The sequence below is a fragment of the Franconibacter helveticus LMG 23732 genome (assembly GCF_000463115.2).
Taxonomy (GTDB): Bacteria; Pseudomonadota; Gammaproteobacteria; order Enterobacterales; family Enterobacteriaceae; genus Franconibacter; species Franconibacter helveticus.
Genome location: NZ_AWFX01000026.1, coordinates 1 through 57,178, shown reverse-complemented (window position 1 = coordinate 57,178; position 57,178 = coordinate 1). Strand labels below are relative to the sequence as shown.

General features: G+C 54.8%; 50 protein-coding genes (1 of these 50 cut by a window edge). 28 read left to right on the top strand and 22 right to left on the bottom strand.

Going from position 1 to position 57,178, the window contains the following annotated elements; genetic code table 11:
- The 5 genes in view from msbA to kdsB are tightly spaced (at most 51 nt apart) and all read left to right on the top strand, a layout consistent with a single transcriptional unit that may run on beyond the window.
- Positions 1-1,106, top strand: the 3' portion of a protein-coding gene (gene msbA / locus DW56_RS08085; RefSeq protein WP_024551250.1) for a lipid A ABC transporter ATP-binding protein/permease MsbA. The gene continues 643 nt to the left of window position 1, outside the view; only the last 1,106 of its 1,749 coding nucleotides appear in the window; its start codon lies off the left edge, out of view; its stop codon occupies positions 1,104-1,106.
- Positions 1,103-2,080 carry a tetraacyldisaccharide 4'-kinase gene (gene lpxK, locus DW56_RS08080; RefSeq protein WP_024551251.1) on the top strand — a complete coding sequence of 326 codons (978 nt, stop codon included), beginning with the start codon at positions 1,103-1,105 and terminating at the stop codon, positions 2,078-2,080. Before msbA ends, lpxK begins: the two co-directional genes overlap by 4 nt.
- A 42-nt stretch (positions 2,081-2,122) precedes the next feature.
- A complete protein-coding gene (locus DW56_RS08075; protein ID WP_024551252.1) occupies positions 2,123-3,355 on the top strand; it encodes a winged helix-turn-helix domain-containing protein in 1,233 nt (410 codons plus the stop codon).
- Between the two features lie 51 nt (positions 3,356-3,406).
- The gene (gene ycaR / locus DW56_RS08070; protein ID WP_024551253.1) at positions 3,407-3,589 is read left to right on the top strand and encodes a protein YcaR; all 183 of its coding nucleotides are present in this window, start codon (positions 3,407-3,409) and stop codon (positions 3,587-3,589) included.
- Complete coding sequence (gene kdsB, locus DW56_RS08065) at positions 3,586-4,332, top strand: 3-deoxy-manno-octulosonate cytidylyltransferase (protein WP_024551254.1); 747 nt, start codon at positions 3,586-3,588, stop codon at positions 4,330-4,332. The genes ycaR and kdsB overlap by 4 nt, the downstream gene beginning before the upstream one ends.
- 32 nt (positions 4,333-4,364) lie before the next feature.
- Here kdsB and DW56_RS08060 read toward each other — a convergent pair whose 3' ends face one another.
- Positions 4,365-4,844, bottom strand: coding sequence for an Lrp/AsnC family transcriptional regulator (locus DW56_RS08060; RefSeq protein WP_024551255.1), 480 nt, complete (start codon positions 4,842-4,844; stop codon positions 4,365-4,367).
- A gap of 140 nt (positions 4,845-4,984) precedes the next feature.
- On the opposite strand from DW56_RS08060, the gene DW56_RS08055 reads away from it, so the two are divergent.
- Positions 4,985-5,431: a DUF2000 domain-containing protein gene (locus tag DW56_RS08055; protein ID WP_024551256.1), complete on the top strand. Its 447-nt coding sequence runs from the start codon at positions 4,985-4,987 to the stop codon at positions 5,429-5,431.
- A gap of 71 nt (positions 5,432-5,502) precedes the next feature.
- Positions 5,503-6,396: a YcbJ family phosphotransferase gene (locus DW56_RS08050; protein WP_024551257.1), complete on the top strand. Its 894-nt coding sequence runs from the start codon at positions 5,503-5,505 to the stop codon at positions 6,394-6,396.
- On the opposite strand, the gene elyC is transcribed toward DW56_RS08050, so the two are convergent.
- On the bottom strand, positions 6,373-7,152 hold the full coding sequence (gene elyC, locus DW56_RS08045; RefSeq protein WP_024551258.1) for an envelope biogenesis factor ElyC: 780 nt from the start codon (positions 7,150-7,152) through the stop codon (positions 6,373-6,375). The two genes, DW56_RS08050 and elyC, sit on opposite strands and share 24 nt — an antisense overlap.
- Positions 7,153-7,281: 129 nt before the next feature.
- On the opposite strand from elyC, the gene cmoM reads away from it, so the two are divergent.
- The 7 genes from cmoM to DW56_RS08010 all read left to right on the top strand — a co-directional run bounded on the left by cmoM (position 7,282) and on the right by DW56_RS08010 (position 17,948).
- The gene (gene cmoM, locus DW56_RS08040; protein ID WP_024551259.1) at positions 7,282-8,061 is read left to right on the top strand and encodes a tRNA uridine 5-oxyacetic acid(34) methyltransferase CmoM; all 780 of its coding nucleotides are present in this window, start codon (positions 7,282-7,284) and stop codon (positions 8,059-8,061) included.
- A gap of 3 nt (positions 8,062-8,064) precedes the next feature.
- The gene (gene mukF, locus DW56_RS08035) at positions 8,065-9,387 is read left to right on the top strand and encodes a chromosome partition protein MukF (protein WP_024551260.1); all 1,323 of its coding nucleotides are present in this window, start codon (positions 8,065-8,067) and stop codon (positions 9,385-9,387) included.
- Positions 9,368-10,078 (top strand): chromosome partition protein MukE, encoded by a 711-nt coding sequence (gene mukE / locus DW56_RS08030; RefSeq protein WP_049294273.1) that lies wholly within the window; start codon positions 9,368-9,370, stop codon positions 10,076-10,078. The genes mukF and mukE overlap by 20 nt, the downstream gene beginning before the upstream one ends.
- A complete protein-coding gene (mukB, locus tag DW56_RS08025; RefSeq protein WP_024551262.1) occupies positions 10,071-14,528 on the top strand; it encodes a chromosome partition protein MukB in 4,458 nt (1,485 codons plus the stop codon). The genes mukE and mukB overlap by 8 nt, the downstream gene beginning before the upstream one ends.
- A gap of 166 nt (positions 14,529-14,694) precedes the next feature.
- Positions 14,695-16,530 (top strand): L,D-transpeptidase, encoded by a 1,836-nt coding sequence (gene ldtD, locus DW56_RS08020; protein ID WP_024551263.1) that lies wholly within the window; start codon positions 14,695-14,697, stop codon positions 16,528-16,530.
- Between the two features lie 181 nt (positions 16,531-16,711).
- Positions 16,712-17,263, top strand: a complete 552-nt coding sequence (locus DW56_RS08015) for a YcbK family protein (RefSeq protein WP_024551264.1) — start codon at positions 16,712-16,714, stop codon at positions 17,261-17,263.
- A 37-nt stretch (positions 17,264-17,300) separates the two neighbouring features.
- Entirely contained in the window at positions 17,301-17,948 is a 648-nt protein-coding gene (locus DW56_RS08010) for an MBL fold metallo-hydrolase (protein ID WP_024551265.1), read from the top strand.
- Between the two features lie 45 nt (positions 17,949-17,993).
- Here the strand turns inward: DW56_RS08010 and DW56_RS08005 are convergent, their stop codons facing one another.
- The 4 genes from DW56_RS08005 to pncB all read right to left on the bottom strand — a co-directional run bounded on the left by DW56_RS08005 (position 17,994) and on the right by pncB (position 23,753).
- Complete coding sequence (locus DW56_RS08005) at positions 17,994-19,184, bottom strand: amino acid aminotransferase (RefSeq protein WP_024551266.1); 1,191 nt, start codon at positions 19,182-19,184, stop codon at positions 17,994-17,996.
- Positions 19,185-19,368: 184 nt separating this feature from the next.
- On the bottom strand, positions 19,369-20,463 hold the full coding sequence (locus tag DW56_RS08000) for a porin (RefSeq protein ID WP_024551267.1): 1,095 nt from the start codon (positions 20,461-20,463) through the stop codon (positions 19,369-19,371).
- Between the two features lie 521 nt (positions 20,464-20,984).
- Entirely contained in the window at positions 20,985-22,385 is a 1,401-nt protein-coding gene (gene asnS, locus DW56_RS07995) for an asparagine--tRNA ligase (RefSeq protein WP_024561994.1), read from the bottom strand.
- A gap of 165 nt (positions 22,386-22,550) precedes the next feature.
- A complete protein-coding gene (gene pncB, locus DW56_RS07990; RefSeq protein ID WP_024553973.1) occupies positions 22,551-23,753 on the bottom strand; it encodes a nicotinate phosphoribosyltransferase in 1,203 nt (400 codons plus the stop codon).
- A gap of 264 nt (positions 23,754-24,017) precedes the next feature.
- Here pncB and pepN point away from each other — a divergent pair, with 264 nt between their 5' ends.
- Positions 24,018-26,630: an aminopeptidase N gene (gene pepN, locus DW56_RS07985; RefSeq protein ID WP_024553974.1), complete on the top strand. Its 2,613-nt coding sequence runs from the start codon at positions 24,018-24,020 to the stop codon at positions 26,628-26,630.
- Positions 26,631-26,660: 30 nt separating this feature from the next.
- On the opposite strand, the gene ssuB is transcribed toward pepN, so the two are convergent.
- From ssuB to ssuE, 5 genes are read right to left on the bottom strand one after another with little or no spacing between them, the layout of a single operon-like run.
- Entirely contained in the window at positions 26,661-27,434 is a 774-nt protein-coding gene (ssuB, locus tag DW56_RS07980; RefSeq protein ID WP_024553975.1) for an aliphatic sulfonates ABC transporter ATP-binding protein, read from the bottom strand.
- Positions 27,431-28,222 (bottom strand): aliphatic sulfonate ABC transporter permease SsuC, encoded by a 792-nt coding sequence (gene ssuC, locus DW56_RS07975; protein WP_024553976.1) that lies wholly within the window; start codon positions 28,220-28,222, stop codon positions 27,431-27,433. Before ssuC ends, ssuB begins: the two co-directional genes overlap by 4 nt.
- 10 nt (positions 28,223-28,232) lie before the next feature.
- Positions 28,233-29,378, bottom strand: a complete 1,146-nt coding sequence (gene ssuD, locus DW56_RS07970; protein ID WP_024553977.1) for an FMNH2-dependent alkanesulfonate monooxygenase — start codon at positions 29,376-29,378, stop codon at positions 28,233-28,235.
- On the bottom strand, positions 29,375-30,346 hold the full coding sequence (locus DW56_RS07965; protein ID WP_024553978.1) for a sulfonate ABC transporter substrate-binding protein: 972 nt from the start codon (positions 30,344-30,346) through the stop codon (positions 29,375-29,377). Before DW56_RS07965 ends, ssuD begins: the two co-directional genes overlap by 4 nt.
- Positions 30,339-30,914, bottom strand: coding sequence for an NADPH-dependent FMN reductase (gene ssuE / locus DW56_RS07960; RefSeq protein WP_024553979.1), 576 nt, complete (start codon positions 30,912-30,914; stop codon positions 30,339-30,341). Before ssuE ends, DW56_RS07965 begins: the two co-directional genes overlap by 8 nt.
- Positions 30,915-31,162: 248 nt before the next feature.
- Between ssuE and pyrD the strand changes: the two genes are divergently transcribed.
- A complete protein-coding gene (gene pyrD / locus DW56_RS07955; RefSeq protein WP_024553980.1) occupies positions 31,163-32,173 on the top strand; it encodes a quinone-dependent dihydroorotate dehydrogenase in 1,011 nt (336 codons plus the stop codon).
- Between the two features lie 166 nt (positions 32,174-32,339).
- On the top strand, positions 32,340-32,882 hold the full coding sequence (gene zapC / locus DW56_RS07950; protein WP_024553981.1) for a cell division protein ZapC: 543 nt from the start codon (positions 32,340-32,342) through the stop codon (positions 32,880-32,882).
- Here zapC and DW56_RS07945 read toward each other — a convergent pair.
- On the bottom strand, positions 32,879-33,988 hold the full coding sequence (locus DW56_RS07945; RefSeq protein ID WP_024553982.1) for a YcbX family protein: 1,110 nt from the start codon (positions 33,986-33,988) through the stop codon (positions 32,879-32,881). The genes zapC and DW56_RS07945 overlap by 4 nt on opposite strands.
- Positions 33,989-34,087: 99 nt before the next feature.
- Here DW56_RS07945 and rlmKL point away from each other — a divergent pair, with 99 nt between their 5' ends.
- From rlmKL to rmf, 6 genes are all read left to right on the top strand, one after another.
- Entirely contained in the window at positions 34,088-36,205 is a 2,118-nt protein-coding gene (rlmKL, locus tag DW56_RS07940) for a bifunctional 23S rRNA (guanine(2069)-N(7))-methyltransferase RlmK/23S rRNA (guanine(2445)-N(2))-methyltransferase RlmL (RefSeq protein ID WP_024553983.1), read from the top strand.
- Between the two features lie 6 nt (positions 36,206-36,211).
- Complete coding sequence (locus DW56_RS07935) at positions 36,212-38,119, top strand: ABC transporter ATP-binding protein (protein ID WP_024553984.1); 1,908 nt, start codon at positions 36,212-36,214, stop codon at positions 38,117-38,119.
- 14 nt (positions 38,120-38,133) lie between these two features.
- A complete protein-coding gene (gene pqiA / locus DW56_RS07930; protein WP_024553985.1) occupies positions 38,134-39,408 on the top strand; it encodes a membrane integrity-associated transporter subunit PqiA in 1,275 nt (424 codons plus the stop codon).
- Complete coding sequence (gene pqiB / locus DW56_RS07925; RefSeq protein ID WP_024553986.1) at positions 39,395-41,035, top strand: intermembrane transport protein PqiB; 1,641 nt, start codon at positions 39,395-39,397, stop codon at positions 41,033-41,035. The genes pqiA and pqiB overlap by 14 nt, the downstream gene beginning before the upstream one ends.
- The gene (gene pqiC, locus DW56_RS07920; RefSeq protein ID WP_024553987.1) at positions 41,032-41,595 is read left to right on the top strand and encodes a membrane integrity-associated transporter subunit PqiC; all 564 of its coding nucleotides are present in this window, start codon (positions 41,032-41,034) and stop codon (positions 41,593-41,595) included. Before pqiB ends, pqiC begins: the two co-directional genes overlap by 4 nt.
- Positions 41,596-41,849: 254 nt before the next feature.
- Entirely contained in the window at positions 41,850-42,017 is a 168-nt protein-coding gene (gene rmf / locus DW56_RS21490) for a ribosome modulation factor (protein ID WP_049294256.1), read from the top strand.
- Between the two features lie 59 nt (positions 42,018-42,076).
- Here the strand turns inward: rmf and fabA are convergent, their stop codons facing one another.
- Both fabA and DW56_RS07910 read right to left on the bottom strand, forming a co-directional pair.
- Positions 42,077-42,595, bottom strand: coding sequence for a bifunctional 3-hydroxydecanoyl-ACP dehydratase/trans-2-decenoyl-ACP isomerase (fabA, locus tag DW56_RS07915; protein ID WP_024553988.1), 519 nt, complete (start codon positions 42,593-42,595; stop codon positions 42,077-42,079).
- A gap of 68 nt (positions 42,596-42,663) precedes the next feature.
- Positions 42,664-44,424, bottom strand: a complete 1,761-nt coding sequence (locus tag DW56_RS07910; RefSeq protein ID WP_024553989.1) for an AAA family ATPase — start codon at positions 44,422-44,424, stop codon at positions 42,664-42,666.
- A 181-nt stretch (positions 44,425-44,605) separates the two neighbouring features.
- On the opposite strand from DW56_RS07910, the gene matP reads away from it, so the two are divergent.
- Entirely contained in the window at positions 44,606-45,064 is a 459-nt protein-coding gene (matP, locus tag DW56_RS07905; RefSeq protein WP_024553990.1) for a macrodomain Ter protein MatP, read from the top strand.
- Positions 45,065-45,129: 65 nt separating this feature from the next.
- Here matP and ompA read toward each other — a convergent pair whose 3' ends face one another.
- Both ompA and sulA read right to left on the bottom strand, forming a co-directional pair.
- Positions 45,130-46,185 (bottom strand): porin OmpA, encoded by a 1,056-nt coding sequence (gene ompA, locus DW56_RS07900; RefSeq protein ID WP_049294335.1) that lies wholly within the window; start codon positions 46,183-46,185, stop codon positions 45,130-45,132.
- Positions 46,186-46,536: 351 nt separating this feature from the next.
- Positions 46,537-47,046 carry an SOS-induced cell division inhibitor SulA gene (gene sulA / locus DW56_RS07895; protein ID WP_024553992.1) on the bottom strand — a complete coding sequence of 170 codons (510 nt, stop codon included), beginning with the start codon at positions 47,044-47,046 and terminating at the stop codon, positions 46,537-46,539.
- 219 nt (positions 47,047-47,265) lie between these two features.
- Here sulA and DW56_RS07890 point away from each other — a divergent pair, with 219 nt between their 5' ends.
- Positions 47,266-47,880 carry a TfoX/Sxy family DNA transformation protein gene (locus DW56_RS07890; RefSeq protein WP_024553993.1) on the top strand — a complete coding sequence of 205 codons (615 nt, stop codon included), beginning with the start codon at positions 47,266-47,268 and terminating at the stop codon, positions 47,878-47,880.
- Here DW56_RS07890 and yccS read toward each other — a convergent pair.
- Positions 47,871-50,000, bottom strand: a complete 2,130-nt coding sequence (gene yccS / locus DW56_RS07885) for a YccS family putative transporter (RefSeq protein WP_024553994.1) — start codon at positions 49,998-50,000, stop codon at positions 47,871-47,873. The genes DW56_RS07890 and yccS overlap by 10 nt on opposite strands.
- A 13-nt stretch (positions 50,001-50,013) precedes the next feature.
- On the bottom strand, positions 50,014-50,466 hold the full coding sequence (locus tag DW56_RS07880) for a YccF domain-containing protein (protein ID WP_024553995.1): 453 nt from the start codon (positions 50,464-50,466) through the stop codon (positions 50,014-50,016).
- Positions 50,467-50,590: 124 nt separating this feature from the next.
- Between DW56_RS07880 and helD the strand changes: the two genes are divergently transcribed.
- Positions 50,591-52,645 carry a DNA helicase IV gene (gene helD / locus DW56_RS07875; protein WP_024553996.1) on the top strand — a complete coding sequence of 685 codons (2,055 nt, stop codon included), beginning with the start codon at positions 50,591-50,593 and terminating at the stop codon, positions 52,643-52,645.
- Between the two features lies 1 nt (position 52,646).
- Here the strand turns inward: helD and mgsA are convergent, their stop codons facing one another.
- Positions 52,647-53,105, bottom strand: a complete 459-nt coding sequence (mgsA, locus tag DW56_RS07870) for a methylglyoxal synthase (protein WP_024553997.1) — start codon at positions 53,103-53,105, stop codon at positions 52,647-52,649.
- A 93-nt stretch (positions 53,106-53,198) separates the two neighbouring features.
- Positions 53,199-53,864 (bottom strand): curli synthesis inhibitor, encoded by a 666-nt coding sequence (gene csgI, locus DW56_RS07865; RefSeq protein ID WP_024553998.1) that lies wholly within the window; start codon positions 53,862-53,864, stop codon positions 53,199-53,201.
- Positions 53,865-54,043: 179 nt separating this feature from the next.
- Here csgI and DW56_RS07860 point away from each other — a divergent pair, with 179 nt between their 5' ends.
- Positions 54,044-54,457 (top strand): CoA-binding protein, encoded by a 414-nt coding sequence (locus DW56_RS07860; protein ID WP_024553999.1) that lies wholly within the window; start codon positions 54,044-54,046, stop codon positions 54,455-54,457.
- Between the two features lie 29 nt (positions 54,458-54,486).
- Here the strand turns inward: DW56_RS07860 and hspQ are convergent, their stop codons facing one another.
- Complete coding sequence (gene hspQ / locus DW56_RS07855) at positions 54,487-54,804, bottom strand: heat shock protein HspQ (protein WP_024554000.1); 318 nt, start codon at positions 54,802-54,804, stop codon at positions 54,487-54,489.
- A gap of 60 nt (positions 54,805-54,864) precedes the next feature.
- Positions 54,865-56,094, bottom strand: coding sequence for a 23S rRNA (cytosine(1962)-C(5))-methyltransferase RlmI (gene rlmI, locus DW56_RS07850; RefSeq protein ID WP_051179278.1), 1,230 nt, complete (start codon positions 56,092-56,094; stop codon positions 54,865-54,867).
- Between the two features lie 11 nt (positions 56,095-56,105).
- Here rlmI and DW56_RS07845 point away from each other — a divergent pair, with 11 nt between their 5' ends.
- On the top strand, positions 56,106-57,122 hold the full coding sequence (locus DW56_RS07845) for a recombinase family protein (protein ID WP_024554002.1): 1,017 nt from the start codon (positions 56,106-56,108) through the stop codon (positions 57,120-57,122).
- The last annotated feature ends 56 nt before the right edge of the window (positions 57,123-57,178 follow it).

The following is a 57,178-nucleotide window of genomic DNA, read 5'->3' as shown; positions in this document are numbered from 1 at the left end:
AAGAGGTACTGATTTTCGGCGGCCAGGAGGTAGAGGCCGATCGCTTTGCGAAAGTCAGTAACAAGATGCGTCTTCAGGGTATGAAGATGGTTTCCGCCTCTTCTATATCCGATCCGCTTATTCAGCTCATCGCCTCGCTGGCGCTTGCTTTTGTGCTGTATGCAGCGAGCTTCCCGAGCGTGATGGAAACATTAACCGCAGGGACCATCACCGTGGTCTTTTCTTCCATGATAGCCCTGATGCGCCCGCTGAAGTCGTTAACTAACGTAAACGCGCAGTTCCAGCGCGGCATGGCGGCATGCCAGACGCTGTTCGCTATTCTGGACAGCGAGCAGGAAAAAGATGAAGGGACGCGCGTTATTGAACGTGCTAAAGGCGATGTGGAATTTCGCCATGTTACGTTCACTTATCCGGGGCGTGATATTCCCGCTCTGCGCGATATCAACCTGACTATCCCGGCAGGGAAAACCGTGGCGCTGGTAGGCCGTTCGGGGTCGGGTAAATCAACCATCGCCAGTCTTATCACCCGTTTTTACGATATTGACGACGGCGAAATCCTGATGGACGGCCATGATCTGCGTGAATATACGCTCTCATCTTTACGTAATCAGGTTGCGCTGGTTTCTCAGAACGTTCATCTGTTTAACGACACCATTGCGAACAACATCGCCTATGCTCGTACGGAAGATTACAGCCGCGAAGATATCGAAAAAGCCGCCCGTATGGCCTATGCCATGGACTTCATCAACAAAATGGATAACGGTCTGGATACCGTCATTGGCGAAAACGGCGTGCTGCTTTCCGGCGGTCAGCGTCAACGTATCGCCATCGCCCGCGCGCTGCTGCGCGACAGCCCCATTCTTATTCTGGATGAAGCGACGTCGGCGCTGGATACGGAATCTGAACGAGCCATTCAGGCTGCGCTGGATGAGCTGCAAAAAAACCGTACTTCGCTGGTTATCGCACATCGGCTTTCCACCATCGAACAGGCTGATGAGATAGTCGTGGTGGAAGATGGCCGTATTGTCGAACGCGGCAATCATGCGGCATTGCTTGCCCATGGCGGCGTTTATGCTCAGCTTCATAAAATGCAGTTTGGCGAATGATTGAGCGCATCTGGTCCGGTCAGTCTCCGCTGTGGCTGCTGCTGTTGCCTTTTTCCTGGCTCTATGGGTTGGTAAGCGGCCTGATTAAGTTGAGCTACCGGCTTGGCCTGCGTCGCGCCTGGCGCGCTCCGGTACCGGTTGTGGTGGTAGGCAACCTTACTGCGGGCGGTAATGGTAAAACGCCGGTCGTGGTCTGGCTGGTTGAACAACTGCAACGGCGCGGCGTGCGGGTTGGTGTGGTATCGCGGGGCTATGGCGGTAAAGCAGCCCATTATCCTCTGCTTTTAACGCCGCAGACCTCCACTGGCGAAGCGGGCGACGAACCGGTATTAATTTTTCAGCGAACTGGCGCGCCTGTTGCTGTTTCTCCGGTGCGGGCCGATGCGGTCAAGGCGCTGCTTGCTGCGCATCCGCTGCAAATCATTATTACCGATGACGGCCTGCAACATTACGCGCTGGCCAGAGACAAAGAAATCGTGGTCATTGACGGCGCGCGACGCTTTGGCAACGGCTGGTGGCTGCCGGCAGGTCCGATGCGCGAGCGCGCCGGAAGGCTTCGTAGCGTGGATGCGGTTATCACCAATGGCGGCGAAGCGCATACAGGCGAAATTGCCATGACCCTTCAGCCTGGCCTTGCCATCAACCTGCAAACGGGGGAAAAACGTTCCGTTGACAGCTTGCCGCAGGTCGTCGCCATGGCGGGAATTGGCCATCCGCCGCGTTTTTTCGCCACGCTGGAACAGGCTGGCGTTCAGCCGGTCAAGACCATCAGCCTTGCCGATCATCAGGCACTGGACGAAGCGCAAGTGGCTGCGTTTATCAACGATAAGCAGTCTCTGGTGATGACGGAGAAGGATGCGGTGAAATGTCGCGAATTCGCGCGTCCGCAGTGGTGGTACCTGCCGGTTGATGCCACATTTGCCGGTTCGCAGGCTGATGAACTGGTGGATACCTTACACGCACTGGTGCGTTAGCCCTTTTCGGCTTCGCATCTTTTCTGACAGGAAGCCGAAGCCATGTCCCGAATAAACCTCTCTTTGCGCGCGGCGCGGCATCTTCATCTGGCGGCGCAGGGCCTGCTGAAGAAGCCCCGCCGTTTCGCCCGGCAAGAAGATATTCTCGCCACCGTTTCCCGCATGTCGCTGTTGCAGATAGACACGATTAACATTGTCGCACGCAGTCCTTATCTGGTGCTTTTCAGCCGTCTCGGCCGCTTTCCAAATGTGTGGCTCGACGAAGCGCTGGCGCGCGGCGAGCTAATGGAATATTGGGCGCACGAAGCCTGTTTCATGCCGCGAAGCGATTTTGCCCTGGTGCGCCATCGCATGTTGAATCCGGAAAAGATGGGCTGGAAATACCGCCCGGAATGGATGACGGAACATGCGCAAGAAATTGCGCAATTGCTTGAGCATATTGAACTTAATGGTCCGGTTCGCTCCGCAGATTTTGAGCATCCGCACAAAGGCGCAAGCGGCTGGTGGGAATGGAAACCCCATAAGAAGCATCTGGAGGGGCTATTTACCGCCGGTAAAGTCATGGTGGTAGAGCGGCGCAATTTCCAGCGCGTTTACGACCTCACTTCCCGGGTACTGCCGCACTGGGATGATGCGCTTCATTTAATTGAACAGGCGCATGCTGAAGTGAAAATGCTGGAAAACAGCGCCCGAAGCCTTGGTATTTTTCGCGCCGACTGGCTGGCGGACTATTACCGCTTACGCAATATTAAGGCTCTGCCTTTACTGGAAGAGTGGCAAAGGGAAGGGCGGGTCGTGCAAGTCGACGTCGAGCGGCTTGGCCCGATGTGGCTGCATCAGTCGCTTTTACCGCTGTTATCACAAGCGCAGGCGAATAAACTAAATGCTACGCACAGCGCAGTGCTGTCGCCTTTCGATCCCGTAGTCTGGGATCGCCGTCGCGCCGAACAGTTTTTTGATTTTTCTTATCGTCTGGAGTGCTATACCCCGGCGCAAAAACGGCAGTATGGCTACTTTGTTTTACCGCTATTGCATCAGGGCGCGTTAGTGGGGCGAATGGATGCAAAAATGCACCGCCAGCGTCAGCAGCTTGAGGTTATCAACCTTTGGCTTGAAGAAGGCGTAAGGCCTGGCGCGGGAATGGTTGCAGGTTTGCAAAAAGCCATTAGCGAATTTGCTCTCTGGCAGGGCGCGAAGCAAGTCATCTGCGCCTCCTTGCCTGCGGCGCTGGCTTCGCACTGGAATACGGGGTGGGAAATTGACGCGGTAAATTAAACGCTTGTGATATCCTCTAAGAAATAATATTCCGCGTTATCAGGAGTTACTATGGATCATCGTTTACTGGAAATCATCGCTTGCCCGGTGTGTAACGGCAAACTCTATTTCAATCAGGAAAAACAAGAACTCATCTGCAAAACGGACAGTCTGGCTTTCCCGCTGCGCGACGGCATTCCCGTTTTACTGGAAAATGAAGCCCGTTCGCTCACCGCTGAAGAGACCAGGCCATGAGTTTCGTCGTTATTATCCCTGCTCGCTACGCTTCGACACGTCTGCCGGGTAAACCGCTGGTGGATATTAACGGCAAGCCGATGATAGTACACGTGCTTGAGCGCGCCCGTGAATCTGGCGCTGAACGCATTATCGTCGCGACCGATCACGAAGAAGTAGCCCGTGCTGTGGAATCTGCTGGCGGTGAAGTCTGCATGACGCGCGCCGACCATCAGTCCGGTACGGAACGCCTGGCGGAAGTGGTTGAAAAATGCGGTTTCGCAGATGATACCGTTATTGTTAACGTGCAGGGCGATGAACCCGCTATTCCGCCCGCCATCATCCGCCAGCTTGCCGATAACCTTTCCCGAAGCGCTGCTGGTATGGCGACGCTTGCCGTTCCCATTAGCTCAGCGGAAGAAGCATTCAACCCGAACGCGGTAAAAGTGGTGCGCGATGCTGAAGGCAATGCGCTCTATTTTTCTCGCGCCACCATCCCCTGGGATCGCGATCGTTTCGCGCAGTCTCATGAGGCTATCGGCGATACGCTGCTGCGCCATATCGGCATTTACGGCTATCGCGCTGGCTTTATTCGCCGCTACGTAACCTGGCAACCAAGCCAGCTTGAGCGTATCGAGATGCTGGAGCAGTTACGCGTGCTCTGGTACGGTGAAAAAATTCATGTCGATGTTGCGCAGGAAGTGCCCGGTACTGGCGTTGACACCCCTGAAGATCTGGAGCGCGTGCGTAAAGAGATGCGTTAAAAAAACCGGCCATAGCGCCGGTTTTTTTAACCTTATTGCGAAGCGCTAACCGGAAGCGTGGTGAAGGGTTTTATCTCTTTTAAAACGAACATGCTCTGCATCGCTTTAATGCCTGGCAGGCGGCGCAGCACTGACATGGCGAAATCGGAATAAGCATCCAGGCTTTGCGCGACCACCTGCAATAAAAAATCGGCGTCGCCGCCAATGCTATAACAGGCCACCACATTTTCCAGCTCCTGAACTTCCTGTTCAAACTTGCGCGCCTGCGCTTCGCTGTGGCTGTCGATGCTGACCCGGACAAACACCATTACGCCAAGACCAATTTTCCGCCTGTCCAGCGCAGCGTGATATCCCAGAATCACTTTCTCTTCTTCAAGCCTTCGCACTTTTCTCCAGCAGGGCGAAGCCGAAAGGTTTACGGCTTCGGCCAGCGTCTGGTTCGTTATACGCGCATCGTTTTGCAGCAGAGTCAGTAACGTGACATCAACAGACGTTAAGTCCACTTCTGGCATGATTTTTCCTTTTTGACCGTGAAAGCGAAAATATTTTTCATACTAATAAAAAAGAGAACAAGATTAGGTCAGTTTAACCGCTGTTTCTGCGTCACACTCTCTTTTCACTTAACACATTTAAACAGAGTAAGGATGACGACATGAAATTCGATGCAAGCCAGCATAAATGCGCCATTATCGTCGAGAAAACGTTAACGCCGGGGCTCGCTATAAATGCGGCAAGCGTTATCGGCGTGAGCCTTGGCAGGCAGGTGGATAATCTGGTAGGACCAGAGATGCAAAGCCAGGATGGGGTCGTTTATCCTGGGGTTATCTACGCGCCTTTACCCATTTTGCTTACGCAGGAGGAGCCGCTCACCACCACGCTCGCCCGCGCGTTATCCGACCCGGAGATTCTGGTCATGCCCTTCAGCACGCTGGCGCAGTCTTGCAAAACCTATGAAGAATATGGCGAGCGGATATCACAGGCGCGAAGCGAGGCGATTGGGCTGGCGGCGGTCGGGTTGCTGGGACCTAAAAAGAAAATCAATAAACTTACCGGCCATCTGCCGCTGTATCGGTTAAGCGGTAATCAGCCTGCTTCTTGATCTCATCAGATGACATCTCGCGAAAGGACGCCCATTATAAAAAGTACCAGTATTTATAAGGGTAACGGGAAATGGAGCAACTGCGTGCGGAACTGAGTCATCTGTTAGGCGAAAAGCTAAGCCGTCTTGAATGCATAACTGAGAAACCCGATACGGCGCTCTGGTCGCTGTATGACAGTCACGGCAACCCGATGCCGCTGCTCGCCAGGAGCTTTACCACGCCGGGACTTGCCAGACAGCTGGCCTGGAAAATTTCAATGCTTGCGCGTTCCGGAACGGTACGCATGCCGGTCGTGTATGGCGTGATGACGCATGAGGAGCATCCGGGGCCGGACGTCCTGCTAATGGAAAGGTTGCGCGGCGTGCCGGTAGAAGCGCCCTCCCGCACGCCGGAACGCTGGGAACAGCTGAAAGATCAGATTGTCGAGGCGCTGCTGGCCTGGCACCGGGTCGACAGCCATGGCTGCGTAGGCAATGTCGACAGCACCCAGGAGAACATCTGGCCTTCATGGTATCGTCAGCGCGTGGAAGTGCTCTGGAGCACGCTCAACCAGTATAAAAATACCGGTCTGACCATGCAGGACCGCCGGATATTGTTCCGCACCCGAGAGTGTTTAGACGAGATGTTCGCCGGTTTTAGCGATAATTGCGTATTAATTCATGGTCATTTCAGTCTGCGAAGCATGCTGAAAGACGCCAGAAGCGATCAGCTTCTGGCGATGGTAAGCCCGGGCGTTATCTTGTGGGCGCCGCGTGAATATGAACTGTTTCGCCTCTTCGACACGCCGCTGGCGGAAAGCCTGTTCTGGCACTATCTGCGACACGCGCCGGTGGCGGAATCGTTCCTCTGGCGTCGATGGCTTTACGTACTATGGGACGAAGTGGCGCAGCTTCTGCAAACGGGCAAAATGAATCGCGCCGCCTTCGAAACGGCGTCGAAATCACTGCTTCCCTGGGTCGCCTGACGCGCCCTTAAGCCATTGCCAGATCCTGCCGAGCGTCTCATAACCTACCCGGTCGCTGTGCATCAGCCACAGCGGCGAGGGGATAACCCGCTCCCAGGGGTTGAGCGGCGACTCAATAGCCATTTGGTTCGCCGGCGCCGGTATCGGTTTTAATCCCTGATGTTGAAAAAAACGCATCGCTCGCGGCAGGTGCGAAGCGGATGTCACCAGTAAAAATGGCTGATGCCCGATAGCCTTTGCTACCGCCGCCGCCTCTTCTTCTGTATCCCGCGGCGTATCAAGCGTAATGATATCGCTGCGCGGAACGCCAAGACTCTGCGCAACGCGCGCGCCTGCTTCTGCGGTGCTGACGGGGTTCGTCTTTGCAGGGGCGCCGGTAAAGACTAATTTTGCGCCAGGATTAGCGTGCCACAGGCGTATCCCTTCGGTCACACGCGGCAAGCTGTTATTAATAAGATTGGAACTGGGCGCCCAGGCCGGGTTCCAGGTGTAACCGCCTCCCAGCACAACCACATAATTGACTTTTTCCTGGCCGCGCCAGGTGGGGTAAGCCGATTCAATGGGCTTTAGCAGCCTGTCCGTCACCGGTTGCAGACTCAGCAGGAACAGCGCGAACCAGCTTGCCGTCAGCAGACCCTTTGCGGTTTTCTGCCAGCGGCTCCACCACAGCAGCACCAGCGCCAGCGCCATTACCAGCAGCAGGAAGGGAAGGGGCAGCATCAGGCCGCCAATAAATTTTTTTAGCGTAAACAGCATGGGTCTGGTTCCTTTTTTAACCATACGGCAGACAAACGCCCGCGATCTTACTCCGAATGGGTTCATTCTCCGCACGGCTGTGACAAAATAGCGCCTTTGTCGGAAACCTTTTTTGGTGGAGTTGTACCTATGCGGGATCGCAATTTTGATGACATTGCCGAAAAGTTTTCGCGCAACATATACGGTACAACAAAAGGGCAACTGCGCCAGGCGATCCTCTGGCAGGATCTCGACATGTTGTTCGCAAGCCTGCCGCAGCGCCCGCTGCGCGTCCTTGACGCCGGCGGCGGAGAAGGGCAAACCGCCTGTCGCGTGGCGAAGCTGGGTCATCAGGTTACGCTATGCGATCTCTCTGCCGAAATGATTGCCCGCGCGCGTCAACATGCCTTACAGGAAGGTGTGAGCGAGAACATGCATTTTGTACAATGCGCCGCTCAGGATGCGGCTCAACATTTGGAAAGCCCGGTTGATCTGATATTGTTTCACGCTGTGCTCGAATGGGTGGCGGAGCCGAAAGCGGTGCTGGAGCACCTCTGGCGCTGTCTCGCCCCTGGCGGCGCGCTCTCGTTGATGTTTTACAATGCCCACGGCTTGCTGATGCACAACATGGTGGCAGGCAATTTTCCCTATGTGCAGCAGGGGATGCCGAAGAAGAAAAAACGTTCGCTTTCACCCGATTACCCGCGCGAGCCGCAGCAGGTCTATGGCTGGCTTGAAGAGATTGGCTGGCGGATGGCCAGCAAAACCGGCGTGCGGGTTTTCCACGATTATTTGCGTGAAAAACACCAGCAGCGCGACGATTACGAGACGCTGCTTGAGCTTGAAACGCGTTACTGTCGACAGGAGCCCTGGATAAGTCTGGGCCGTTATATTCATGTCACTGCGTTTAAGCCGGAGACCCAAGGATAAACTATGAGTACTTTTTCCCAGACAGTCCCCGAACTGGTTGCCTGGGCCAGGAAAAATGATTTTTCCATCCAGCTTCCGGTTGACCGGCTGGCTTTTTTGCTGGCTGTCGCCACGCTTAACGGCGAACGTCTGGATGGCGAAATGAGCGAAGGGGAACTGGTCGACGCATTTCGCCACGTCAGCGATGCGTTCGAGCAGACGACCGAAACCGTGGCTCAGCGCGCCAATAACGCCATCAATGATATGGTGCGCCAGCGCCTGCTTAACCGCTTCACCAGCGAGCAGGCGGAAGGAAACGCCATTTACCGCCTGACGCCGCTCGGCATCGGCATTACCGACTACTACATTCGCCAGCGCGAGTTCTCCACGCTGCGTCTTTCCATGCAGCTTTCTATTGTAGCAGGCGAGTTGAAACGCGCCGCCGACGCGGCCCAGGAAAATGGCGATGAATTTCACTGGCATCGCAACGTTTACGCGCCGCTGAAATATTCGGTAGCAGAGATTTTCGACAGTATCGATTTAACCCAGCGCATTATGGATGAGCAGCAGCAGCTGGTGAAAGACGATATCGCCCAGTTGCTTAATAAAGACTGGCGCGCGGCTATCTCCAGCTGCGAGCTTTTGCTTTCTGAAACGTCAGGCACGCTGCGTGAACTACAGGATACGCTGGAAGCAGCAGGCGATAAGCTGCAAGCCAATTTGTTGATGATCCAGGAAGCGACGCTTGGCCGCGACGACCTGGATTTTATCGACCGTCTGGTGTTTGATTTGCAAAGCAAACTCGATCGCATTATCAGTTGGGGCCAGCAGGCTATCGATCTCTGGATTGGTTACGACCGACACGTGCATAAATTTATCCGCACCGCTATCGATATGGATAAAAACCGCGTCTTCGCCCAGCGTCTGCGTCAGTCCGTGCAGAGTTACTTCGATGCGCCGTGGGCATTAACGCATGCCAACGCCGAACGTCTGCTTGATATGCGCGATGAAGAGATGGCGCTGCGCGATGAAGAAGTCACCGGCGAGTTGCCGCCCGATCTTGAGTTTGAAGAGTTTAACGAGATCCGCGAACAGCTGGCGGCGATGATCGAGGCGCAGCTTGAGGTCTTTAAATCCAGCCAACAGCCGCTGGATCTCGGGATTGTGATGCGCGACTATCTGGCGCAATTCCCACGCGCGCGCCATTTTGATGTGGCGCGTATCGTCGTCGACCAGGCCGTACGGCTTGGTGTGGCGGAAGCCGACTTTACAGGGCTGCCGGCGAAATGGCAGCTCATTAATGATTACGGAGCCAAGGTACAGGCGCATGTCATTGACAAATATTGAACAAGTGATGCCGGTTAAACTGGCGCAGGCGCTGGCGAACCCGCTGTTTCCGGCGCTCGACAGCCAGCTTCGCGCCGGGCGTCACATTGGCCTGGAAGAGCTGGATAATCACGCTTTTTTAATGGATTTCCAGCATGAGCTGGAAGAGTTTTATGGCCGTTATAATGTAGAGCTGGTGCGCGCGCCGGAAGGGTTTTTCTACCTTCGCCCGCGCTCCACTACGCTTATTCCCCGCTCGGTGCTCTCCGAGCTGGATATGATGGTGGGCAAGATCCTCTGCTACCTCTATCTCAGCCCGGAGCGTCTCGCTAACGAAGGCATTTTCACCCAGCAGGAACTCTATGATGAACTGCTGGCGCTGGCGGATGAAGGCAAGCTGCTTAAGCTTGTGAACAACCGTTCAACCGGCTCCGATCTCGACAGGCAGAAATTGCAGGAAAAAGTGCGTTCTTCGCTTAACCGCCTGCGCCGCCTGGGCATGGTCTGGTTTATGGGCCATGACAGCAGCAAATTCCGCATTACCGAATCAGTCTTCCGTTTTGGCGCCGACGTGCGCAGCGGCGACGATCCGCGCGAGGCGCAACTGCGCATGATCCGCGACGGCGAAGCGATGCCGGTTGAGAACCATCTGCAACTCAACGACGAAAATGACGACAACCAGACGGAACGCGGAGAGGAAGAGAATGATTGAACGCGGTAAATTTCGCTCACTGACGCTTATCAACTGGAACGGCTTTTTCGCTCGGACGTTTGATCTGGATGAACTGGTCACCACGCTTTCCGGCGGCAACGGCGCAGGTAAATCCACGACCATGGCGGCGTTTGTTACGGCGCTAATCCCGGACCTGACGCTGCTGCACTTTCGTAACACGACCGAAGCCGGCGCGACGTCGGGTTCCCGTGACAAAGGTCTGCACGGGAAACTCAAAGCAGGCGTTTGCTACTCGGTACTGGACGTCATTAACTCCCGCCACCAGCGCGTGCTGGTGGGCGTTCGCCTCCAGCAAATCGCCGGTCGCGATCGTAAAGTTGATATCAAACCTTTCGCTATTCAGGGCTTACCGAGCGGCCTGCTGCCAACGCAGCTTCTGACGGAAACGCTGAATGAACGCCAGGCGCGCGTGCTGACGTTGAACGAGCTGAAAGACAAAATCGACGCGATGGAAGGGGTACAGTTTAAGCAGTTCAACTCCATTACCGATTACCACTCCCTGATGTTCGATCTGGGGATTGTGGCGCGTCGTCTGCGCTCCGCTTCCGACCGCAGCAAATATTATCGTCTGATTGAAGCGTCGCTCTACGGCGGGATTTCCAGCGCCATTACCCGCTCGCTGCGCGACTATCTGTTGCCGGAAAACAGCGGCGTGCGCAAAGCGTTCCAGGATATGGAAGCGGCGCTGCGGGAAAACCGCATGACGCTGGAAGCCATCCGCGTCACTCAGTCTGACCGCGATCTCTTTAAGCACTTGATCTCCGAAGCCACCAACTATGTGGCGGCGGACTATATGCGTCATGCCAACGAGCGCCGCATTCATCTTGATAAAGCTATCGAATATCGCCGTGAGCTTTTTACCAGCCGTAAGCAACTGGCGGCTGAACAGTACAAGCATGTCGATATGGCGCGCGAACTGGCGGAACACGCCGGGGCGGAAGGCGACCTGGAGACCGATTACCAGGCGGCGAGCGATCACCTGAACCTGGTGCAAACCGCGCTGCGCCAGCAGGAAAAAATTGAGCGCTACGAGGCGGATCTCGACGAGCTGCAAATTCGTCTGGAAGAGCAAAACGAAGTGGTGGCCGAAGCTGCCGGGCAGCAGGAAGAGAACGAGGCGCGCGCCGAAGCCGCCGAGCTTGAAGTTGATGAACTCAAAAACCAGCTCGCCGACTATCAACAGGCGCTGGACGTACAGCAGACGCGCGCTATTCAGTATCAGCAGGCATTGACGGCGCTTAACCGCGCGCGCGAACTCTGCCACTTGCCTGACCTTAATGCCGACAGCGCCGCTGAATGGCTGGAGACGTTCCAGGCAAAAGAGCAGGAGGCCACGGAAACGCTGCTCACGCTTGAGCAGAAAATGAGCGTGGTCCAGGCGGCGCATAATCAGTTTGAGCAGGCTTACCAGCTGGTTATCGCAATTAACGGTCCTGTCAGCCGCTCAGACGCCTGGAGCGTCGCCCGCGAACTGCTGCGCGACGCCAGCCAACAGCGCCATCTTGCCGAACAGGTGCAGCCGCTGCGCATGCGCCTTGCGGAACTTGAGCAGCGTCTGCGCGAGCAGCAGGAAGCGGAACGTCTGCTGGCGGAATTTTGCAAGCGACAAGGCAGGCATTTTGAGCCGGACGAACTTGAAGCGCTGCATCAGGAGCTGGAAGCGCAAATCGCGTCGCTCTCCGACAGCGTTTCTCAGGCTGGCGAACAGCGCATGACGCTGCGCCAGGAGCTGGAGCAGCTTCAGGCGCGCATCAAAAGCCTGAACAGCCGCGCGCCGGTTTGGCTTGCGGCGCAAAGCAGCCTTAACCAGATAAGCGAGCAGAGCGGCGAGACGTTTGAGTCGGGCCAGCAGGTCACGGAATATCTACAACAACTGCTGGAGCGCGAGCGCGAAGCCATCGTTGAGCGTGACGAAGTGGGTGGGCGTAAGCGTGCGGTTGATGAAGAAATCGAACGTTTGAGCCAGCCTGGCGGCGCCGACGACGCCCGTCTGAACGCGCTGGCGGAGCGGTTCGGCGGCGTTCTGCTTTCAGAAATTTATGACGATGTGTCGCTGGACGACGCGCCGTACTTTTCCGCGCTCTATGGTCCTTCCCGTCACGCGATTGTGGTGCCGGATCTCTCTTTGGTACGCGAGCAACTCGACGGGCTTGCGGATTGTCCCGAAGATCTCTACCTGATCGAAGGGGATCCGCAATCCTTTGACGACAGCGTATTCAGTGTTGAAGAGCTGGAAAAAGCGGTGGTCGTGAAAGTGGCGGATCGCCAGTGGCGCTACTCCCGTTTCCCTGAGCTGCCGCTGTTTGGCCGCGCCGCGCGCGAAAGCCGTATCGAAAACCTGCATGCCGAGCGCGAGACGCTGGCCGAGCGCTACGCGACACTCTCGTTCGACGTGCAAAAAACCCAGCGTCTGCACCAGGCGTTCAGCCGCTTTGTCGGTCAGCATCTGGCTGTGGCTTTTGAAGCCGATCCGGAAGCGGAAATCCGTGCGCTGAACACGCGTCGTAATGAAATCGAACGCGCCATCAGCCAGCACGAAAATGACAACCAGCAACAGCGCGCGCAGTTTGAACAGGCGAAAGAGGGCGTGGCCCAACTTAACCGTCTGCTGCCGCGTCTGAATCTGCTCGGCGACGAGACGCTGGCTGACAGGGTGGATGAGATCCACGAGCGTCTGGATGAAGCGCAGGAAGCCGCCCGCTTTATTCAGCAGCACGGCAACCAGCTGGCGAAGCTGGAACCGCTGCTTTCGGTATTGCAAAGCGACCCGGAGCAGTTTGAACAGCTTAAAGAAGATTATGAGTACGCCCGTCAGGTACAGCGCGATGCGCGTCAGCAAGCGTTCGCCCTGAGCGAAGTGGTGCAACGCCGCGCGCATTTCAGCTACAGCGATTCGGCGGAGATGCTGAGCGGCAACAGCGACCTGAACGAAAAACTGCGCCAGCGGCTGGAGCAGGCAGAAGCGGAGCGTACCCGTGCGCGTGAAGCGCTGCGCACCCATGCCGCCCAGCTCAGCCAGTATCATCAGGTGCTGGCCTCGCTGAAAAGCTCGTTCGATACCAAAAAAGAGCTGCTGGGCGATTTACACAAAGAGCTTCAGGATATCGGCGTTCGCGCCGATCCAGGGGCAGAAGAGCGCGCCCGCCTGCGTCGCGATGAACTGCATATGCAGCTCAGCAACAACCGCTCTCGCCGCAATCAGCTTGAGAAACAGCTGACCCTGTGCGAAGCGGAAATGGATAACCTGACCCGTAAGCTCAAGCGCCTTGAGCGCGACTATATTGAAATGCGTGAACAGGTAGTGAGCGCCAAGGCGGGCTGGTGTGCGGTAATGCGCCTGGTGAAAGACAACGGCGTTGAGCGTCGCCTGCATCGTCGCGAGCTGGCTTATCTTTCCGCCGATGAGCTGCGCTCTATGTCGGATAAAGCGCTGGGCGCGCTGCGTCTGGCCGTTGCGGACAACGAGCACCTGCGCGACGTGCTGCGCATGTCGGAAGATCCTAAACGCCCGGAGCGCAAAATCCAGTTCTTTGTGGCCGTCTACCAGCATCTGCGCGAGCGTATCCGTCAGGATATTATTCGCACCGACGACCCGGTGGAAGCCATTGAGCAGATGGAGATTGAGCTTGGCCGCCTGACGGAAGAGCTCACCTCGCGCGAGCAGAAGCTCGCCATCAGCTCCCGCAGCGTGGCGAATATCATTCGTAAAACCATCCAGCGCGAACAGAACCGTATCCGCATGCTGAACCAGGGGCTGCAAAGCGTCTCCTTCGGCCAGGTGAATAGCGTCCGGCTTAACGTCAACGTGCGTGAAACCCATGCCACTTTGCTGGATGTGCTTTCCGAACAGCATGAGCAGCACCAGGATTTGTTTAACAGCAATCGCCTGACCTTCTCCGAAGCGCTGGCGAAGCTTTACCAGCGTCTGAATCCGCAAATCGATATGGGGCAGCGCACGGCGCAAACCATCGGCGAGGAGCTGCTGGATTACCGCAACTATCTGGAGATGGAAGTTGAAGTTAACCGTGGTTCCGACGGTTGGCTACGTGCAGAGAGCGGGGCGCTTTCCACCGGTGAGGCTATCGGTACCGGTATGTCGATTCTGGTGATGGTAGTACAGAGCTGGGAAGACGAAGCGCGTCGTCTGCGGGGCAAAGATATTTCGCCTTGCCGGTTGCTCTTCCTGGATGAAGCGGCGCGTCTTGATGCCCGCTCTATCGCCACGCTCTTTGAACTTTGCGAGCGTCTGGAAATGCAGTTGATCATCGCCGCGCCAGAGAATATCAGCCCGGAAAAAGGCACCACTTACAAACTGGTGCGTAAAGTGTTCCAGAACCATGAACACGTTCACGTAGTGGGCCTGCGCGGTTTTGCCATACAGCAAAACGAGCCAGGAGAAGCGTTGGCGGGAACGGCAGATATTTCCTGACCGGTGTAAATCGGAAAAGCGGGCCACGGCCCGCTTTTTTTGTAGTACTTAATCTTTAATTATCTTTACATTTGGTCAGGCAAATGGTTTTTTCTCTTTATATACTGAAAATAAGGTTGCGGGCTGGCTCGCAAACCCAATGATGTGATTAAACAGGGGGCAAGGGATGGTGCTTAACAATACGCAACGGTTTCGATGGTCAGCACTAAGCCTGTGTCTGGCTCTCGGTTTCGCTCCGCTGTTTAGTGTTCAGGCCGATGAGCCTGAAGTCGTACCGGGCGATAGCACAGCGACAACAGGCGTACAGCCAACCGCACTGGCGCAACCGCTCGCTCAGGCCGCCTCTACGGCGATGATGGCCGGTATTCAACCGTTAAGCGCAGGCATGTCGGCTGCGCAAAGCCGTTCGCAAATCGAATCGCAGTTGCCGGCAGGTTACGCGCCAGTTTATCTGAATGCGCTTTCCGCGCTTTATGCTGCGCGTGAAATGAAGCCCATGTGGGATAACCGCGAAGCGGTGCAGGCTTTCCAGCAACAGCTGGCCGAGGTGGCCATTGCCGGTTTTCAGCCGCAATTTACGACCTGGGTTGAACAACTTACCGACCCGGCGGTAACGGGTATGGCGCGTGATATTGTCCTCTCTGACGCCATGATGGGCTATTTGCAGTTCGTTGCGGGCATTCCTACCCAGGGCAACCGCTGGTTATACAGCAGCAAGCCCTACAAAGCCGAAACGCCGCCGCTTTCTGTGATTAACCAGTGGCAGACGGCGCTGGATAACGGTTCGCTGAGCGCTTTTGTCGCAGCCCTTGCGCCTCAGCATCCCCAGTATGCCGCTATGCATGATTCCCTGCTGAGGCTGGTGGCGGACAATCGCCCGTGGCCGCAGTTGGTCAGTAAAGCGAAGCTAAGCCCCGGCCAGTGGAGCAATGATATCGGCGCGCTGCGTGAAATTCTCCAGCGTAACGGCATGCTTGATGGCGGGCCACAGATTGTCCTGCCAGGCGATGACGGCGCGGATAACGCCGTCGTCAGCCCTTCGGCGCAGACAGAACCGTCGCGCGACGTAAAACCGAAAGCCGCGCAAACCCGCGGTGTTTATGACCGCGAGCTTGTGGAAGCGGTGAAACGTTTTCAGAAGTGGCAAGGGCTGGGAGCCGATGGCGTTATCGGTCAGTCTACCCGCGACTGGCTTAATGTTAGCCCTGCCCAGCGCGCCGGAGTGCTGGCGCTGAATATCCAGCGCCTGCGTTTGCTGCCAGGCAAACTGAATACCGGCATTATGGTGAATATCCCCGAGTTCTCGCTGGTTTATTACCAGAACGGCACCGAGGTGCTGGCCTCGAAAGTGATTGTCGGCCGGCCGGACCGTAAAACGCCGTTGATGAGCAGCGCGCTGAACAACGTGGTGGTTAACCCGCCCTGGAATGTGCCGCCCACGCTTGCCCGTAAAGACATTCTGCCGAAAGTATGGAATGACCCGGGTTATCTGGCGCGCCACAACTATACCGTGCTGCGTGGCTGGAGCAGCAATGCGGAGGTCATCGATCCGTATATGGTCGACTGGGCAACTATTACGCCCGGTAATTTGCCTTTCCGCTTCCAGCAGGCGCCGGGCGACCATAACTCGCTGGGGCGCTATAAGTTTAATATGCCAAGCTCAGACGCGATTTATCTGCACGATACGCCGAACCATAACCTCTTTCAGAAAGATGTGCGGGCGCTGAGCTCAGGCTGCGTGCGAGTTAACAAAGCGTCAGAGCTTGCGAATATGCTGCTTCAGGATGCAGGCTGGAATGACACGCGTATCTCTTCGGCGCTGAAAGAGGGGAATACTCGCTACGTCAACATCCGTCAGTCTATTCCCGTTAACCTTTATTATCTGACCGCCTTTGTCGGCGCGGATGGCCGTACCCAGTATCGTACAGATATTTACAATTACGATCAGACCGCGCGATCGGGCGCACAAATCTTGCCAAAAGCTGAAAAATTGATCCGCTAACTTCAGCGACGTCAAAAAGTTAAGCACTGGAATAACGAGAAAAAAACGGGCCTGCATCGCTGCAAGGCCCGTTTTTACTGGGTTTCGCCTGGCTTGACGTGGTCAGCCACGCCAGTTATGGTGCGCTCTCTTGCGCCAGAAGTGCATTAAACGATCACCCAGACTTGTAGACCTGATTATCATGGAAAATATAAACGCTAATCGCCGCAAACTGCTGGCGTTAGGTGGCGCTGCGCTGGGCGCGGCCGCTATCCTGCCGACACCGGCATTTGCCACCCTCTCGACGCCGCGTCCGCGTATTCTTACGCTGAACAACCTTCACACCGGCGAATCGATCAAGGCCGAATTTTTTGATGGCCGGGGCTATATTCAGGATGAATTAGCAAAGCTTAACCACTTCTTCCGTGACTTTCGCGCGAATAAAGTGAAGGCTATCGACCCTTCGCTGTTTGATCAGCTTTATCGCTTGCAGGGATTGCTTGGCACTCGCCGCCCGGTGCAGTTAATTTCCGGCTATCGTTCACGTGACACCAACAACGAATTACGCGCCCATAGCCGTGGTGTAGCGAAAAATAGCTACCACACCAAAGGCCAGGCGATGGATTTCCATATCGAAGGCATTTCGCTCAGCAATATTCGCAAAGCCGCGTTATCTCTGCGCTCTGGTGGTGTAGGATACTACCCCAGCAGCAACTTTGTGCATATTGATACCGGGCCGGTAAGGCACTGGTAAATAAATGATTCCGGCGCAAGCCGGGTAAAGGAGCGGTATGAACCATCATATTATTCCGGTAACGGCGTTCGCGCAGAACTGTTCGTTAATCTGGTGTGAGAAAACAGGCGAGGCGGCGCTGGTAGACCCAGGCGGCGACGCGGCGCGCATTAAAGTTGAGGTGGCTTCCTGTAACGTCACTGTTAAACAAATCCTGTTGACTCATGGTCATCTTGACCATGTCGGCGCGGCGGCGGAACTCGCTGCGCATTACGGCGTACCGATTGTCGGTCCGGAAAAAGAAGATGAGTTCTGGCTGCAAGGACTACCGCAGCAAAGCCGGATGTTTGGTCTGGAAGAGTGTCAGCCGCTCACGCCGGACCGCTGGCTTGAAGAGGGTGAAACGGTAAGCGTTGGCAACATCACTTTACAGGTGCTGCACTGCCCCGGGCATACACCAGGTCATATTGTCTTCTTCGATGAAAAATCGCGCCTGCTGGTTTCCGGCGATGTGATTTTCAAAGGCGGCGTCGGGCGCAGCGACTTCCCACGCGGCGATCATGGTCAATTGATTGATGCCATCAAGCGCAAGCTGCTGCCGCTGGGCGACGATGTGACCTTTATTCCGGGTCATGGTCCCCTCTCAACGCTCGGCTATGAGCGGCTGCATAATCCGTTTTTACAGGATGAACAGCCCGTCTGGTAAAACAAAAAAGGCCGCATAATGCGGCCTTTTTTTATGCGCGCTGGCTTACAGCACAGCGACGATAGCTTCGCACAGCGGCGCCATGTTATCCGGCGTCATGCCCGCCACGTTTACACGACCGGAAGCGACGGCGTAAACGCCAAACTCTTCACGCAGACGCAGCACCTGCTCTTTGGTCAGGCCGCTAAAGGAGAACATGCCGTTCTGCCGGGTGATGAAGCTGAAATCGCGATCGGCGCCTTTCTCCGCCAGGGTATTTACAAACAGCTGACGCATACGCTGGATGCGTTGACGCATGTCGGTCAGCTCTTGTTCCCAGATGGCGCGCAGCGCGTCGTTGCTGAGAATGGTCGCCACAACAGCCGCGCCGTGAGCAGGCGGGTTAGAGTAGTTAGCGCGAATGCAGGATTTCATCTGGCTAAACGCGCGGTCAGCGGTGTCCGCATCAGCAGTCACCAACGTGCAGGCTCCTACGCGCTCGTTATACAGGCCAAAGTTTTTTGAGAAGGAGCTCGCCACGATAAGCTCTTTGTGCAGCGCTGCAAATGCGCGCAAGCCTTCTGCGTCTTCTTCCAGACCGCGGGCGAAACCCTGGTAGGCGAAATCAAACAGCGGCAGCCAGCCTTTCTCAACAGACAACTTCGCCAGCTGTTCCCACTGCTCAAGCGTAGGGTCGATGCCGGTCGGGTTATGGCAGCAGCCGTGGAACAGCACAACGTCACCCGCCTGGGCTTCTTGCAGGCTGCTCAGCAGACCGTCGAAATCCAGGGTATGGTTCTGAGCATCATAATAAGCGTATTCGCGTACTTCCAGACCTGCGGAATTGAACACGCCTTTGTGGTTCGGCCAGCTTGGGTTGCTCACCCATACGCGTTTTACGCTGGTGTTTTTAGCGAGGAAATCCGCCGCTACACGCAGTGCGCCGGTGCCGCCAGGCGTTTGCGCGGTGCGGGCGCGTTTGTCGTTGATAATGGCGCTGCCTTTGCCAAACAGCAACTCCTGTGTGCAACGGCCAAACTCAGGAATACCGTCGATGCCGAGATAGTTTTTCGTGGTTTCGTTTTCCAGCAGAAATTGTTCCGCCTTCTTAACGCTGGTCAGCACCGGCGTCTTGCCGGTTTCATCTTTATAGACGCCGATGCCTAAATTGATTTTGCTGGGACGATCGTCGGCACGAAACAGGTCGGCCAGGCCCAGAATAGGGTCGGCAGGGGCGGCGGTAATATTCTCAAACATGACGGATTCCATTGTGATGTCAGAAGGGAAATTCGCTATCAGGTTAACGGGAGATTTACAAAATGCCAACCGTTTGCCCGGAAAAGTTAGCGGGATCGCAAAAGTTGAACGTTTTTGCATTCGCCCATAAAAAAACAGGGCCGAAGCCCTGTTTTTATGCGCTGAATAATAACTTATTCGGCAATTAGAACTGGTAAGTAACAGCCAGTGCAACCTGGTCGTCTTTGCCGTTTACGATACCAACGCTATCAGAGTAGGTGGTGTCATCAATCAGGTTCAGCTGGTAGTCAACATATACGTTGAAGTTCTTGTTGAAGTAGTAGTAAGCACCGATTTCAACATATTTTTGCAGGTCAGCATCGCCGCCGTTGAAAGTGCCACGCGCAGCCAGGTCTTTACCTTTGGACTGGACGTAAGACAGGGATGGACGCAGACCGAAATCGAACTGGTACTGAGCAATCGCTTCAAAGTTTTGCGTTTGGTTAGCGAAAGTAGCGTCAGCTTCGCGGGTCATGTTGGTTGTTTCAGCATAAACAGTGGCGAGGTAAATATTGTTTGCGTCATATTTTGCACCCACTGCCCAGGCTTCAGCACGGTCGCCTTTGCCATCCAGTTTCTGGTTCAAAGTACGCGCGGAGTTGCTGTAAGCGCCGATCACGCTGAAACCTTCGCCGAAATCATAACCCAGAGAGTAGCCTACGCCATCGCCGTTAGACTGTTCGGTGTTATCGATGCCGCGATCGTTTTTACCCTGGTACTGAACGCCAAAGTTCAGGCCGTCAACCAGACCAAAGAAGTTGGTGTTGCGGTAGGTCAGGACGCCAGTAGTACGGCCAGTCATGAAGTTATCAGAGTAGTTGGCCCAGGTCATACCAGAGTAAGACGGCGCCATGTCGGTCAGGGATTCTACGTCGTAAACGATACCGTAGTTACGGCCGTAATCGAGAGAACCTGCGTCAGCCATTTTCAGGCCAGCAAATGCCAGACGAGTACGCTGGGTTTGAGAACCTTCAGCATCGTTCGCGTACATACGGTATTCCCACTGGCCGTAACCGGTCAGCTGATCGTTAATCTGGGTTTCGCCTTTAAAACCAAGCTGTGCGTAAGTTGCATCGCCATTGGTGGTGTTATCGCCAGAGGTCACAAAATCGTGTTCTGCGGTAACTTTGCCGTACAGATCCAGTTTGTTGCCGTTTTTGTTATAGATTTCTGCAGCGTTAGCTGCACCGGCTACCAGCAGGGCAGGAATTACCACTGCCAGAATATTGCGCTTCATCATTATTTATTACCCTCATTGGTTTTTATGAACACCTGCCACTGCCGTCAATAATTCTGTACGGAACTATTGATGAGAGTTTGGTGTCTTTCTGTGTCTGAAGGCATCTTTCCATTCATATTCACGTTTCGCTAGCCTGAATGTGCTACAAATATCTAAAATCGGTAACAAAAAGAAATATTGTGTAAGAATTTATGAAATTTCGGGAACTTTGTGAACCATCTCAAATTTATTCCTCATATGAATAAAATTTCGTCTTTTATTATCTATATATATGAAATCCTTATGTTTAATCAGGCAAAAGCGCAACTTATATAAAAATGATTCTCATGTCAGATTTTCTTATTTTTCTTTTTTGGACGGCTGGAAGGCTGTGTGAAAGGTGAGCAAATATGCTATAGCGTGCGGAATTTCAAAACCGCAACAGATGTGTGGACTATTTTTGTTGAAAAATGTTTCTGAGGAAAAACGGAAATAAAAGCGGGAAAAGAAGAAAGGGCCAGCAAGCTGGCCCTGGGGAATAATCAGAAGTTTGCGTTACGCGGCGTGCGCGGGAAAGGAATAACGTCGCGCACGTTCTGTACGCCAGTCACATAAGCGATCAAACGTTCGAAGCCCAGACCAAAGCCGGCATGCGGTACGGTGCCGTAACGACGCAGGTCGCGATACCACCAGTAATCTTCTTTATTAAGGCCCATCTCTTCCATACGCGCATCCAGCACATCCAGACGCTCTTCACGCTGGGAGCCGCCGATGATTTCGCCGATGCCCGGCGCCAGAACATCCATCGCCGCCACGGTTTTGCCGTCTTCGTTAAGGCGCATATAGAAAGCCTTAATATCTTTCGGGTAGTTTTTGACTACCACTGGCGCTTTAAAATGCTTCTCGGCCAGGTAACGCTCATGCTCAGAGGCCAGATCCACGCCCCAGTAAACCGGGTTCTCAAATTTCTCGCCGCATTTTTCCAGAATGGCTACTGCGTCGGTGTAGTCAACCTGGGCGAAGTCGGCGGAGATGAAACGTTGCAGGCGGTCAACGGCATCTTTATCTACGCGCTCGGCGAAGAATTTCATGTCGTCCATGCGCTCATCCAGCACCGCTTTAAAGACATATTTCAGCATTGCTTCCGCAAGGCTTGCCACATCATTCAAATCGGCAAACGCCACTTCCGGCTCCAGCATCCAGAACTCCGCCAGATGGCGGCTGGTGTTGGAGTTTTCAGCGCGGAAAGTCGGGCCGAAGGTGTAAATCTTAGAAAGCGCGCAGGCGTAGGTTTCGCCGTTGAGCTGCCCGGAGACGGTCAGAAACGCCTCTTTGCCGAAAAAGTCTTTATCGTAATCGACTTTGCCTTCGCCAGTACGCGGCAGGTTTTCCATATCCAGCGTAGAGACGCGGAACATCTCGCCAGCGCCTTCGGTATCCGACGCGGTAATCAGCGGCGTGGAAACCCAGAAAAAGCCTTGTTCATGGAAGAAGCGATGCAGCGCCTGGGCCAGCGTATGACGTACGCGGGCGACCGCGCCAATCATGTTGGTGCGCGGGCGCAGGTGCGCCACTTCACGCAGGTATTCAATACTGTGGCGTTTGGCCGCCATCGGGTAGGTGTCCGGATCATCGACCCAGCCGGTGACTTCCACGCGCGTCGCCTGTAGCTCAAAGCTCTGGCCCTGGCCTGGCGATTCCACCACCACGCCGGTCACAATGACGGAGCAACCCGTCGTCAGGCGCAGCACTTCGTCATTGTAATTGGGCAGAGAATTATTAATGACAGCCTGTACGGGATCAAAGCAGGAACCGTCATAGACGGCAAGGAAGGAGAGGCCAGCTTTTGAATCTCTTCGGGTACGCACCCACCCGCGCACGGTGACTTCTTGGTCAACGGCGACGCGGCCCTGGAGTACGTCGGCTACAGGCACAACGCTCATAATTTTCTCTCTGGTTAATGGTCAAACATAAAATCCTTTAGCCCCAACGAGGGGGGTTATCTATGTTACCTGGCGCACGCCATCAGACAAGCAGAATTCGCGGCGGGAAAGAAAGAAATCAGAAAGGCGAGGGATAAACGGGAGCGAAGCCGCTCCCGGGAGAGGTTAGCTGGCGATTTTGACCTGCGGCAGGTCAAAGGCTTTACGCAAAGCGCGAACAAAAGCTTTGTCATGACAAATCGTTTTGCCGGGGCTGTCGGAGAGTTTCGCCACCGGTTTGCCGTTACATTCGACAAGCTTTATCACAATGTTAAGCGGCTTAACGCCCGGAATGTCGCAAGTCAGACGGGTGCCGATGCCGAATCCAAGCTGCACGCGCGAGGCAAAGTGGCGGTAGAGGTCAAGCGCTTTTGGAAAATCGAGGTTATCGGAGAAGACCAGCGTTTTGCTGAGCGGGTCGATTCCCAGGCGTTCATAATGGGCGATAGCTTTTTCGCCCCACTGCACCGGGTCGCCGGAGTCGTGGCGTAAACCCTGATAACGGGTGGCGAAATCGGGCCCGAAATCGCGCAGAAACGCATCCATTGTTATGCAGTCCGTGAGCGCAATCCCGAGCCTGTCGGGATACTCCTCAAGCCAGGCTTTTAGCGCTGCAATCTGGCTATTGGCGAGATCCGGGCTAATTTGCTGATGCGCCTGGAACCATTCGTGCGCCTGGGTGCCCATCGGCGTCAGGTTCAGGCGGCGCGCCAGATCGTAATTGCTGGTGCCGATAAACCAGGGCTCCTGCTGCAAACGTTCGACGATGGCCTGCTGAACGTCGCGGGAAAAACGGCGACGGGTGCCGAAGTCCATCAGGCGAAACGCGCTAAGGTCAAGATCTGCCGTCAGGGTGCGGAAATCGGCGAGTTTGCTTTCCAGATGTTCAAGCGCTTGCGCCACGCTTGCTTCAGGCGAGCGAAAACGATGCACCAGTTCGCTGATAACCGCGAGCAGCGGTACTTCCCACAGGATGACTTCTCGCCATGGGCCGCTTAAGCGAATGTTGAGTTTGCCGTTGTCGTTGCTGATCTGCACCTGAGCAGGGTCATAACGAAAATCTTTAAGCCAGGCGAGGTAGTCCGCTTTAAAGAAAGGCAGACCGGAGAGCCACTGGAACTCCGCTTCGCTAAGGGCGAGGTGGCGCATGGCGTCGACCTGCTCGCGAATGGCGTCAGCATAAATGCCCAGTAGATCGTCACCACGACAGCGAAACTCCGCTGCGACATGCACATCATAGTAGTGGTGGAATACCGCCTGCTGCATATGCAGTTTATAGGCGTCGGTGTCCAGCAGCGTTTGCAGTATGGGGGAAGCGAATTGTGTCATGGTGCGAAATGGCATCCTCTCACAGGAGCGTTTCCATCAATGGCTAAGCAGATAAAGACGCAGGAGTATACCCTGATTATCGGTTTATTGAAGCAGGATCACAACACAACCACCGGCCCGGGTCGAGGGCATTTTGTGCCTATGTTATCTAAATGTAGCAAAGAGGCCGGGGCCCGTGGAAAAGATAAAGATTCTGCGTGGCAACATTATCGCAACAGGAATAGACTGGAGGCGTAACTATACGGACCATGCATAAGGTTTTATATGACTCAACAGCCACAAGCCAAATACCGCCACGACTACCGTGCGCCGGACTATTTCATCAGCGATATTGACTTGACCTTTGAACTGGATGCCGCCAAAACCCTCGTCACTGCGGTAAGCCAGGTAAACCGTAACGCAGCAGAAGCGACGGCGCTGCGTCTCGACGGCGAAGACCTTACTCTGGTTTCATTACATATTAATGATGCGCCCTGGCAGGATTATCGACTGGAAGAGGGCGCTTTAGTGCTGGAGAATCTTCCGGCGCGCTTTACCCTTAAAATCGTTAATACCATCAGTCCGGCCGCCAATACCGCCCTGGAAGGGTTATACCAGTCGGGCGAGGCGCTTTGCACGCAATGCGAAGCGGAAGGTTTTCGCCATATTACCTGGTATCTCGATCGCCCGGACGTGCTGGCCCGTTTTACCACCAAAATCATCGCCGATAAAACCAAATACCCCTACCTGCTTTCCAACGGCAACCGTGTAGGCCAGGGCGATCTGGAAGGCGGCCGCCACTGGACGCAGTGGCAGGATCCGTTCCCGAAACCGTGCTATCTCTTTGCGCTGGTGGCGGGCGACTTTGATGTCCTGCGCGACACCTTTACTACCCGCTCCGGGCGTGAAGTCGCGCTGGAGCTTTTCGTTGATCGCGGCAACCTTGACCGTGCCAGCTGGGCCATGACCTCGCTGAAAAACTCCATGAAGTGGGACGAGCAGCGCTTTGGCCTCGAGTATGACCTCGACATTTATATGATCGTCGCGGTGGATTTCTTCAATATGGGCGCGATGGAGAACAAAGGCCTTAATGTCTTCAACTCCAAATTTGTGTTAGCCCGCGCCGAAACGGCGACCGATAAAGACTATCTCAATATTGAGCGCGTTATCGGGCACGAATATTTTCATAACTGGACCGGCAACCGCGTCACTTGCCGCGACTGGTTCCAGCTTAGCCTCAAAGAGGGGCTGACCGTATTCCGCGATCAGGAATTCAGTTCAGACCTCGGCTCCCGCGCCGTTAACCGCATCAGCAACGTGCGCACCATGCGCGGTTTGCAGTTCGCCGAAGACGCAAGCCCAATGGCGCATCCGATTCGCCCCGATATGGTCATCGAGATGAATAACTTCTATACCCTGACCGTGTACGAGAAGGGCTCAGAAGTGATTCGCATGATGCACACCCTGCTCGGCGAAGCGAATTTCCAGAAAGGGATGCAGCTCTACTTTGAGCGCCACGATGGCAGCGCCGCCACCTGCGACGACTTTGTCCAGGCGATGGAAGACGCGTCGAATGTCGACCTTTCGCATTTCCGCCGCTGGTACAGCCAGTCCGGCACGCCGGTCGTTACCGTACAGGACGATTACGATCCGCAGGCAGAACAGTACACGCTTAAGCTTTCCCAGCACACGCCGCCCACGCCGGATCAACAGGAAAAGCTGCCGCTGCATATCCCGTTCGATATTGAGCTTTATGATAACGAAGGCAACGTTATTGCCCTGCAACGCGAAGGCCACCCGGTGTCCAACGTGCTGAACCTGACCCAGGCGGAACAGACGTTTGTCTTTGATAACGTGCCGTGCCAGCCGGTACCATCGCTGCTGCGCGAGTTCTCCGCCCCCGTGAAGCTTGAGTACAAGTGGAGCGACCAGCAGCTGACTTTCCTGATGCGCCATGCGCGCAACGACTTCTCGCGCTGGGACGCCGCGCAGAGCCTGCTCGCAACGCATATCAAGCTGAACGTGGCGCGTTTACAGCAACAGCAGCCGCTTTCGCTGCCGCTGCACGTCGCAGACGCTTTCCGCGCCATCCTGCTGGATGAAACTATCGACCCGGCGCTGGCGGCGGAAATTCTGACTCTGCCTTCGCAAAATGAAATTGCCGAACTGTTCCAGACCATCGATCCGTTGGCTATCGCGGCGGTACATGAGGCGTTGACCCGCACGCTGGCGACCGAGCTGGCCGATGAATTCCTGGCGGTGTACAACGCGACGAAGCTCGAAGGCTACCGTGTCGATCACGCGGATATCGGCAAGCGCGCGCTGCGCAACATCTGCCTGCACTATCTGGCGTTTGGCGACGTACAGTTGGCTGACAAGCTGGTAAGCCAGCAGTATCACGCCGCGGACAACATGACCGACGCGCTGGCGGCGCTGGCGGCCGCTACTGGCGCGCAGCTGCCATGCCGCGACGCGTTGCTCGCCGGGTACGACGAGAAATGGCATCAGGATGGCCTGGTGATGGACAAATGGTTCATTCTGCAAGCCACAAGCCCGGCGCAGGATGTGCTGCAAAAAGTCCGCGAGCTGCTTAAGCATCGCTCCTTCAGCCTCAGCAACCCGAACCGCGTGCGTTCGCTGATTGGCGCCTTTGCCGGCAGCAACCCTTCGGCGTTCCACGCTGAAGACGGCAGCGGCTATCAGTTCATGGCGGAAATGCTCACTGAACTTAACAGCCGAAACCCGCAGGTGGCTTCACGCCTGATAGAACCGCTTATCCGCCTTAAACGCTATGACGAACACCGCCAGGCGCTGATGCGCGCGGCGCTGGAAAAACTCAAAGCGTTGCCTAACCTTTCGGGCGATCTCTACGAGAAAGTCAGTAAGGCGCTGGCGTAATAAAAAAGCCCTGCGATGCAGGGCTTTTTCTTATCCGTGGCTGGCGCGCCGGGCGGCATATTCCTGCTCGCTTTTGCGCATGACCCGCTCCAGCACCTGTGCTTCCAGTTCCGCCAGCCGCACTGACCCAACGCGGCGTGGACGAGCCAGATTCACAGGCAGATCGAGACCGATTTTACCTTCTTCTATCAGCAACACCCTGTCCGCCATCGCCACCGCTTCGCTTACATCATGGGTGACCAACAGAACGGTAAAGCCGTGCTCCTGCCATAAAGCGGTGATCAGCGCCTGCATTTCGAGACGGGTCAGGGCATCCAGCGCGCCGAGCGGTTCATCAAGCAGCAGGAGTCCTGGACGATGGATTAACGCCCGCGCCAGCGCCACGCGCTGTTTTTGTCCGCCCGAGAGCGCAGCGGGCCATTCGTCAGCGCGGCTTTCCAGCCCGACGGCGGCGAGCGCTTCCTGCGCCTGCGCTCGCCAGCTGCCTTTCAGCCCCAGCCCAACGTTATTAATGACTTTTTTCCAGGGCAGCAGGCGAGCATCCTGGAACATCAGGCGAGTCTCTTCCTGCGCTTCGCCGAGCGGCCTGTTTCCTGCGCGCAGCAGGCCGGCGTCGGGCTGTTCAAGGCCCGCCAGCAGGCGCAGCAGCGTGCTTTTCCCGCCGCCGCTGCGTCCGACAACAGCCACAAATTGCCCGGCGGGAATATGCAGGTTTAGTCCATCAAGAATGGTTTTTTCGCCGTAGCGTTTAGTCACGCCGTCCAGCAGCAATGGCGTTCCCTGGTTCAGTCTGGCCGTATTCATGCGGTTTTCTCCTGATGCTGGTAAGCCGGGTGCCAGCGCAGCCAGAGACGCTCAAGCCACTGCGCGCTGATATCAGCAAGTTTGCCAAGCAGGGCATAAAGAATAATGGCGACGACGACGACATCGGTTTGCAGGAATTCGCGGGCGTTCATCGCCAGATAGCCGATGCCGGCGTTCGCAGAGAGGGTCTCCGCCACGATGAGTGTCAGCCACATCAGGCCCAGCGCGAAGCGCACCCCGACCATCACAGAGGGAAGGGCGCCCGGCAGGATCACCTGCGTGAACAGACCGAAGCCGGAAAGACCATAACTGCGGGCCATCTCCAGCAATCCACGGTCAATATTGCGGATCCCATGCCAGGTATTGATATAAATGGGAAAAAGCGTTCCGAGCGCGACCAGAAAAATTTTGGCGCTTTCGTCAATGCCGAACCACAGGATAACCAGCGGAATCAATGCCAGATGCGGCACATTACGCAGCATCTGGATAGAGGTATCCAGCAACCGCTCTCCCCAGCGCGAAAGGCCGCTGATAAGGCCGAGCGTCAGGCCAATCGTCCCGCCAATAGCGAACCCGATAAGCGCCCGCCACGCGCTGATCGCCAAATGATGCCAGAGTTCGCCGCTGGCCGAGAGGTTCCAGAACGCGCTAACGACCCCTTCCGGCGAGGGCAAAATGCGCGTGGAAAGCCATCCCGTTTGCGAAGCCAGCTGCCAGATAACCACAATGCCCGCCGGCAGCAGCCAGGGCGCGGCCCGGTAGAGCCACTTGCGTGAGGTTGTCGTCATGCCTCTCTCCTTAACTCTGGGCCACCCGGCGCGGCAGGAATTCATTAGCTACCGCTTCGCCTTGCTGCTGCAACGGCTGCGGTTGCGGCACCTGCGGGGTTGCGACATCAAGATGCGGGAAGAGCAGCTCTCCTGTGCGGTACGCCTCTTCCAGATGCGGATAGCCCGAAAGAATAAAGCTGTCGATACCGAGCGCGGCGTACTCATTGATGCGCGCCGCCACCGTCGGCCCATCGCCTACCAGCGCCGTGCCTGCGCCGCCGCGCACCAGACCGACGCCCGCCCAGAGGTTAGGACTTACCTCCAGTTTGTCACGCTTGCCGTTGTGCAGCGCCGCCATACGGTGCTGGCCCACTGAATCGGTACGTGCTAACGCCGCCTGCGCTTTACTGATGGTTTCATCATCGACCTTTTCAATCAGCCTGTCGGCTGCCTGCCACGCTTCTTCATTGGTTTCGCGCACGATCACGTGCAGGCGAATGCCAAAGCGCACGCTACGCCCGTGCGCCGCTGCTTTAGCGCGAACCTGGGCGATTTTTTCTTTGACCTGCTCCGGCGGCTCTCCCCAGGTAAGATAGAGGTCGACCTGCTCGGCCGCCAGATCCTGAGCGACATCCGAAGACCCGCCGAAATAAAGCGGCGGTCGGGGTTGTTGAACGGGCGGGAAGAGCAACTTAGCGCCGCGCACGCGGATATGCTTGCCTTCGTAATCTACCGTTTCGCCTTCCAGCAACCGGCGCCAGACGCGGGTAAATTCGGCCGATGCTTCGTACCGTTGCGCGTGGTCAAGAAAGACGCCGTCGGCGGCGAGTTCCTGCGGGTCGCTGCCGGTGACCAGATTAAAAAGCGCGCGACCGTTGGAAAGACGGTCAAGCGTGGCGGCCTGGCGCGCCGCGACGGTCGGGGATATCACGCTCGGGCGCAGCGCCACCAGAAACTTAAGCCGTTGAGTGACCGGGATCATCGAGGCGGCCACCAGCCACGCATCTTCGCAGGACCGCCCGGTCGGGATCAGCACGCCGGTAAAGCCCAGCCTGTCTGCCGCCTGCGCTATCTGTTGCAGGTAAGCATAATCAACCGGGCGCGCGCCTTCATCGCTGCCCAGGTAGTGACCATCGCCATGGGTAGGTAAAAACCAAAACAGATTCAGGCTCATGATTTAGCTCCTTTTGTTTCTGCGGGTTGCCAGATGCGGGTGCGGATATCCACTTTTTTCGGCAGCAGACGGTTGTCATAAAAAAGATCGGCGGTGTTCTGCTGTCGCACGGCGGTTTCTTCGTTTACCGGCGTAATAGCGGTAGGCGGACGATGATCGAGATAGCTGGCGATAACCGGCTCCGGCAGCCCCATGCTTTGCGCCAGCAGCTTCACGCTTTCATCGCGCTGGCTGCGCGTCAGGGCATCCGCCTCGCTGAAGGTGTGCAGGACATTAAGCAGAAATGCGCCGTTTTTCTCAGCATACGGGCGGGAAGCCAGGTAGAACGAGCCAGTCAGGTTAAGATCGCTGCCGTCGGCGAGTACCCGCACGCCGCCCTGTTGCAGCGCGGCGGAGTAGTACGGGTCCCAGATGGCCCAGGCGTCGACATTGCCCTGCTGGAAAGCAGCGCGGGCATCGGCGGGAGTAAGAAATACCGGCTGGATATCGTTAAACGTTAACCCTGCCTTTTGTAACGCCCGCAGCAGAAGATTGTGCGAACTTGAGCCTTTTTGAAACGCCACCTTATGGCCTTTCAGGTCGGCCACGCTTTTCAGCGGGCTGTTTTCCGCCACCAGTATCACTTCAGCTTTCGGCTTCGGCGGTTCAGCGCCGATGTAAACCAGATCCGCCCCTGCCGCCTGGGCAAAAATAGGCGGAATATCGCCTGTACTGCCTAAATCGATGCTGCCGACATTCAGCGCCTCCAGCAACTGCGGGCCGGCAGGAAACTCAACCCAGCGGATTTTGGTGTTGGGATAACGCTGCTCCAGGAACTGGTGGCTTTTCGTCAGCACCATGCTGACCGAGCCTTTCTGGTAGCCAATGCGCAACGCATCCGGCGCCGTTTCAGCGGCTTTTGAAGCGAAAGGCAGCGCAAGCAGACCCACCAGCGCCAGCAGCGGCGCGCGACGAAGAAAATTAAGCATGAATCGCTCCTTGCTCAGCGAAAGGGGAGGGGGCGGCGGCGTCGCGGCGGTGCAGCGCGTGCCAGAACGTTTCCAGCGCGGCGTCCAGCCGCTGGTGCAGATGCGCGGTAAAGACGGGTTTATGTTGGTAATCTTTAATCTGGCTGTCGTCAGCGAAAACGCCATGCAGGATCTCCTGCGCTTTTAACGCGCTCAGCACGGGCTTTAGCGCATAATCCACCGCCAGCAGATGCGCGACGGTGCCGCCTGTCGCCAGCGGCAGGACGACTTTCTTTTCCAGCGCCCGTTCCGGCAGCAGGTCGAGCAGCGTCTTCAACGCGCCGGAGAAAGAGGCCTTGTAAACGGGCGTGGCGATGATCAAGCCATCCGCGCTTTCTAGCTGTTCGATGAGCGTTTGCAGGGCCGGGCTGTCAAAGCGAGCATAGAGCAAGTCTTCCGGGGCAAAATTCTGCAAATGCCAGTGACACACTTCCACCCTCGATGCATTCAGCTTTTCACGGGCATACTCCAGTAAAGCGCTGGAGCGCGAGGGAAAGCGCGGACTTCCGGCAAGAGTAATGACTCGCATAACGGCTCCTTATAACCAATTGTTTGCTTTCAGGTAACATTAATAACAATTGGTGTGATAGTGGCAGAACCCGTTAAAGCCGCTAACTAAAATTTTCGGCGTCGCTAAGCCAAAAAACGCATAAAGAAACGCTATGAAGGTAAACGTTTGCTTACCGGCGCGCTTTTTTGCCGCAGGTCAATTCCCTTTGCGAAAGGGATCGCGGATAATACCGCCCCGGTTTACACACCGGGAATCCAGGAGAGTTCATGTACTACCCCTTCGTTCGTAAAGCCCTTTTCCAGCTCGACCCTGAGCGCGCCCATGAATTTACATTTCAACAGCTTCGCCGCGTAACAGGCACGCCGCTGGAAAAACTGGTGCGTCAGTCTGTGCCTGCAAAGCCAGTGACCTGCATGGGGTTAACGTTTAAAAACCCGCTGGGCCTTGCCGCCGGGCTTGATAAAAATGGCGAATGTATTGATGCATTCGGCGCGATGGGGTTTGGATCGATTGAAATTGGCACCGTTACGCCACGTGCGCAGCCAGGCAACGACAAGCCGCGTATTTTTCGGCTGGTGGAAGCGGAAGGGTTAATCAATCGCATGGGCTTTAATAACCTGGGCGTGGACAACCTGGTCGAGAATGTCAAAAAGGCGCATTTCGACGGCGTGCTGGGCATTAATATCGGTAAAAATAAAGATACGCCGGTGGAGCAGGGAAAAGACGACTATCTGATCTGCATGGATAAAGTCTATCCCTATGCCGGTTATATCGCGATCAACATCTCTTCACCGAATACCCCTGGTTTGCGCACGCTGCAATATGGCGAGGCGCTGGATGATTTGCTTTCCGCAATCAAAGAAAAACAGCGTGAACTCGAAAGTCGACATCATAAATATGTGCCGGTGGCGGTAAAAATTGCGCCAGATTTGTCTGAAGAAGAATTAATTCAGGTCGCCGACAGCCTGGTTCGCCATAATATCGATGGGGTTATTGCTACCAATACCACGCTCGACAGAAGCCTGGTCCAGGGAATGAAACACTGCAATGAAACCGGCGGATTAAGCGGGCGGCCGTTGCAGTTAAAAAGCACAGAAATTATTCGCCGCCTGAGTCTCGAATTAAAAGGCCAACTGCCCATTATTGGCGTTGGCGGCATTGATTCGGTTATTGCCGCGCGTGAGAAAATGGCGGCAGGCGCTTCGCTTGTGCAGATTTATTCGGGTTTTATTTTTAAAGGCCCGCCACTGGTTAAAGAGATTGTTACCTGCCTCTGATCCTTCCCGTTTCAGACCGACCAGGGCTTTATTTTCAGCCCTGGTTGTTTTATAGTCCGCCAGATGTTGCTTATTTATACTTTTGTACTATTTTCTTTTTTTAGAGAATAAACGCAGCGGCAAAAAAAGAGATATTCGTTGGCATTTAAGCGGTTGGGGGCAAATTATGCGGATTAAGCCGGACGACAACTGGCGTTGGTATTTTGATGAAGAGCACGATCGGATGATGCTCGATCTGGCCAATGGCATGATCTTTCGTTCACGCTTCGCCCGTAAAATGCTCACGCCGGACGCTTTCGCTCCCGCCGGGTTTTGTGTGGATGACGCCGCGCTCTATTTCTCGTTTGAAGAAAAATGCCGTGACATGACGCTCAGTGCGGAACAGCGCGCGGAGCTGGTGCTTAACGCGCTGGTCGCTATTCGTTTTCTCAAGCCGCAAATGCCGAAAAGCTGGCATTTCATCTCCCATGGCGAAAGTGAAACGCCCCGCAGCGGCGATGCCGCCTGCGTCTGGCTAAGCGATACGTTTGAACCGGTAAGCCTGCTGGTTGTGGAGCCTGGCGAGAACGCAACGCTTTGCCTGTTGGCGCAACCGGCACTGAACCTTGCCGGACGCGCAATGCAGCTTGGCGACGCTATCAAGATAATGAACGACAGGCTGAAGCCCCAGGCGGTGCCCGAAAGCTTCAGCCTTGAGCAGGCCGTTTAACCCGCAAGTTTCACCGAACTCCGTGGCACGCAGCTGCAACACAGAATGGTGCCGTCGTTACGAATGGCATTTTGTTTAAGCGGCTGTACTTCGCCTTCGACAAGCGTAATCCGGCAACTGCCGCAAATCCCCGCCCGGCAAGAGTAAGGTACGCGGATCCCTTGCTGCTCCAGTTGTTCCAGTAAAATCTGCTGATTATTGCCGCGAAAAGTCTGTCCCTGCCAGTCGATATCCACTACCCCTTGCGCAACGCTTTCCGTTGCGATGCTTTCCGCCACGTCGCCTGCGCCATAAAGCTTCGGCGGTTTACGCTCAAGGATCTCAATCTCGTCGCCTGCACGTACGATGCCACTGTTACGGGCAATCAGATTCTGGCCGAAATCCACGTCGCCGTTGTCCTGGGCTGTGCGGAAGGTTTGCAATGTTGCCAGCGGCTCGCCCGTTGGATGTTTTCGCCCGCGTTCAGGGCTGACGGTGGTGAAAATACAGCGGCTGCAAGGCTTGGCGACATCAAATACCACATTGCCGATACGCACGACTTTCCAGCTGTCTTCATCCCAGGCTTCAGCGCCGCTGACCACCAGATTCGGGCGAAACTGGTTCATGGCCACGCTGGCTTTACAGCGCTTTTGCAGGTCGCGCAGCGAAGATTCACTGGTAAGCAGAAAAGGATAACCATCGGCAAAGGAGAGCGGCACTTCCTGATGACGTTTAACCCGGCGAGTCAGCTCCGGTCCGACCCAGCGCAGCTGAACGTCGCGGCCAAAAAAGCCGCTCAGCCAGCGGTTAACGTCGGCAGGGGCGATAAGCGCAGTAAAATGGTTGCCCCACACTTCGGTAGGCGAGGGGGTTGGCGCAAAATCGGCGAAGCGGATGGTTGCGGAACTGCCGTCCGGCGCGGTGAGCCAGAGACCGTCATGCAGCATGGCGGGGGTGAACAACACCATTTGTGGATGCTGGCGTGCGGTAATAAAGGTGCCATCCGTCTCGGTCACCATAAAAATACGGTCAAACGCCAGACCGCTGACGTCCGCCAGCGCATGCGACAGTTGAATGCCGCGCATCGATTTTACCGGATGAATATAAAGCCGTGACAATGCAATCATTGCGCCCTCCATGCCTGAACAAATAAAAGGGCAACTTTATGACATGCGTGTTGGATTAGCTATAATGCGCAACAATTTTCTTTTTAACGAAGTGACGATATGAATTCTTTGTTTGCCAGTACGGCGCGCGGTCTGGAAGAGCTGTTAAAAACTGAACTGGAGAGCCTCGGTGCCGGGAGCTGTCAGGTGGTTCAGGGTGGCGTCCATTTTGAAGGCGACACCACGTTGCTCTACCAGAGCCTGATGTGGAGCCGCCTGGCTTCGCGTATTTTGTTGCCGCTCGGCGAATGCAAAGTTTACAGCGATTTAGATCTCTACCTGGGCGTGCAGGCCATCGACTGGACTGCGCTTCTGGCGCCGGATGCCACTTTCGCCGTTCATTTTAGCGGCCTGAACGACACCATTCGCAACAGCCAGTATGGGGCGATGAAGGTAAAGGATGCGGTAGTCGATGCTTTTACCCGTAAAAATCTGCCGCGCCCGACGGTCGATCGCGAGGCGCCCGATCTGCGCATTAACGTCTGGCTGAATAAAGAAACCGCCAGCATCGCCATCGACCTGAGCGGCGAAGGGCTACACCAGCGCGGCTACCGCGACCGCACAGGCCAGGCGCCCATTAAAGAAAACCTTGCGGCGGCTATCGTTATGCGCTCCGGCTGGCAGGCGGGCACGCCGCTGCTGGATCCCATGTGCGGCTCCGGTACGTTGCTGATTGAAGCGGCGATGATGGCGACCGATCGCGCGCCTGGCCTGCATCGCACCCGCTGGGGTTTTTCCGGCTGGGCGCAGCATGACGAGAATGTCTGGAAAGCGGTTAAAACCGAAGCGCAGGTGCGCGCGCGCCGCGGCCTTAGCGAATACGCTTCTCGTTTCTATGGTTCAGACAACGATCCGCGCGTCATTGAGCGCGCGCGTACTAACGCCCGCCACGCAGGGCTTGCCGACCTTATCTCTTTCTCTGTGCAGGACGTTGCGCAGTTAAAAAATCCGCAGCCGGAAGGGCCGCACGGAACGGTTATCAGCAACCCGCCTTATGGCGAGCGCCTTGAGAGCGAACCGGCGCTGATTGCCCTGCACAGCCTGCTCGGACGCACCATGAAAAGCCAGTTCGGCGGCTGGAAGCTTTCGCTCTTCAGCGCCTCGCCGGAACTGTTAAGCTGCCTGCAATTGCGCGCTGACCGTCAGTTTAAAGCCAAAAACGGTCCGCTCGATTGCGTGCAGAAAAACTATCAACTGGCGGAAACCGCGGCGGGCGCCGAACCTGCGCAACTGGCTGACGATTACGCTAACCGCCTGCGCAAAAATCTTAAAAAGCTGGATAAATGGGCAAAGCAGGAGGGGATTGAATGCTATCGCATTTATGATGCCGACCTGCCGGACTATAACGTGGCGGTAGATCGCTATGCGGACTGGGTGGTCATCCAGGAATATGCGCCGCCGAAAACCATCGATCCGGCCAAAGCGCGCCAGCGTCTGTTTGACGTTATCGCCGCGACCATTTCCGTATTAGGGCTGCCGCCTAATAAACTGGTGTTAAAAACCCGCGAACGTCAGAAAGGGAAAAGTCAGTATCAGAAAATGGCGGAGAAAGGCGAATTTATGGAAGTGCGTGAATATAACGCGCGTCTGTGGGTGAACCTGACGGACTATCTGGATACCGGACTTTTCCTCGACCACCGTATCGCCCGCCGCATGCTGGGCCAGATGAGCAAGGGCAAAGATTTCCTGAACCTCTTCTCCTATACCGGCAGCGCCAGCGTACATGCAGGGCTCGGCGGCGCGCGCTCAACGACGACGGTAGATATGTCCCGTACTTATCTGGAGTGGGCGGAGCGCAACCTGCGTCTTAACGGGTTAAGCGGACGGGCGCACCGGCTTATTCAGGCAGATTGTCTGGGTTGGCTGCGCGAGGCGGACGAACAGTTCGATCTGATTTTCATCGATCCGCCGACCTTTTCAAACTCAAAACGTATGGATGACGCTTTTGACGTGCAGCGCGACCATCTGCTGTTGATGAAGGATCTCAAGCGGATGTTAAGGCAGGGCGGCACCATTATGTTCTCCAACAATAAGCGCGGCTTTCGCATGGATCATGAAGGCCTGGCGGCATTAGGTCTGAAGGCGCAAGAAATTACGCAGAAGACCCAGTCGCAGGATTTTGCCCGTAACCGTCACATTCACAATTGCTGGCTGGTCACTCACGCCGGTAAGGAATAACGAAGTATGTCTTTAATCAGTATGCATGGCGCCTGGCTCTCCTTCAGCGATGCGCCGCTTCTCGATAACGCTGAACTGCATATCGAGGAAAACGAACGCGTCTGCCTGGTCGGACGCAACGGGGCCGGCAAATCGACCCTGATGAAAATCATTAATCGCGAAGTGCCGCTGGATGACGGCCGAATCATCTATGAACAGGATCTGATTGTGGCCCGCCTGCAACAGGATCCGCCGCGTGACGTCGCGGGCAGCGTTTATGATTTCGTCGCCGAAGGCGTGGAAGAGCAGGCGGAATACCTCAAGCGCTACCATGATCTTTCTCATAAAGTCATGGACGATCCGAGCGAGAAAAACCTGGCGGAACTGGCGCAGGTGCAGGAAATGCTGGACCACCATGGCCTGTGGCAGCTCGACAGCCGCATTACCGAAGTGCTGGCGCAGCTTGGTCTGGACGCCGATGCGCCGCTCGCCTCGCTTTCCGGCGGCTGGTTGCGAAAAGCGGCGCTTGGCCGCGCGCTGGTCAGCGGGCCGCGCGTGTTGCTGCTCGACGAGCCGACTAACCATCTGGATATTGAAACGATCGACTGGCTGGAAAGTTTCCTGAAAACCTTCTCCGGCAGCATCGTTTTTATTTCCCACGACCGCTCTTTTATTCGCAATATGGCGACGCGCATTGTCGATCTGGATCGCGGCAAGCTGGTCTCTTACCCTGGCGATTACGATAAATATCTGGTCGCTAAGGAAGAAGCATTACGCGTTGAAGATCTGCAAAACGCAGAATTTGACCGCAAGCTGGCACAGGAAGAAGTCTGGATCCGTCAGGGTATCAAAGCCCGTCGAACCCGTAACGAAGGCCGCGTGCGGGCGCTGAAAGCGATGCGCCGCGAACGCAGCGAGCGCCGCGACGTGATGGGCAGCGCGAAAATGCAGGTGGAAGAAGCGACCCGCTCCGGAAAAATTGTTTTCGAACTGGAAGAGGTCAGCTATCGCCTCGCCGACCGGGTGCTGGTGAAAGATTTCAGCGCCCAGGTGCAGCGCAGCGATAAAATTGCGCTGATTGGCCCTAACGGCTGCGGCAAAACCACCCTGCTGAAGCTTATGCTCGGCCAGTTGAAAGCCGACAGCGGCCGCGTGCATGTCGGCACTAAGCTTGAAGTGGCCTATTTCGACCAGCATCGCGCAGAGCTGGATCCGGAAAAAACGGTGATGGATAACCTGGCCGAAGGCAAACAGGAAGTCATGGTTAATGGCAAACCACGCCATGTTCTGGGCTATTTGCAGGACTTCCTGTTTCATCCTAAACGCGCCATGACGCCGGTGCGCGCGCTGTCTGGCGGCGAGCGCAACCGCCTGCTGCTGGCGCGCCTGTTCCTTAAGCCCAGCAACCTGTTGATTCTCGATGAACCGACCAACGACCTCGACGTGGAAACGCTTGAGCTGCTGGAAGAACTTATCGACAGCTACCAGGGCACCGTACTGCTGGTAAGCCACGATCGCCAGTTTGTGGATAATACGGTGACTGAGTGCTGGATTTTTGAAGGCGAAGGCCGCATCGGCCAGTATGTGGGCGGTTATCATGACGCGCGCGGCCAGCAGGCTGCAAGCCATGCAATGCGTGATTCGGCGCCGAAAAAAACCACGTCCGCGCCTGCGGCAAAGCCGGAAACTGTCAAACGTACCGCTAACAAACTAAGCTATAACCTACAGCGTGAGCTGGAACAGCTGCCTGAGCTACTGGAAAAGCTTGAGGCTGAAATGGAAGCGCTGCAAACACAGGTCAGCGACGCCTCCTTTTTCAACCAACCGCACGATGTCACTCAGCGCGTGCTGGCGGAACTGGCCGCGGCGGAAAAAGCGCTGGAAGAGGCTTTTGAACGCTGGGAATACCTTGAGTCTTTGAAAAATGGCGAGTAAATAAGGAACCCGGCATGCATGAGCACCATCACGCCTCAGAGCATATGCTCTGTCCCCAGTGCGATCTCATGGTAAAGATCCCGGCGTTGGGAAGCGGACGCAAAGCCGCTTGTCCTCGTTGCGGCACAACGCTTACCACGCAATGGGATGAGCCGAGGCAGCGTCCGTCGGCCTATGCTGTGGTGGCGCTCTTCATGCTGCTGCTCGCTAACCTGTTTCCGTTCGTCAATATGAAAGTCGCGGGGGTGACCAGCGAGGTACACTTGCTGGAAATCCCGGGCGTAATGTTTTCAGAAGATTACGCAAGCCTTGGGACTTTCTTTTTATTGTTCGTACAGTGCGTTCCGGCGTTTTGCCTGATTGCTATCCTTCTGCTGGTCAATCGCGTGCCGCTGCCTGCGGCTGTCAAACGCGGCATAGCGCGCATTTTCTTTGATTTGAAAAGCTGGGGCATGGCGGAAATTTTCCTTGCGGGCGTTCTGGTCAGCTTCGTTAAGCTTATGGCCTACGGCGATATTGGCGTAGGCGTTAGCTTCCCCGCCTGGTGTTTCTTTTGCCTGCTGCAACTGCGCGCCTTCCAGTGCGTCGACCGTCGATGGCTTTGGGATGATATAGCCCCGGCGCCACGCATTGAACGGGCATTCCACGTTGGCGTTACCGGCATCCGCCAGGGGCTGCGCTCTTGCCCTTGCTGCACAGCTATTCTTCCCGCAGAGCAGAAAGTTTGCCCGCGATGCCGCGCAGTGGGGCATGTGCGTCGTAAAAACAGCCTGCAATGGACAATGGCGTTACTGGTGACCGCCATTTTGCTTTATTTACCTGCCAACTTACTGCCAATCATGATAACCAGCCTGCTGGGCGATGAAATGCCGTCAACCATTATGGCGGGCGTGATTTTGCTCTGGAGCGATGGTTCCTATCCTGTCGCTCTGGTTATCTTTATCGCCAGTATTATGGTGCCTACCTTAAAAATGATCGCTATCGCCTGGCTGTGTTGGGATGCTAAAGGACACGGCAAGCGGCGAGACAGCGAAAGAATGCATCTGATATATGAAGTCGTCGAATTTGTTGGCCGCTGGTCGATGATAGACGTATTTGTCATTGCTGTTCTCTCTGCGCTGGTGCGCATGGGGGCGTTAATGAATATCTATCCTGCCTGGGGCGCGGTACTGTTCGCCATGGTGGTTATCATCACGATGATTGCTGCCATGACGTTCGATCCGCGTCTTTCCTGGGATCGCGAACCAGATGTAAACCATGAGGAGTCTTCGGAACATGGAAAAAACTAGCGGGGAAGCCAAAGTGCAGAAGGTGAAAAACTGGTCGCCGGTCTGGATATTCCCTATCATTACGGCGCTTATCGGCGCCTGGATCCTTTTTTATCACTACAGCCATCAGGGGCCGGTGGTCACGCTTATCACTACCAATGCGGAAGGCATCGAAGGCGGTAAAACGGCGATTAAAAGCCGCAGCGTAGACGTCGGCATGGTGGAAAGCGCCGTGCTGACCGACGATCTTCATCATGTGGAAATCAAAGCGCGGCTCAACCCCGATATGGAAAAGCTGCTCCACAAAGACTCCGTCTTCTGGGTTGTAAAGCCTCAGGTAGGGCGCGAGGGCATCAGCGGGTTAAACACGCTGCTTTCAGGCGCCTATATAGAATTGCAGCCGGGCACAAAGGGGCCGCAGCCTGACAGCTATAACCTGCTGGATTCGCCGCCGCTGGCGCCGCCGGACGCGAAAGGGATACGCGTTATTCTGGACAGCGACAAAGCCGGGCAGCTAACGCCGGGCGATCCGGTACTGTTCCGCGGCTATCGTGTGGGCTCGGTAGAAACCAGCACCTTCGATCCGCAAAAGCGCGCCATCAGCTATCAGCTCTTTATCAATGCGCCGAATGACCGGCTGGTCACCAGTAATGTTCGCTTCTGGAAAGACAGCGGCATTGCCGTCGACCTTAGCGCTTCCGGCATGCGTGTGGAAATGGGCTCTCTTACGACCTTATTCGGCGGCGGCGTTAGCTTTGACGTGCCGGAAGGGTGGGAGCCTGGTCAGACTGTGGCTGAAAAATCTGAGTTTAAGCTGTTTGACGACCAGCGCAGCATTCAGGAATCCCTTTATACCGAGCATCTCGATTATCTGTTGTTCTTTAATGACAGTATTCGTGGGTTGCAGGCGGGCGCGCCGGTGGAATTTCGTGGCATCCGGCTGGGCACTGTCGCTCAGGTGCCTTATTTTGCGCCAGGTATGAAGCAAGCCGTCAGAAATGATTACCGCATTCCGGTACTGATACGTATCGAGCCGGAACGGTTAGCGAACCAGTTTGGTGAAAATCCGGAAATTGGCGACCATTTGCAGGACGTGGTGAAAAACGGCCTGCGCGCCTCGCTGAAAACCGGCAATCTGGTTACCGGCCAGCTTTACATCGATTTGGATTTCTATCCCAAAGCGCCGCCTGTGACCAAAATGCCGACCTATAACAATTACCTGATTATTCCGACCGTGAGCGGCGGGCTGGCGCAAATCCAACAGCGGCTGATGGATACGCTGGATAAAATAAACAATTTGCCGCTTAACCCTATGATTGAACAGGCGACCAATACGCTGAACGAAAGCCAGCGTACGATGCGCCGCTTGCAGGCCACGCTTGATAATCTCAACAAGCTGACTGCCAGCGAATCCACCCAACAGCTGCCGGCAGATTTTCAACGTACGCTGCGCGAACTTAACCGCAGTATGCAGGGCTTCCAGCCTGGTTCCGCCGCCTATAACAAGATGGTCGCGGATATGCAACGGCTGGATCAGGTGCTGCGCGAGTTGCAGCCGGTTCTGCGAACGCTTAATGAGAAGAGCAACGCGCTGGTATTTGAAGCGAAGAATAAAAAAGATCCGCAGCCGAAGAGGGCAAAAGAATGAGAAAGTGGCTCCCGTTAATTATGGCGGCAGCGCTAAGCGCTTGCAGCAGCACTGATGAGACCATCTGGTACCAGATCCCCGCTGCGACGCAAAATGTGACGCAGCGCGCGGCGACGGACAGTACGCGTCTGTTGTGGGTCGAACAGGTCGCCGTGCCGGATTATCTGGCGGGTAACGGTGTGGCTTATCAGACGACCGATGTGCAATATAACATTGCTAACAGTAATCTCTGGGCCAGCCCGCTTGATCAGCAACTTCGTTCAACGCTTGTTACTAACCTGACCGGGCAATTGCCGGGTTGGGTTGTCTCGGCGCAGCCGCTCGGCAGCCAGCAGGATACGCTTAACGTCAACGTGACAGGCTTTCACGGGCGCTACGATGGACGAGTCATTGTCAGTGGCGAATGGTTGCTTAATCATCAGGGGCAACTCATTAAGCGGCCATTCCATATTGAGCTGAAGCAGCAGCAGGATGGTTATGACGCAATGGTTAAAACGCTGGGCGCAGGCTGGCAGCAGGCAGCACAAAGTATTGCCCGGGAAGTGGCTTCACTACCATAAGAAGATTTAATATTGTTGTAAGCCGCCACTGCGATTTCTTATCCGGTAGCGGCTTTTCTTTTGCTTAGAATAAGATATCTGAACATTCCGTCTGGCTTTGTACAAAGCCTTTTTCTACCAAGTCACAAATATGACATTGGCGTGAATTTTGCGCGTTGACGTCTCATGCTTTTGCAGGTATTGGTAAAGGGTGGTTGCACATTTTGTAATCACTGTTTTCTTTCCACCAGACTGAAAAATGAGGGAAACGAGGCATGAAGAGACAAAAAAGAGATCGCCTGGAACGGGCTCATCAACGCGGTTATCAGGCCGGTATGACCGGACGATCAAAAGAAATGTGTCCTTATCAGGCTTTGAATCAAAAGTCTCATTGGCTGGGAGGCTGGCGAGAAGCCATGGAGGACAGGGCTGTAATTGCCTGATCCTGTCTCTTTAGAAGGAAGAAACCTCCGCAGCGCGGAGGTTTCATCGTTATGAGGGATTAGAATGCAGAGGTGTCCTGGAACAGACCCACTTTAAGATCGGTTGCGTTGTAGATCAGATGCCCATCAACCAGCACTTCGCCATCGGCAATGCCCATGACCAGACGACGATTTACTACGCGTTTGAAGTGAATACGGTAGGTCACCTTTTTAGCCGTAGGCAGTACCTGACCGGTGAATTTCACTTCGCCTACGCCCAGCGCGCGGCCTTTGCCTTCGCCGCCAAGCCAGCCCAGATAGAAGCCAACCAGTTGCCACATTGCATCCAGACCCAGGCAGCCCGGCATTACCGGATCGCCGATAAAATGGCAGCCGAAGAACCACATATCGGGATTGATATCGAGTTCCGCTTCAACATAACCTTTGTCATAGTTGCCGCCGGTTTCGGTCATTTTGACCACGCGGTCCATCATCAGCATATTCGGTGCCGGTAACTGCGGGCCTTTTGCGCCAAACAGTTCACCGCGACCAGAGGCAAGAAGATCTTCTTTCGTATAGGATTCGCGTTTGTCTACCATGTTTTAAATCAGCCTTATTTTAGTGAGGGACGCAGGTTAGCTAACAAGTGTACGCTGAACAAGTCCGATCAGTTACGGCCAAACCAGCCTAACCAGCGCAACGGCCACGGAAAACGGTGACGCGCTTCCTGCTGTGTAGCCTGCGCAATCCGCTCCTGAATCGCCTGTATTAACGTTGTCTTACCTTCACCATCCCAGGGCAGGGTAGTCAGCAATGGCAAAGCATCGGTAACGTCATCAATGGCCCACAGCGAGAATTGCTCGTTTTTCACTGCTTCAAGTACCTCGCTGTTAAGGCACAGATGACGCACGTTGGCGAGCGGAATAATTACGCCTTGTTTGCCTGTCAGCCCACGCTGCTGGCAAAGGGTGAAGAACCCCTCAATTTTTTCATTAAGCCCGCCTACAGGCTGCGCGCGACCAAATTGATCCACCGAGCTTGTAATGGCTATATGCTGATAAAGAGGCACATCCGCAAGCGCGCTTATCAACGCGCAAAGTTCAGCCATTGAAGCGCTGTCGCCATCCACTTCATTGTAGGACTGTTCGAAGGTCAGAGAGGCTGAAAATGGCATTTGCTGGTCAAGTTGCAGTTCAGCCATTAAAAAAGCCTGCATGATCATCATGCCCTTGGCATGAATATTTCCGCCCAGCTCCGCTTTACGCTCAACATCCGTAAACTCGCCGTCACCGATATGCACTACGCAGCTGATACGCGAAGGTTCACCAAAAGCACGAGGGTGACCCGGGAATTCGATAACCGAAAGTGCGTTAATCTGCCCGATACGTTCGCCTTCCGTTTCTACCAGAATCTGCTCAAGCAGGATTTCATCCTGCATGCGTTCAGGCAGGAAGCCTTCACGCCAGGCGCGCTGCTCAAGCATTGCCGCCATTTCTTCGCCTGTGAAAGCGTTATCTTCACAGTAAGGAGCAACCTCTTTTAACTGCCGGGTCAGCCACAGCGGGCAGAGGGGCAAGGTTTCCTGGTCGCCTGTGTAGCGGACCGCTTCCCGAATAAGCACTTCCCAGGCATCTGGAGCAGGAGAAGGAAGCGAGGCCTCAAACGCGATGCTGCGAACCCACTTACACCAGTTCTCCATGCTCTCTTCATCGACGATTTGAAGATTCTCTTCAAACTCGCTGTAGACGGCAAGAGAGGCAAGCTCCGGTTCCATCTCCTGAAAATCGGCCAGCGAATCACGTTCGCCCACCAGGATAACTTTCAACTGCAATGGCAGCGAAGGTACTGAAACGGGAAGCGGCCGCGTTTCATCCGGTGATAACCAGTCGAAACGCGAGTTCGCAACGATCTGCTTAAGACGCAGCCAGAGCAGAGGTTGCAGCAGCAAAGTTTTAATGGAAATAACCAGGATGCCGCCGTTCGCCTTGTGAACAAGCCCTGGTTCGAGACTTACCTCGCCGTTGAAGTGGCGAACACAACCAAACAATTGCTCGCTTTCAACCCAGTCAGCAATAACGACTTCGCCAGCAGCGCTAAAATTACCCGCCGGGCTGTCTGTAGGCTGAAAAGTGATTTTGTTGCCATCAATCTGATAATGGCCGCCAAATTGTTGGTCCGGCGCAGGAAAATGCTGGTGAGCGGCAGCGGCAATTATCTTAAGATAATCAGGCTCTTCCGGCGCTTTAACCAGCATATATGAAGAAACAGGGCGAGGATGGCAGAGTTGCGACAGGCCATAACAGAGACGAGACTGTAAGGCATCGAATTCCAGTGTATTTTCCGTGTCGGATAAAGGCTGCGCAAACAGTGACTGATATTGTTCGGTATCAGGGACCAGCGCGCGCCATGTCAGTCGATTTATGGTCAAAGTTTACTTTTTTGGTTAATGGCAAAAGCGCGATTATACCGTAATGGCTTCGACTGCACACGGTTAATACCCTATGTTGGTTCCTTAAACAACGGCTGGTTCACGCCAGAGTAATTCATTTCAGCGAAACGAAGAAAAACTGTTATCCTGAAACAAGTTACACGGTCACCCTGAGATCGCAATGAAATATCAACAACTCGAAAATCTCGAAAGCGGCTGGAAATGGAAATACCTGGTCAAAAAGCACCGGGAAGGGGAGCTGATTACTCGCTATCAGGAAGCCAGCGCCGCCAGAGAAGCGGTAAATCTTTTACTGGCGATGGAAAACGACCCGGTACGTGTGCTTGGCTGGATAGAAGAACATATTAATCCGGCCTTGCTAAACCGTATGAAGCAAACCATTCGCGCACGCCGAAAGCGTCACTTTAATGCGGAGCATCAGCACACGCGTAAAAAATCAATCGACCTTGAGTTTATGGTCTGGCAACGTCTGGCGGGACTGGCGCAGCGACGCGGGAATACGCTTTCTGAGACGATTGTGCAGTTGATTGAAGATGCGGAACGCAAAGAGAAATATGAGAGCCAGATGTCTAATCTTAAACAGGATCTCCAGGCGTTGTTAGGAAAGAAACCCGACTAAACAGCAGCACGTAAAACGCAGACAATAAAAAACCCCGCCGGAGCGGGGTTTTTTTAACGGGTAACTTAAGCCTGCGGCTGAGTTACAACGTCTTTGATACCTTTAACTTCGATTTCAACGCGACGATCCGGCGCCAGGCAGTCGATCAGCGCTGCGCGAGCTTTCACGTTGTCACAGGTGTTGCCGGTAACCGGGTTGGATTCGCCCATACCACGTGCGGAGATCTTGTTGGACGGGATACCTTTGGAGATCAGGTAATCAACAACAGACTGTGCACGTTTCTCAGACAGACCCTGGTTGTAAGCGTCAGAACCGATACGGTCGGTGAAGCCCAGAACCACTACAGAACCGTCTTTCGGATCCAGGTTGCTCAGCTGGGTGTACAGCTGATCCAGTGCCTGCTGGCCTTCCGGTTTCAGGGTAGCTTTGTTGAAGTTGAACAGAACGTCAGACTTCAGGGTGAAGTGCTTGGTCTGTACTTCCGGAGCCGGAGCCGGAGCCGGAGCAACTACCGGCGCAGCATCTTCCTGCTGACCGAAACGGTAGGAAACACCTAAGCTCAGCATGCCGTTGTCCGGACGAACGCCTACGGTGTTACCGTCGCCGATGTTGTTAACCCACTGGTATTCCAGACGGGTAGCGATGTCGCGGGTCATTGCCCACTCTACGCCGCCAGCGAAGACCGGAGAAACGCCGGTGTCGTGGTCGTCGCCAGCAATGTTGTTGCTGGAGTCAGCGCGCCATACCATGCCGCCCAGACGGGTGTACACGTCCAGATCGTCAGCTACTGGGTAACCCAGTTTCGCGGTCAGCTGTACGCCCTGAGCTTTGAATGCGCCGTTGATGGTGTCGCCTTTGTACGGCATACGGCCCAGCCAGTCGTAACCCATTTCGAAACCAACGTACGGGTTAACCTGGTAACCACCGAATGCGCCTGCACCGAGCTGGCTCTCATGAGTCGGGCCGTCGTTGTTCAGGGAGCTGTTATACCAACCGGTATCGTGGAACTGAGACCAACCCAGTTTACCACCTGCGTACCAGGTATTATCTTTCGGTGCGGCCTGCGCTACGGTAGCGAAGCCAGCCAGTGCCACTGCAATCGCGATAGCTGTCTTTTTCATTTTTTGCGCCTCGTTATCATCCAAAAAGGCCATGAACAGTACAAAAAGTTCACGGTTAAATCCTTCACCGGGGTTATTGCTCAATATGTAACTCTACCGATATTTTCGGTTTATGAGAGCAACCCTGGCGAGGTAAAGTCTACAACGTAGTTGAAAACTTACAAGTGTGAACTCCGTCAGGCCCATGAAAAAAAGCGCTTGCTAACACATTTTTTAACATTTTCGGAGGATAATTAGCCGTTGAAAACACGACTAAAAGCCGATTAGCCCACTAAATACGCTTCATACTAATGGCCTGGCAAGGCCTGCTGGCGGGGCAAAAACTGATGCTAAGATTAGTCTTAAATTAACTTAATGATACAAATTTGAGTGAATCTTTAACCCTGAGCGCGGTCCCGCACCCTCGTGAGTTTTAAGAATAGGGCGCATTAAAAATCCCATTGCATTCCCTTTCTCCGCCGCGTCTGTTAAACGGCGATATTCTTCTTCGCTGAGATCCCGTGATAACCAACCTATAACCACGCTGTAGTTCCCGGTTTCCAGCGCGCGAATCATTGAACTGATCGTTAACTGGGGATCCATCTGGCTTACTTGCATGACTTTCGTCAGCGGCAAACCGGAAGCCTGCACCCATTGACGACTTAAACGTTGTTGCGGCGTTAGCCAAAGCTGCCAGCGCGATTGCTGTCCAAGTTGCTGAAGCAACGGCAGCAACACCAGTTGTGTCATCCACGGTTGATCCTCTCGATACATCACTTCACTAATCAACCCTTTCATTTCTACGTCTGCCATTACGTTTGCCGTTTTAGCAGCCTTTTGGCGACCATTTTCTGTGCGATGTTGATGTTGAGAAAAGTGCATAAAAGATCCCGCTCCGCAGGTTACTGTATGCATATACAGTACTGCTGACGAGCCCAAAGATCAACCAAAATTTCTGAAAGCGCCTCGCAATTTGCTAAGTAAACCGATGCAATCGCGACTTTAGGATTGCCGAAGAGAAATAAGTTGCATATGTTCCAGTTAACGGAAGGGCTAAGAGGGATTTACTTTCGTTAGTCATTGAATGTGAAAGGAATAAATATGATTAAAACATCAAGAGACACCATCATCAGGGTACAAAATACCCTTTCATCCCTGGGGCAAGTTCGTAGCCGGACCCTGTTTGGCGGCTATGGGCTATCGATTGACAAAGTGATGTTCGGCATGGTGGCTAACAGCGGTTTTTACCTCAGGATGAATGAGCTTTGCCCGGCGCAAAGCTGGATGGAACAGGCTGAACAGCTGATGTTCGCCCGTCGGGGCCGTTCGATAGCCCTGAATTATTATCTCGTAGAAGAAACGCTCTGGAATAATCCTGTCGAGTTGCGTAAGCAAGCATGGCTTTCGCTGGCAGGCGCGCAGCATGAGCGTCAGCAGAGGGAAGCGGAGAAGCGCTTAAAAGATTTACCCAATCTCACTGTGCAGATGGAGACGCTGTTATGGGAGGCAGGCATAAAAAATATCGAAACGCTGCGCGCATTCGGCGCCAAAGAGAGCTGGTTGAAGCTGCGTCAGATTAATAAAAATCTTGGGTTAAAAATACTTTATGCGCTTGAGGGCGCGTTAACGGAGACGCATGAAGCGGCGCTCCCGGCGGAGATTCGCCGGGAACTTAATGAATGGTTTCAACGCTACACGAAACCGCTTCACTCCTGAGGGATCTGTCGCTGTAGACGGCTTATTTCCGGCAATAAAGAAATAAGCAGACCGATTTGTTGTAATACCAGCGGCTCTTTACTGTCGGGACGGGGTTCAATTTGAGTAATGCGCTGCGCCAGTCCGTTAAGCGAGTGCTGTACCTTCACTTCATCGGCTGGCTGGTGATGCAGCGCATCATCTACGTAGCAAACCGCATCATCAAGCAGCGTTAATATCTCGGCCCGCTCCAGCTTTTCACGGTGCGCGCCCAGCGCTGAGATATAACTCGTAAAAGTATGATTAAGACAAAGTAAACGGAACGCGGCATCGCGCAGTTCTGGCGTCGCTTTTGGCTCACTCGACATATTAGAAACCACGGAAGCTAACTCTGCATCGCGGTTATGCGCGTCCCGACGCGCGATTCGATATTCCAGACGGTTATCACGCCCCTGATGATATTGCTCAAGGATGGCATCCAGATAGCGGCAGTTGGCATCAAGCGCGCGCGCCAGCACCCGATGAAGCCGACGGAACCGCCAGTCAGGCCAGATAAAAGTGACGGCAGCCCATGCGATAGCGCAGCCGATAAGCGTATCCACAATACGCGGCAGCGCCACCACAAAGCCCTCGCCGAGCAGGTTGAAGCAGAGCAATACCAGCAAAGTAATAAACATCGTGGCATGAGCGTACTGAACGGTGCGAAAAACAAAAAACAAAACGCCCGTCACCACGATTAAAATGAGTTGCCCTTCGAGCGAGGGAACAAAATAGAGTATGGGTAGCCCCAACGCGACGCCAATAAGCGTGCCGACAACGCGTAAGGTGAGGCGGTGGCGGGTAGCATTATAGTTTGGCTGACAGACAAACAGGCTGGTAAGCAGGATCCAGTAACCGTGATGTAACCCTGTCAGCTGAATAAAAGCGTAGCCTACGCACAATACGGCAGACATACGTACGGCATGTCGAAACAGCGCGGACTCGGGCGTCAAATTACGGCTTAACCGCTCGCGCATATCGCTGAATCCATGCAGGCTGTCATCCGCCAGCCGGTTTTCATGCTCGCTTCGCGTCGTTTCCAGCCACTGTTCCGATTCAATGGATGCAAGCTGCGCATCAATCGCCTTCAGGTTAGTAATAAGATAACCCAGCGCTTTCATTTCATTGACCGAAGCCCCTGAAGCCCGGGCGCGATCCAGCGCCGCTTCGATATGGGTAAACGCGCGCTCGAAGCGAGCGTCATGCTGATAGCGCGTGCGCAACAATATCGATTGCGCCAGTTGCTGGCACGCCCTTGATTGCAAAGAGAGCAAGCGCTGAAAGCGGAACATAATATCGCTGTAGCGAAATTTATCCCGCAGCGCCTGATACTGGATATGAGATGAACTGGCCCGTTCGTGAATATCCTGCGCGGCAAAATAGTAGTGCAGCGTGCGTCGCGTGCCGCGCTGGCCCCTGTCGCCTCGCAAACGGGTAAGCAGCGAAGCTTTTGTCTGGTTCAGGGTGCCCACAAGCTGGCTGTTCGCCATGGCGAGTTCAAGCATTGGCACCTGACTTTCATTTTCAATATCAGGGTCAAAAAAACGGGATTTGATATCCAGATAGTGCGCCAGTTGTTCGTAGCAGCGCGCCAGGTTGTCCTGCAAAGGGCGAATGGGGAAAATAAGATGGCCTGCCAGCGTCAGCAGGTTATACCAGACAGCGCCCGCCAGCAGCAGCAAGGGTTGTTGATACCAGTGCTCATATAGCGAAACGCCGAGCATGGTATAGATGGCGATGAGCAGTGCGCCAAACGCGATAGTCGCATAGCGTTGCCCAAGCCCGCCAAGCAGAATAAAGCCGCTGGTGGAAAGAGTAAGCCCGAGCGCAAAAAGCCAGGGCCAGGGAAAAAGCAATTCCACCGACGCGGAAGCGATAAAAAAGCTAATTAACGTAATGATTAAGTTGCGCAGCCGTCCCGTCAGCCGGTCGTCGAGATCGGTAAGCGCCGCGGCAACCACCCCAAGGGTCAGCGGAATGGTCAGCTTAACTTCGCCCAGCCACCAGGGCAGAGCCGCCGTACCGCTAAGGGCGATAAAAATGCGCACGTTATGAAGCCATGCGCTATTCCAGACATAGCGGCGAAGCAGGGGGTTTAGCATGAGCTATCGATCCTTACTTCGATTCAAAACGGCGGCTGGCGTTAGCTTCGCGGGCCGCCTGAGCCATTTCAACTGAAACGACACGTCGACCAACCGGCCAGAGCGCAATGGCGGCGATTTTAAAATTCGCGATGCCTACCGGGATGCCAATAAGCGTGAGGCATTGCGCAATGCCTGTGGTGATATGCAGCAGGCAGAGCCACCAGCCAAAGAGCACAAGCCAGATGATATTGAGCAGCGTACCGCCCGCATTCAGCACGGCGTTTTTACTCCCGGGGTTAAGCTCATCAACGTGCACCGCTTCGTTGCCATAAGGCACCAGAGAAAGCTTAGTAATTTCCCAACAGGAGCGCGTAAGCGGCAGCGTAATAATCAGCACCATGCTGACCAATGTAGCCAGCAGCCAGGAGAGCGTAGTCAGAAAACCACCCAACACGAAATTTAAGATATTAAGAACAGTACGCATATAACCTCTTTGTGCGCGCCGAAAAGAATCAATAACCACAGCAATTGTAACGCGTTTTGGGTCTGGAGCGTCATATCCATGGAGGGTAAACTGCATGCATATTAAAAGTCTCTCTGGCAGCCACATGGAACTGAAAGCAACCTCTCTGGGAAAACGTCTCGCTCAGCACCCCTACGATCGGGTGGAAATCCTCTCGTCAGGGGTCAAAGTCTCCGGCGATCGTCATGAATACGTGCTGCCGTTTAACCAGCTTTTAGCGATCAACTGTAAACGCGGCCTGGTCTGGGGCGAACTGGAATTCGTCTTGCCGGATAACAAAGTGGTGCGTTTGCACGGTACGGAGTGGGGAGAAACGCAGCGCTTCTATCACCATCTGCAAACGCTATGGCAGCAGTGGAGCGCAGAGATGAGCGAAGTCGCGGCAAATGTGCTTCAGAGCGAACTCTCACGCATCGCTGCTCAGACAAACGAAGATAAATGGCTGCGGCGTAAAGAAGTGGAGGGCGTGCAGCAACGAATCCGTCATGCGTTTAGCGCCTTGCCTCTGCCGCTGGTTCGCCTGGAGGAGTTTGATAACTGCCGCGAACTGTGGCGACAGTGTCTTGCATGGCTGAATGATATGGATGCCGCAAGGCTTTCGCACAACCAGGCCTTTACTGAAAAAATGCTTGAGCGTTATGCCGATTTTTTTGCCAGCGTCGAAAGCGCGCCGCTTAACCCGTCACAGGCGCGGGCCGTCGTCAATGGCGAAACATCGCTGCTGGTGCTGGCGGGCGCCGGCAGCGGTAAAACGTCAGTACTGGTCGCCCGGGCAGGCTGGTTGATGAAGCGAGGCGAGGCGCTCCCCGAACAGATTTTACTGCTGGCCTTTGGGCGCAAAGCGGCACAGGAAATGGACGCTCGTATCCGCGAGCGGCTGCACACGGAGGAGATAAGCGCACGTACCTTCCACGCGCTGGCGCTGCATATCATCGAGCAAGGCAGCAAGAAAGCGCCGAAGGTCAGTGAGCTTGAAAGCGATGTTGAAGCACGCCATGCGCTGCTGATCAACGCCTGGCGCGAACAGTGCCAGCAAAAAAAAACGCAGGCGAAAGGCTGGCGGATGTGGCTTGAAGAGGAGCTGGAATGGGAGGTGCCGGAAGGGGATTTCTGGCACGATGACCGGCTCGCGAAGCGGCTTGCAGGGCGGCTGGACCGCTGGCTTGGGCTGATGCGCATGCACGGCGGTACGCAGGCGGAAATGATTGCGGATGCGCCCGAAGCGGTGCGGGATAGTTTTCAAAAGCGCGTAAAACTGATGGCGCCTTTGCTCAAAGCCTGGAAAGCGGCGCTTAAGACCGAAGGCGCGGTTGATTTTTCCGGGTTAATCCATCAGGCGATAAACGTGCTGGAAAAAGGGCGTTTTATCAGCCCCTGGAAACATATCCTGGTGGATGAGTTCCAGGATATTTCACCGCAGCGCGCAGCGCTGCTGGCGGCTTTGCGCCGGCAAAACTCCGCCGCCTCGCTGTTTGCCGTGGGCGATGACTGGCAGGCTATCTACCGTTTCAGCGGCGCGGAACTGCTGCTCACCACCTCTTTTACGCATCATTTTGGCGAAGGGGATAATTGCGCGCTCGATACAACCTACCGGTTTAACCAGCGCATTGGCGAAATCGCCAACCGCTTTATTCAGCAAAACCCGCACCAGCTGGCGAAACCGTTAAACAGCCTGACGCCGGGCGATAAAAAAGCGGTAACGCTGCTGGCGCAAACCATGCTGGAACCACTGCTGGATAAGCTCAGCGGCTTTGTGAAACCGAACGAGCGGGTTCTGGTGCTGGCGCGCTATCATCACTTGCGCCCGGCGGAGATGGAAAAGGCGGCAACCCGCTGGCCTAAGCTGCCGCTTGAATTTATGACCATTCACGCGAGCAAAGGCCAGCAGGCTGATTATGTCATTATTCTCGGCTTGCAGGAGGGTCGGGAGGGGTTCCCGGCGCCTGCGCGCGAATCAGTAATGGAGCAGGCGCTATTGCCGCAGCCGGAAGATTACCCCGATGCCGAAGAGCGGCGCCTGCTTTATGTGGCCTTAACCCGTGCCCGTCATCGCGTCTGGCTGCTTTATGATAAAGAAGCGCCATCGGTATTCGTTGATGAGCTAAGCGAGTTGGGCGTACCGCTTGCGAAAAAACCGTAACCTATTTCAGGCGCTCCGCGAGATAGCGTGCGTAATCCGGAATCAGGATATCCACGCTATTGCGAAAATCGGGTGACTGAATAATGAAATCGGCGGTAGAGACATTGGTCGCCACCGGAATATTCCATACGGTAGCCAGGCGCAGCAGCGCTTTAACATCCGGGTCGTGGGGAACGGCGTTCAGCGGGTCCCAGAAGAAAATCAGCACGTCGATCTTCCCTTCGGAAATCATGGCGCCCACCTGCTGGTCGCCGCCCATCGGGCCACTCAACATCGCATTGACATCAAGCCCCGTAGCGCGCTGAATAAGGTTGCCCGTCGTACCGGTGGCATAAAGGGTATGGTGTTCAAGAATAGCCTTATGTTGCTCAACCCACTTCATTAACGTCGACTTGCAGTGATCGTGCGCCACCAGAGCGATATGTTTCTCGGCGGCAATAGTGCGTGTGGTCAGTTCCATAGCAGTTTCCAGAAAATAAGCCTGGCTACAGCTTACTGAAAGCGCTCCAGGCTGCAAGCGAAGCGCAGTAAAAAACGCGGCAGGCAATGAAAGTCAGGAAGAGGGTTGCTGTTTTGCCCATTCCATAAAGCGCGAACGGGTGGTGGAGTCTGCTTGCTGATACCAGTATTTAAGCCTTTGCTCGGTCAATGTCTGCGAGTGTGAAACGGGGGCGTCCAGTTCTGATATACCGGAAAGGAGCGCGCTGTCGTCCGCAACCATCGAGACGAAGCGCGGCACAGAAGCGGTTTTGCCGGCACGATTATAGCGGCGTACGTCGCGTTCATAATTCAGCCCGTTAGCGGAGTCCGTAACCGGCAGAATATCTATTTTGACCGGGATATCATTCGCCGAGCCATCCAGCAATTGCAGATGCGGCGCGGTATCGAAACGCTGGCTGTCCCGCTCGGTTTCAATGCGCGGCAGGCTGAAATTGACCTGGCTTACATCACGGGTATCAAAACTGACAACCAGCGCCGGGGAGATCCAAAGCCGCTGCTCGTGCGCGGCAGTGTGAACCGTTTTTTCCAGGCGAAACACCAGCTGATGCGGCCCGTTGTCCAGCTCGATACTGTCGGCGCCGCGCAACAGCGAACCTGAGACTTTCTTGCCATCCATCACCAGCAGGTCCACATCGCCTGAGAGGTGAAGCGTGGTGGCATAGCCTGAAGCCGGTATCCACACCGTAAAAAGGAATGCCGCAATCAGGCTGAATCTCATGATTAACCCCTGTCCATATAAGTGCCTTCGTCGTCTGAGTTGTGTCAAATTTTTACGAAATTAACGTTTCTTAACCTATACAGCCTGAGGCAAAAAAGCCCTCATGCATCCGTATGGGAATGATGGAGAGACCAGCGTCTTTGGCATACACTTGGTCTATTATCCGAGGGGAGAGATATATGAAAGAGGCTGATATTGCAGGTATTTTGAAAAACACCCAGACCATTGCGCTGGTGGGCGCAAGCGATAAACCCGATCGCCCAAGCTACCGCGTTATGGCCTATCTGCTCGACCAGGGCTACCACGTCATTCCGGTATCGCCAAAGGTTGCGGGCAAAACGCTGCTCGGCCAGCAGGGCTACGGCTCGCTTGCTGAAATTCCGGAAAAAGTGGATATGGTAGATGTATTTCGTAACTCCGAGGCGGCGTGGGGCGTCGCGCAGGAGGCGATAGCCATAGGCGCGAAAACGCTCTGGCTTCAGCTTGGCGTTATCAATGAGCAGGCAGCGGTGCTGGCGCGCGACGCGGGGTTGAATGTGGTGATGGATCGTTGCCCGGCGATTGAAATCCCGCGGCTGGGATTATCTAAATAACAAAAAACCCGGCCTGGCCGGGTTTTTACTTAGTTGCGCAGTCGCGGCGCCTGAAGCTGCTGGCGTATGGTACGCGCCAGTTCATCCAGCGAAGGCTGCTCAGGATGTTCAGCCTGCGGTTCGCTGCTTAACTGGGCTTCGGCAAGATAAGTATGAACGGGCTGGCCGTCATCATCTTCCATTACCACATGGTACCAGGGGGCGGCGCGAAGATCGGCGTTAACGGCCAGTTCATCCGCTGTGGGTTCATCAAGCGAGTATTCGGGATCGATATCCACGACCACCCCCAGATAACCCAGCAGAGAATGACGGACCTGCTGACCAATACCGAATTTGCTGGCTATCATAGTCCCCTCCCGGAAAACGTTACTTCGCACAGATATGCGGGCAACTTTTTCTCTTTCAAGTTACATGACGCGACAGGCAAACCCTTTCAGATAAAGCCCTTCCGGGTAGCTCGCCAATACAGGATGGTCGGCGGCCTGACGGAACTGCTCTATAAATTGTACATCACGACCGGCATCTGTTGCGGCGTCGGCGATGATTTTCTGAAATAAATCGGTGGTCATCAGGCCCGAACAGGAGAAAGTCAACAGTACGCCGCCAGGGTTAAGTAGCTGAATGGCCAGCATATTAATGTCTTTATACCCACGGCATGCGCCCATCAGCTGGCTCTTGTTCTCCACAAACTTCGGCGGGTCCATAACGATGACGTCGAACTTCTCGCCCCCATCGCGGTATTTGCGAAGCAGTTTAAAAACGTCGTCGCGCTGGAACTCCGCTTTGCTGAGATCAAGCCCGTTTAGCTCCACATTCTGACGGGCAACATCCAGCGCATCCTGGGAGGTATCCACGCTAATAACCTGACTACACCCGCCCATCAGCGCAGAAACCGCAAAGCCGCCGGTATAAGAGAAGCAGTTCAGTACGCGCTTCTGCGCTACATAGCGGCGGGTAGCGAAACGGCTATCGCGCTGATCAAGGTAATAACCGGTTTTATGACCGTTCTGAATGTCCACCAGCAGCTTCATGCCATGCTCTTCAATCGGCAGCAAGGCAGGCGGCAGGTCGCCGCTTACCGGGCCTTGCGCGAGCTCCAGGCCTTCTTTCTTACGCACGGCGACATCGGAGCGATCATAAATAGAGCAGTCCGGATAAAGCGCCTGCAAGGCGGAAACCAGCGCCGGACGCTGATATTCAGCGCCTGCGGAGAGCAATTGCAGCACCAGGAAATTGCCGAAGCGATCGATAGTCACGCCCGGCATGCCATCCGATTCACCGGCAATAAGACGGTAGCTGTCGAGGCCATCGCGCTCAGCCAGCCAGTCACGCCACTGCTGCGCCTGTTGCAGGCGGCGGGTAAAGAAAGCAATGTCTACCGTTTCTTCGCGATCGAACGTCCAGACGCGGGCGCGGATCTGCGAGGCAGGGGACAAGGCGCCGCGCGCCAGCCATTTACCCTGGTGATCAACGATATCGACCGTTTCACCCGCTGACGCTTTGCCTTCAAGACGCGCCACAGCGCCGGAAAAGACCCAGGGGTGGCGGCGCAACAGAGATTTCTCGCGCCCTTTGGCTAACACTAAACGGGGAAACCTTGTAAAATCTATTTTTTGACTTTCTTGTGCTGTGTTCATTAGGTACTCCCATGGAAAAACGCAAGCTATACAGTTACATACGCTGGTCGAGTGACAAGCAGGCAAAAGGCTCATCATTACAGCGCCAATTAGAAACGGCGCGTAGGGTAGCACATGAGAATGGCTTAGAGCTTGTTGAAATCATCGATGCTGGTTTGTCTGCTTTCAGATCAAAACATCTTGAGCATGGTAATTTGGGTGCGTTTATTGAAGCTGTAAAAGCTGGTGAGATTGCTAACGACTCGTGGCTTACAGTTGAAAGTTTAGATCGCATTAGTCGTGATGAAATACTAAAAGCCCAACGGCTCTTCATGGAACTGCTTGAATTGGGTATCACTATCTACACCGGTATGGATAACCGTATCTACAACAAAGCGAGCGTGACTGATAATCCGATGGAGTTGATGCTTTCGATTATGACTTTCTCCAGGGCAAACCAAGAAAGCATAGTCAAGTCTCAACGGCAGAAGTCAGCAGCACAATTAAAAATCGACAAATTCCAAGCTGGTGAACGCGCAGAGAATGGGTATCCATTTGCGATCCGTAGCTCGGGGGCAAATGTTTTTTGGTCTGATGTTTCAGATGGAACTGTAAAGGCGCATGAATATTACTTCCCCATAGCGAGGTTGATCGTTTCACTACGGCTGAAAGGTTGGGGTTACATGCGTATAGCTAAACACCTCAACGATAACTACACTCCCCCTAAAGGCACAGCGAAGCGGAAGCACTTTAAAGATATGTGGTCTCCTAAGCTGGTATGTAATTTTCTTCAATCCAGAACGCTTATGGGTGAGAAATCAATCCGGGTGGATGGTGTTGAACACATACTAAAAGATTATTACCCACAAGTTATATCTCAAACCGAATACTACAGTTTGCAAAGCGTTATCAATCGGAAACTGGCGAATGAGCCTAACGATTACATACCACTTCTTTCAGGTATAAGGCGGTTTAAATGTGCATGTGGTGCGCCAATGGTAGCCTTTTACCAATACGATAAAATCCGCTACCTGAATCGCCACGGATAATCTAGACACTTCCGAGCCGTTGATAATACTGGTTTTCATATTCTGTCGGTGACATC

What these genes read in the sequence shown, in the direction of transcription:
- lpxK (WP_024551251.1), top strand. Translation starts at nt 1,103, where the DNA reads ATGATTGAGCGCATCTGGTCCGGTCAGTCTCCGCTGTGGCTGCTGCTG.
- DW56_RS08075 (WP_024551252.1), top strand. Translation starts at nt 2,123, where the DNA reads ATGTCCCGAATAAACCTCTCTTTGCGCGCGGCGCGGCATCTTCATCTG.
- ycaR (WP_024551253.1), top strand. Translation starts at nt 3,407, where the DNA reads ATGGATCATCGTTTACTGGAAATCATCGCTTGCCCGGTGTGTAACGGC.
- kdsB (WP_024551254.1), top strand. Translation starts at nt 3,586, where the DNA reads ATGAGTTTCGTCGTTATTATCCCTGCTCGCTACGCTTCGACACGTCTG.
- DW56_RS08060 (WP_024551255.1), bottom strand. Translation starts at nt 4,844, where the DNA reads ATGCCAGAAGTGGACTTAACGTCTGTTGATGTCACGTTACTGACTCTG.
- DW56_RS08055 (WP_024551256.1), top strand. Translation starts at nt 4,985, where the DNA reads ATGAAATTCGATGCAAGCCAGCATAAATGCGCCATTATCGTCGAGAAA.
- DW56_RS08050 (WP_024551257.1), top strand. Translation starts at nt 5,503, where the DNA reads ATGGAGCAACTGCGTGCGGAACTGAGTCATCTGTTAGGCGAAAAGCTA.
- elyC (WP_024551258.1), bottom strand. Translation starts at nt 7,152, where the DNA reads ATGCTGTTTACGCTAAAAAAATTTATTGGCGGCCTGATGCTGCCCCTT.
- cmoM (WP_024551259.1), top strand. Translation starts at nt 7,282, where the DNA reads ATGCGGGATCGCAATTTTGATGACATTGCCGAAAAGTTTTCGCGCAAC.
- mukF (WP_024551260.1), top strand. Translation starts at nt 8,065, where the DNA reads ATGAGTACTTTTTCCCAGACAGTCCCCGAACTGGTTGCCTGGGCCAGG.
- mukE (WP_049294273.1), top strand. Translation starts at nt 9,368, where the DNA reads ATGTCATTGACAAATATTGAACAAGTGATGCCGGTTAAACTGGCGCAG.
- mukB (WP_024551262.1), top strand. Translation starts at nt 10,071, where the DNA reads ATGATTGAACGCGGTAAATTTCGCTCACTGACGCTTATCAACTGGAAC.
- ldtD (WP_024551263.1), top strand. Translation starts at nt 14,695, where the DNA reads ATGGTGCTTAACAATACGCAACGGTTTCGATGGTCAGCACTAAGCCTG.
- DW56_RS08015 (WP_024551264.1), top strand. Translation starts at nt 16,712, where the DNA reads ATGGAAAATATAAACGCTAATCGCCGCAAACTGCTGGCGTTAGGTGGC.
- DW56_RS08010 (WP_024551265.1), top strand. Translation starts at nt 17,301, where the DNA reads ATGAACCATCATATTATTCCGGTAACGGCGTTCGCGCAGAACTGTTCG.
- DW56_RS08005 (WP_024551266.1), bottom strand. Translation starts at nt 19,184, where the DNA reads ATGTTTGAGAATATTACCGCCGCCCCTGCCGACCCTATTCTGGGCCTG.
- DW56_RS08000 (WP_024551267.1), bottom strand. Translation starts at nt 20,463, where the DNA reads ATGATGAAGCGCAATATTCTGGCAGTGGTAATTCCTGCCCTGCTGGTA.
- asnS (WP_024561994.1), bottom strand. Translation starts at nt 22,385, where the DNA reads ATGAGCGTTGTGCCTGTAGCCGACGTACTCCAGGGCCGCGTCGCCGTT.
- pncB (WP_024553973.1), bottom strand. Translation starts at nt 23,753, where the DNA reads ATGACACAATTCGCTTCCCCCATACTGCAAACGCTGCTGGACACCGAC.
- pepN (WP_024553974.1), top strand. Translation starts at nt 24,018, where the DNA reads ATGACTCAACAGCCACAAGCCAAATACCGCCACGACTACCGTGCGCCG.
- ssuB (WP_024553975.1), bottom strand. Translation starts at nt 27,434, where the DNA reads ATGAATACGGCCAGACTGAACCAGGGAACGCCATTGCTGCTGGACGGC.
- ssuC (WP_024553976.1), bottom strand. Translation starts at nt 28,222, where the DNA reads ATGACGACAACCTCACGCAAGTGGCTCTACCGGGCCGCGCCCTGGCTG.
- ssuD (WP_024553977.1), bottom strand. Translation starts at nt 29,378, where the DNA reads ATGAGCCTGAATCTGTTTTGGTTTTTACCTACCCATGGCGATGGTCAC.
- DW56_RS07965 (WP_024553978.1), bottom strand. Translation starts at nt 30,346, where the DNA reads ATGCTTAATTTTCTTCGTCGCGCGCCGCTGCTGGCGCTGGTGGGTCTG.
- ssuE (WP_024553979.1), bottom strand. Translation starts at nt 30,914, where the DNA reads ATGCGAGTCATTACTCTTGCCGGAAGTCCGCGCTTTCCCTCGCGCTCC.
- pyrD (WP_024553980.1), top strand. Translation starts at nt 31,163, where the DNA reads ATGTACTACCCCTTCGTTCGTAAAGCCCTTTTCCAGCTCGACCCTGAG.
- zapC (WP_024553981.1), top strand. Translation starts at nt 32,340, where the DNA reads ATGCGGATTAAGCCGGACGACAACTGGCGTTGGTATTTTGATGAAGAG.
- DW56_RS07945 (WP_024553982.1), bottom strand. Translation starts at nt 33,988, where the DNA reads ATGATTGCATTGTCACGGCTTTATATTCATCCGGTAAAATCGATGCGC.
- rlmKL (WP_024553983.1), top strand. Translation starts at nt 34,088, where the DNA reads ATGAATTCTTTGTTTGCCAGTACGGCGCGCGGTCTGGAAGAGCTGTTA.
- DW56_RS07935 (WP_024553984.1), top strand. Translation starts at nt 36,212, where the DNA reads ATGTCTTTAATCAGTATGCATGGCGCCTGGCTCTCCTTCAGCGATGCG.
- pqiA (WP_024553985.1), top strand. Translation starts at nt 38,134, where the DNA reads ATGCATGAGCACCATCACGCCTCAGAGCATATGCTCTGTCCCCAGTGC.
- pqiB (WP_024553986.1), top strand. Translation starts at nt 39,395, where the DNA reads ATGGAAAAAACTAGCGGGGAAGCCAAAGTGCAGAAGGTGAAAAACTGG.
- pqiC (WP_024553987.1), top strand. Translation starts at nt 41,032, where the DNA reads ATGAGAAAGTGGCTCCCGTTAATTATGGCGGCAGCGCTAAGCGCTTGC.
- rmf (WP_049294256.1), top strand. Translation starts at nt 41,850, where the DNA reads ATGAAGAGACAAAAAAGAGATCGCCTGGAACGGGCTCATCAACGCGGT.
- fabA (WP_024553988.1), bottom strand. Translation starts at nt 42,595, where the DNA reads ATGGTAGACAAACGCGAATCCTATACGAAAGAAGATCTTCTTGCCTCT.
- matP (WP_024553990.1), top strand. Translation starts at nt 44,606, where the DNA reads ATGAAATATCAACAACTCGAAAATCTCGAAAGCGGCTGGAAATGGAAA.
- ompA (WP_049294335.1), bottom strand. Translation starts at nt 46,185, where the DNA reads ATGAAAAAGACAGCTATCGCGATTGCAGTGGCACTGGCTGGCTTCGCT.
- sulA (WP_024553992.1), bottom strand. Translation starts at nt 47,046, where the DNA reads ATGCACTTTTCTCAACATCAACATCGCACAGAAAATGGTCGCCAAAAG.
- DW56_RS07890 (WP_024553993.1), top strand. Translation starts at nt 47,266, where the DNA reads ATGATTAAAACATCAAGAGACACCATCATCAGGGTACAAAATACCCTT.
- yccS (WP_024553994.1), bottom strand. Translation starts at nt 50,000, where the DNA reads ATGCTAAACCCCCTGCTTCGCCGCTATGTCTGGAATAGCGCATGGCTT.
- DW56_RS07880 (WP_024553995.1), bottom strand. Translation starts at nt 50,466, where the DNA reads ATGCGTACTGTTCTTAATATCTTAAATTTCGTGTTGGGTGGTTTTCTG.
- helD (WP_024553996.1), top strand. Translation starts at nt 50,591, where the DNA reads ATGGAACTGAAAGCAACCTCTCTGGGAAAACGTCTCGCTCAGCACCCC.
- mgsA (WP_024553997.1), bottom strand. Translation starts at nt 53,105, where the DNA reads ATGGAACTGACCACACGCACTATTGCCGCCGAGAAACATATCGCTCTG.
- csgI (WP_024553998.1), bottom strand. Translation starts at nt 53,864, where the DNA reads ATGAGATTCAGCCTGATTGCGGCATTCCTTTTTACGGTGTGGATACCG.
- DW56_RS07860 (WP_024553999.1), top strand. Translation starts at nt 54,044, where the DNA reads ATGAAAGAGGCTGATATTGCAGGTATTTTGAAAAACACCCAGACCATT.
- hspQ (WP_024554000.1), bottom strand. Translation starts at nt 54,804, where the DNA reads ATGATAGCCAGCAAATTCGGTATTGGTCAGCAGGTCCGTCATTCTCTG.
- rlmI (WP_051179278.1), bottom strand. Translation starts at nt 56,094, where the DNA reads ATGAACACAGCACAAGAAAGTCAAAAAATAGATTTTACAAGGTTTCCC.
- DW56_RS07845 (WP_024554002.1), top strand. Translation starts at nt 56,106, where the DNA reads ATGGAAAAACGCAAGCTATACAGTTACATACGCTGGTCGAGTGACAAG.